The organism is Granulicella mallensis MP5ACTX8 (genome assembly GCF_000178955.2).
Taxonomy (GTDB): Bacteria; Acidobacteriota; Terriglobia; order Terriglobales; family Acidobacteriaceae; genus Granulicella; species Granulicella mallensis.
On record NC_016631.1, the window covers coordinates 1,777,616 to 1,833,634 of the forward strand.

50 protein-coding genes and 1 pseudogene (1 of these 51 running past the window's edge) are annotated in these 56,019 nt (G+C 59.8%); 28 read left to right on the forward strand and 23 right to left on the reverse strand.

The features are described 5' to 3' along the window. The 5 genes from ACIX8_RS07550 to ACIX8_RS07570 all read left to right on the forward strand — a co-directional run. Positions 1-317 carry the 3' portion of a beta-galactosidase gene (locus tag ACIX8_RS07550; protein WP_014264746.1) on the forward strand. Its footprint begins 1,747 nt before the window's first position, so only the last 317 of its 2,064 coding nucleotides appear in the window; its start codon lies off the left edge, out of view; the stop codon is at positions 315-317. Positions 318-549: 232 nt separating this feature from the next. Further along, the gene (locus tag ACIX8_RS07555; protein ID WP_150110521.1) at positions 550-1,776 is read left to right on the forward strand and encodes an immunoglobulin domain-containing family protein; all 1,227 of its coding nucleotides are present in this window, start codon (positions 550-552) and stop codon (positions 1,774-1,776) included. Positions 1,777-2,108: 332 nt separating this feature from the next. Next, positions 2,109-2,597: a DoxX family protein gene (locus ACIX8_RS07560; protein ID WP_014264748.1), complete on the forward strand. Its 489-nt coding sequence runs from the start codon at positions 2,109-2,111 to the stop codon at positions 2,595-2,597. After that, positions 2,594-3,220: a sigma-70 family RNA polymerase sigma factor gene (locus tag ACIX8_RS07565; protein ID WP_014264749.1), complete on the forward strand. Its 627-nt coding sequence runs from the start codon at positions 2,594-2,596 to the stop codon at positions 3,218-3,220. The genes ACIX8_RS07560 and ACIX8_RS07565 overlap by 4 nt, the downstream gene beginning before the upstream one ends. Further along, entirely contained in the window at positions 3,211-3,474 is a 264-nt protein-coding gene (locus ACIX8_RS07570; protein ID WP_014264750.1) for an anti-sigma factor family protein, read from the forward strand. The genes ACIX8_RS07565 and ACIX8_RS07570 overlap by 10 nt, the downstream gene beginning before the upstream one ends. 69 nt (positions 3,475-3,543) lie before the next feature. On the opposite strand, the gene ACIX8_RS07575 is transcribed toward ACIX8_RS07570, so the two are convergent. Then, the gene (locus tag ACIX8_RS07575) at positions 3,544-4,011 is read right to left on the reverse strand and encodes a hypothetical protein (RefSeq protein ID WP_014264751.1); all 468 of its coding nucleotides are present in this window, start codon (positions 4,009-4,011) and stop codon (positions 3,544-3,546) included. Between the two features lie 106 nt (positions 4,012-4,117). On the opposite strand from ACIX8_RS07575, the gene ACIX8_RS07580 reads away from it, so the two are divergent. Continuing rightward, positions 4,118-4,870, forward strand: coding sequence for a FadR/GntR family transcriptional regulator (locus ACIX8_RS07580; RefSeq protein ID WP_014264752.1), 753 nt, complete (start codon positions 4,118-4,120; stop codon positions 4,868-4,870). 86 nt (positions 4,871-4,956) lie between these two features. Here the strand turns inward: ACIX8_RS07580 and ACIX8_RS07585 are convergent, their stop codons facing one another. From ACIX8_RS07585 to ACIX8_RS07600, 4 genes are all read right to left on the reverse strand, one after another. Further along, entirely contained in the window at positions 4,957-5,382 is a 426-nt protein-coding gene (locus ACIX8_RS07585; RefSeq protein WP_014264753.1) for a VOC family protein, read from the reverse strand. A gap of 285 nt (positions 5,383-5,667) precedes the next feature. Beyond that, a complete protein-coding gene (locus ACIX8_RS07590) occupies positions 5,668-6,003 on the reverse strand; it encodes a hypothetical protein (RefSeq protein WP_014264754.1) in 336 nt (111 codons plus the stop codon). Between the two features lie 161 nt (positions 6,004-6,164). Beyond that, the gene (gene pruA / locus ACIX8_RS07595) at positions 6,165-7,769 is read right to left on the reverse strand and encodes an L-glutamate gamma-semialdehyde dehydrogenase (protein WP_014264755.1); all 1,605 of its coding nucleotides are present in this window, start codon (positions 7,767-7,769) and stop codon (positions 6,165-6,167) included. Between the two features lie 61 nt (positions 7,770-7,830). Continuing rightward, complete coding sequence (locus ACIX8_RS07600; RefSeq protein WP_014264756.1) at positions 7,831-11,391, reverse strand: glycosyltransferase; 3,561 nt, start codon at positions 11,389-11,391, stop codon at positions 7,831-7,833. Between the two features lie 144 nt (positions 11,392-11,535). Here ACIX8_RS07600 and ACIX8_RS07605 point away from each other — a divergent pair, with 144 nt between their 5' ends. Next, positions 11,536-12,948, forward strand: a complete 1,413-nt coding sequence (locus tag ACIX8_RS07605; protein ID WP_014264757.1) for an ArnT family glycosyltransferase — start codon at positions 11,536-11,538, stop codon at positions 12,946-12,948. Here ACIX8_RS07605 and ACIX8_RS07610 read toward each other — a convergent pair. The 3 genes from ACIX8_RS07610 to serS form a co-directional block, all read right to left on the reverse strand. Beyond that, positions 12,917-13,633, reverse strand: a complete 717-nt coding sequence (locus ACIX8_RS07610; RefSeq protein WP_014264758.1) for a LolA family protein — start codon at positions 13,631-13,633, stop codon at positions 12,917-12,919. The genes ACIX8_RS07605 and ACIX8_RS07610 overlap by 32 nt on opposite strands. 107 nt (positions 13,634-13,740) lie before the next feature. Next, the gene (locus ACIX8_RS07615) at positions 13,741-14,130 is read right to left on the reverse strand and encodes a hypothetical protein (protein WP_014264759.1); all 390 of its coding nucleotides are present in this window, start codon (positions 14,128-14,130) and stop codon (positions 13,741-13,743) included. Next, on the reverse strand, positions 14,127-15,458 hold the full coding sequence (gene serS / locus ACIX8_RS07620; protein WP_014264760.1) for a serine--tRNA ligase: 1,332 nt from the start codon (positions 15,456-15,458) through the stop codon (positions 14,127-14,129). Before serS ends, ACIX8_RS07615 begins: the two co-directional genes overlap by 4 nt. Before the next feature lie 77 nt (positions 15,459-15,535). Here serS and ACIX8_RS07625 point away from each other — a divergent pair, with 77 nt between their 5' ends. Together ACIX8_RS07625 and lepB are read left to right on the forward strand one after the other, a co-directional pair. Then, positions 15,536-16,576, forward strand: coding sequence for a serine hydrolase (locus ACIX8_RS07625; RefSeq protein WP_014264761.1), 1,041 nt, complete (start codon positions 15,536-15,538; stop codon positions 16,574-16,576). Positions 16,577-16,641: 65 nt separating this feature from the next. Next, complete coding sequence (gene lepB, locus ACIX8_RS07630) at positions 16,642-17,232, forward strand: signal peptidase I (RefSeq protein WP_014264762.1); 591 nt, start codon at positions 16,642-16,644, stop codon at positions 17,230-17,232. Between the two features lie 16 nt (positions 17,233-17,248). Here the strand turns inward: lepB and tpiA are convergent, their stop codons facing one another. Beyond that, on the reverse strand, positions 17,249-18,001 hold the full coding sequence (tpiA, locus tag ACIX8_RS07635; protein WP_014264763.1) for a triose-phosphate isomerase: 753 nt from the start codon (positions 17,999-18,001) through the stop codon (positions 17,249-17,251). Between the two features lie 215 nt (positions 18,002-18,216). Between tpiA and ACIX8_RS07640 the strand changes: the two genes are divergently transcribed. Then, positions 18,217-18,564, forward strand: coding sequence for a four helix bundle protein (locus tag ACIX8_RS07640; protein ID WP_014264764.1), 348 nt, complete (start codon positions 18,217-18,219; stop codon positions 18,562-18,564). Here the strand turns inward: ACIX8_RS07640 and ACIX8_RS07645 are convergent, their stop codons facing one another. Further along, positions 18,565-19,776, reverse strand: a complete 1,212-nt coding sequence (locus tag ACIX8_RS07645; protein WP_014264765.1) for a phosphoglycerate kinase — start codon at positions 19,774-19,776, stop codon at positions 18,565-18,567. Between the two features lie 118 nt (positions 19,777-19,894). On the opposite strand from ACIX8_RS07645, the gene ACIX8_RS07650 reads away from it, so the two are divergent. Next, a complete protein-coding gene (locus ACIX8_RS07650) occupies positions 19,895-20,905 on the forward strand; it encodes a YeiH family protein (protein ID WP_044178080.1) in 1,011 nt (336 codons plus the stop codon). A gap of 203 nt (positions 20,906-21,108) precedes the next feature. On the opposite strand, the gene ACIX8_RS07655 is transcribed toward ACIX8_RS07650, so the two are convergent. Together ACIX8_RS07655 and ACIX8_RS07660 are read right to left on the reverse strand one after the other, a co-directional pair. Next, entirely contained in the window at positions 21,109-22,047 is a 939-nt protein-coding gene (locus ACIX8_RS07655) for a LysR family transcriptional regulator (RefSeq protein ID WP_014264767.1), read from the reverse strand. 29 nt (positions 22,048-22,076) lie between these two features. After that, entirely contained in the window at positions 22,077-22,448 is a 372-nt protein-coding gene (locus tag ACIX8_RS07660; RefSeq protein WP_014264768.1) for a RidA family protein, read from the reverse strand. A gap of 143 nt (positions 22,449-22,591) precedes the next feature. Between ACIX8_RS07660 and ACIX8_RS07665 the strand changes: the two genes are divergently transcribed. Next, entirely contained in the window at positions 22,592-23,254 is a 663-nt protein-coding gene (locus ACIX8_RS07665; protein ID WP_014264769.1) for a DUF6629 family protein, read from the forward strand. A 78-nt stretch (positions 23,255-23,332) separates the two neighbouring features. Here ACIX8_RS07665 and gap read toward each other — a convergent pair whose 3' ends face one another. Further along, positions 23,333-24,337, reverse strand: a complete 1,005-nt coding sequence (gap, locus tag ACIX8_RS07670; RefSeq protein WP_014264770.1) for a type I glyceraldehyde-3-phosphate dehydrogenase — start codon at positions 24,335-24,337, stop codon at positions 23,333-23,335. A 293-nt stretch (positions 24,338-24,630) separates the two neighbouring features. On the opposite strand from gap, the gene ACIX8_RS07675 reads away from it, so the two are divergent. The 6 genes from ACIX8_RS07675 (at position 24,631) to ACIX8_RS07700 (ending at position 29,482) form a co-directional block, all read left to right on the forward strand. Then, positions 24,631-25,476 (forward strand): ATP-binding protein, encoded by an 846-nt coding sequence (locus tag ACIX8_RS07675; RefSeq protein WP_014264771.1) that lies wholly within the window; start codon positions 24,631-24,633, stop codon positions 25,474-25,476. A gap of 137 nt (positions 25,477-25,613) precedes the next feature. Next, a complete protein-coding gene (locus ACIX8_RS07680) occupies positions 25,614-26,360 on the forward strand; it encodes an ATP-binding cassette domain-containing protein (RefSeq protein ID WP_014264772.1) in 747 nt (248 codons plus the stop codon). After that, a complete protein-coding gene (locus ACIX8_RS07685; protein WP_014264773.1) occupies positions 26,357-26,986 on the forward strand; it encodes an ABC transporter permease in 630 nt (209 codons plus the stop codon). The genes ACIX8_RS07680 and ACIX8_RS07685 overlap by 4 nt, the downstream gene beginning before the upstream one ends. An 86-nt stretch (positions 26,987-27,072) precedes the next feature. Then, positions 27,073-27,882 carry a DUF1444 family protein gene (locus ACIX8_RS07690; protein ID WP_014264774.1) on the forward strand — a complete coding sequence of 270 codons (810 nt, stop codon included), beginning with the start codon at positions 27,073-27,075 and terminating at the stop codon, positions 27,880-27,882. Between the two features lie 203 nt (positions 27,883-28,085). Next, a complete protein-coding gene (locus tag ACIX8_RS07695) occupies positions 28,086-28,931 on the forward strand; it encodes a glycine betaine ABC transporter substrate-binding protein (RefSeq protein WP_044178083.1) in 846 nt (281 codons plus the stop codon). Then, positions 28,931-29,482: a DinB family protein gene (locus ACIX8_RS07700; RefSeq protein ID WP_014264776.1), complete on the forward strand. Its 552-nt coding sequence runs from the start codon at positions 28,931-28,933 to the stop codon at positions 29,480-29,482. The genes ACIX8_RS07695 and ACIX8_RS07700 overlap by 1 nt, the downstream gene beginning before the upstream one ends. A 145-nt stretch (positions 29,483-29,627) precedes the next feature. Here ACIX8_RS07700 and ACIX8_RS07705 read toward each other — a convergent pair whose 3' ends face one another. Continuing rightward, positions 29,628-31,214 (reverse strand): DHA2 family efflux MFS transporter permease subunit, encoded by a 1,587-nt coding sequence (locus tag ACIX8_RS07705; RefSeq protein WP_014264777.1) that lies wholly within the window; start codon positions 31,212-31,214, stop codon positions 29,628-29,630. A 143-nt stretch (positions 31,215-31,357) separates the two neighbouring features. Between ACIX8_RS07705 and ACIX8_RS24435 the strand changes: the two genes are divergently transcribed. After that, positions 31,358-31,837: a MarR family winged helix-turn-helix transcriptional regulator gene (locus tag ACIX8_RS24435; protein WP_014264778.1), complete on the forward strand. Its 480-nt coding sequence runs from the start codon at positions 31,358-31,360 to the stop codon at positions 31,835-31,837. A gap of 258 nt (positions 31,838-32,095) precedes the next feature. Here ACIX8_RS24435 and ribA read toward each other — a convergent pair whose 3' ends face one another. Further along, the gene (gene ribA, locus ACIX8_RS07715; protein WP_014264779.1) at positions 32,096-32,713 is read right to left on the reverse strand and encodes a GTP cyclohydrolase II; all 618 of its coding nucleotides are present in this window, start codon (positions 32,711-32,713) and stop codon (positions 32,096-32,098) included. A gap of 152 nt (positions 32,714-32,865) precedes the next feature. Next, positions 32,866-33,753: a metallophosphoesterase gene (locus ACIX8_RS07720; RefSeq protein ID WP_014264780.1), complete on the reverse strand. Its 888-nt coding sequence runs from the start codon at positions 33,751-33,753 to the stop codon at positions 32,866-32,868. 89 nt (positions 33,754-33,842) lie between these two features. On the opposite strand from ACIX8_RS07720, the gene ACIX8_RS07725 reads away from it, so the two are divergent. The 6 genes from ACIX8_RS07725 (at position 33,843) to ACIX8_RS07750 (ending at position 41,198) form a co-directional block, all read left to right on the forward strand. Next, complete coding sequence (locus ACIX8_RS07725) at positions 33,843-34,931, forward strand: M24 family metallopeptidase (protein WP_044176350.1); 1,089 nt, start codon at positions 33,843-33,845, stop codon at positions 34,929-34,931. A 39-nt stretch (positions 34,932-34,970) separates the two neighbouring features. Continuing rightward, positions 34,971-35,495: an acetyl-CoA carboxylase biotin carboxyl carrier protein gene (gene accB, locus ACIX8_RS07730; RefSeq protein WP_014264782.1), complete on the forward strand. Its 525-nt coding sequence runs from the start codon at positions 34,971-34,973 to the stop codon at positions 35,493-35,495. A 160-nt stretch (positions 35,496-35,655) separates the two neighbouring features. Beyond that, on the forward strand, positions 35,656-37,029 hold the full coding sequence (gene accC / locus ACIX8_RS07735; RefSeq protein WP_014264783.1) for an acetyl-CoA carboxylase biotin carboxylase subunit: 1,374 nt from the start codon (positions 35,656-35,658) through the stop codon (positions 37,027-37,029). A 297-nt stretch (positions 37,030-37,326) separates the two neighbouring features. Continuing rightward, the gene (thiE, locus tag ACIX8_RS07740) at positions 37,327-37,962 is read left to right on the forward strand and encodes a thiamine phosphate synthase (protein ID WP_223295478.1); all 636 of its coding nucleotides are present in this window, start codon (positions 37,327-37,329) and stop codon (positions 37,960-37,962) included. A gap of 137 nt (positions 37,963-38,099) precedes the next feature. Further along, a complete protein-coding gene (locus tag ACIX8_RS07745; RefSeq protein WP_044178091.1) occupies positions 38,100-39,548 on the forward strand; it encodes an APC family permease in 1,449 nt (482 codons plus the stop codon). A 33-nt stretch (positions 39,549-39,581) separates the two neighbouring features. After that, positions 39,582-41,198, forward strand: a complete 1,617-nt coding sequence (locus ACIX8_RS07750; RefSeq protein WP_014264786.1) for an amino acid permease — start codon at positions 39,582-39,584, stop codon at positions 41,196-41,198. A gap of 415 nt (positions 41,199-41,613) precedes the next feature. Here the strand turns inward: ACIX8_RS07750 and ACIX8_RS07755 are convergent, their stop codons facing one another. Further along, on the reverse strand, positions 41,614-44,361 hold the full coding sequence (locus ACIX8_RS07755) for a hypothetical protein (protein WP_014264787.1): 2,748 nt from the start codon (positions 44,359-44,361) through the stop codon (positions 41,614-41,616). A 217-nt stretch (positions 44,362-44,578) separates the two neighbouring features. Here ACIX8_RS07755 and ACIX8_RS07760 point away from each other — a divergent pair, with 217 nt between their 5' ends. Next, positions 44,579-44,896: a GIY-YIG nuclease family protein gene (locus tag ACIX8_RS07760; protein WP_014264788.1), complete on the forward strand. Its 318-nt coding sequence runs from the start codon at positions 44,579-44,581 to the stop codon at positions 44,894-44,896. A gap of 205 nt (positions 44,897-45,101) precedes the next feature. Here ACIX8_RS07760 and ACIX8_RS07765 read toward each other — a convergent pair. The 3 genes and pseudogenes from ACIX8_RS07765 to ACIX8_RS07775 all read right to left on the reverse strand — a co-directional run. After that, a pseudogene (locus ACIX8_RS07765) lies at positions 45,102-45,872 on the reverse strand (ABC transporter ATP-binding protein); the annotation flags it as partial. A 57-nt stretch (positions 45,873-45,929) separates the two neighbouring features. After that, on the reverse strand, positions 45,930-47,321 hold the full coding sequence (locus tag ACIX8_RS07770; RefSeq protein WP_014264790.1) for an efflux RND transporter periplasmic adaptor subunit: 1,392 nt from the start codon (positions 47,319-47,321) through the stop codon (positions 45,930-45,932). 423 nt (positions 47,322-47,744) lie between these two features. Then, the gene (locus ACIX8_RS07775) at positions 47,745-48,881 is read right to left on the reverse strand and encodes an SIS domain-containing protein (RefSeq protein WP_014264791.1); all 1,137 of its coding nucleotides are present in this window, start codon (positions 48,879-48,881) and stop codon (positions 47,745-47,747) included. Between the two features lie 360 nt (positions 48,882-49,241). Between ACIX8_RS07775 and agaR the strand changes: the two genes are divergently transcribed. After that, complete coding sequence (agaR, locus tag ACIX8_RS07780) at positions 49,242-50,042, forward strand: transcriptional repressor AgaR (protein ID WP_014264792.1); 801 nt, start codon at positions 49,242-49,244, stop codon at positions 50,040-50,042. A 367-nt stretch (positions 50,043-50,409) separates the two neighbouring features. Here agaR and ACIX8_RS07785 read toward each other — a convergent pair whose 3' ends face one another. Then, a complete protein-coding gene (locus ACIX8_RS07785) occupies positions 50,410-52,233 on the reverse strand; it encodes an MFS transporter (RefSeq protein WP_014264793.1) in 1,824 nt (607 codons plus the stop codon). A 416-nt stretch (positions 52,234-52,649) separates the two neighbouring features. Between ACIX8_RS07785 and poxB the strand changes: the two genes are divergently transcribed. Continuing rightward, a complete protein-coding gene (poxB, locus tag ACIX8_RS07795; RefSeq protein WP_014264794.1) occupies positions 52,650-54,374 on the forward strand; it encodes a ubiquinone-dependent pyruvate dehydrogenase in 1,725 nt (574 codons plus the stop codon). A gap of 257 nt (positions 54,375-54,631) precedes the next feature. On the opposite strand, the gene ACIX8_RS07800 is transcribed toward poxB, so the two are convergent. Continuing rightward, a complete protein-coding gene (locus ACIX8_RS07800; protein WP_044176356.1) occupies positions 54,632-55,381 on the reverse strand; it encodes a hypothetical protein in 750 nt (249 codons plus the stop codon). Between the two features lie 117 nt (positions 55,382-55,498). Then, the gene (locus ACIX8_RS07805) at positions 55,499-55,894 is read right to left on the reverse strand and encodes a hypothetical protein (protein ID WP_044176358.1); all 396 of its coding nucleotides are present in this window, start codon (positions 55,892-55,894) and stop codon (positions 55,499-55,501) included. Positions 55,895-56,019: the final 125 nt, after the last annotated feature.

Below are 56,019 nucleotides of genomic sequence, written 5' to 3' on the forward strand. Positions count from 1 at the left end.
CAGCGGTGACGCGCAAAGTTGGGAAGGGAAGCATCACCTACATTGGAGCCGCTTTGGATGAGGCAACGATGAAGACCGCCGCCAAGTGGATGATCGAGGAGAGCGGCGTCACGGCGATCATGACCGACCTGCCGGAGGATGTGGAGCTTTCGATTCGCTCCGGGGACGGAAAGCGCGTGTACATTCTGACGAATTATGGGGCAGAGACAAAGACCGTGACATTGCCCAGTGCGATGAAGGATGTTCTGGCAGGAGGGACGGTCTCAACCGTGACGCTGTCGCAATACGGGATCGCGGTACTGGAAGCAACGCGCTAAGAGTCTCTCTCGGTTGTCAAAGCTTTCTTTCTCTCTAGGGGGCAGAGGGAATATTTCTCTGTTTCTAAGAGAAAACGCTGCGGGATTATGAACAGAGACGAGTAATTGATCTTAAAAGATAGAACGCAAAATCAACCCAGCCTGAGAACAACCGGATGCCAGGGAGAACTCATTTACCCGTGCGATATTATTTGCGAGTAAATCTACCGTAAGCAGGGTTAGATCAAATATTATGCGTGCTTTTGACTGTTCGTCGTGTGTCTCGGGTATGGCGTGGACCTCGCTTCTGGTCACAATCTTTGCAATGGCCGGGTGTGGTAGCGGCAGGTTGCCGGCGACGACGTCAGGACTAGCTCCGACTATCGTCACGCAGCCCGCGAATGCGACAATTCCGCTTGACAGCGCGGCTTCGCTGGCTGTGTCAGCGATGGGGACCGGTCCACTGAGCTACCAGTGGACGGAGAACGGGAATACCGTTCCGGGTGCGACCTCGGCGAGCCTGACGACGGCTGCGCTGCAACTGGCGGACTCGGGCGATAAGTTCACAGTGACGGTGACCAACATTTATGGCTCGGTGACCAGCAATGTGGCGACGATTACGATCGGGCCACGGTCGCCGGCGCAGCGGGATATGCGCTTCAAACATGTGCAACTCGCGCCGACCCTGGAGGGGGTTGAGATGACCAACATTGAGGCTGTGATCCCGGGAAACATGTCTGACACGACTTTCTCCAGTACGGTCGGCTCTACCCTGATGGTTGGTAACCAGGATTGCGGTACCTCCGCGAACCTGACCTCCTGCGCCTGGCTATTGCAGCAGTTTGCGGCACCTGCGGGTATACAGGGCTTTAACTCGTCATATCAGGTGGACAATTTGACGAATCTTGATAGCGATCTAACGGCGGTGGGTGCGAATTCCGTCCTAACGTCTCTGGACGAGCAAAATGGGCCGGGATTCGCGTACGGAGTGTTTGCATATTCAGTGGAGACGGATCCGACGGTGCCAAACGGGTTCACGATGCAGCGCGCGACAGTGACGGATGCTACGCTGGCGACGTCAGTGTCGGCGATGGCGGCAAAGGGTGTGGTGGTCACGGCGGCGTCAGTCAACAGCGTCGCGGGCATCGATCTGGTGGCGTACGGTTGGAGCGGTGATCAGGGTACGACGTACGACGCACAGACGGTGTTGACTACGTACGTGAACCTCGGACCGCAGGCGCTGAGCCTGGCGCAGCAGGGCTACATCATCACAGCGGTGGGAACGGCGGACGCAAACCAGATGTTGCTGGTGGGCACGAAGGTGCATGGCGATACTCTGCCGCGCAACCTCTCCTACGCTGGTTTTCAAGGGGGCGGCGGCACCTCGTCGAATGGCCAGATTGTCATCGGGTACGTCTTTGGCAACGACGCGGGGAACAACCCGAACCTGCCCGCCGTCGAGACCCTATTGGCTCAGTAGGGCTATGCAGTCCATTCAACTCTCAACTGGCGATAACAGGCCAATGCGCTCATCCACCCTCGTTTATGACTGCAAATCTGGCCAGATATGGCTAGTTCCATAGCTAAATAGGCCTACGGGTGTTTTATCCTCACGTCTCGTAGAAAGGACAGGATGATCCACGAATCCGGCCTAATTCAGATATAACTCCAATAGCTGTAACCAATGGACTTTTCATCTCTCTAACGTTGCACAGACTCTGATTCACCGCATCTCACTTGATGCTCCGTGTTATCGGCTGTCTTGCACGCTTTCTGGCGTTTCTGCTGCCACTTTAGAGAGAACGGAGCCTCATGAAAAATTTGCTTAAGTTGTATGAGCGTATCTCGGGGATGTTGTCCTATCTGCAATCTCCATTTTTGTTGGCTGTGCGGCTCTATTGGGGATGGCAACTGGTGATGACCGGGTGGGGGAAGTTGCACAATCTCGCCAGGTTCACGGATATCTTCGCCAACCTGAACATCCCATTTCCCAGTGCCAGTGCTCATTTCATCGGATGCCTCGAGTTCTTCGGTGGAATTCTTTTAATCCTGGGTCTTGGATCGAGGCTGACGGCATTCCTCATGACCTGCAATATGCTGGTCGCCTACTGGACTGCGGACCATGACGCTTTTGTCTCGTTCTTTTCCGATCCGGATAAATTTAGCGCCGCATCGCCCTATACGATTCTGTTTGCATCCCTTCTCGTTCTAATATTCGGTGCAGGACTGTTCTCTGTGGATGCGCTGCTGGCAAAGCGTTGTCGAGTCTGGCTGGAGAACCCGGGGATCGAGAAAGAATGACTGACGTACTCGCAGGCAGGGATGAATCGCAGATGATTGCGTCCATCCTTGCAGGCAATTCGCAGGTGTTCCATGAACTCATTCGCCCGTATGAGCGAAGCGTGTATGTCATGGCTCTGTCGTTGCTCCAGAATGAAGCGGATGCGGAAGATACCGCGCAGGAGGCCTTTCTAAAGGCCTTCCGCAGCCTCGCGAGTTTTCGCGCTGAGGCGAAATTCAGCACCTGGCTGATCAGTATCACGCTGAATGAGGCACGCAGCCGTCTTCGCCGCAAGAATACGGTCAAGATGGAGTCGCTCGATGAGCCGCAGGATGAGCAGGGACATATCTCGCCCGCGCTGCTGCGGGACTGGCGAGAGATTCCCTCCGAGGCGGTGGAACGGCAGGAGGTTCGAGGGTTGTTGCAACAGGCCATTGCCGGCCTGCCTCCAATCTATCGCGAGATCTTTCTGCTGCGGGATGTCGAGGAGTTGAGTATCGACGAGTCGGCAAAGGCTCTCGGCATCACGGTGGCAGCGGTAAAGGTGCGGCTGCATCGCGCTCGGCTGATGCTGCAAAAAAAGCTTGCACCGCAGTTGAAGCAGGTCAATCCAAAGAAGAGGAGGTGGCTCCCATGGTCATAGAGTGCAAACATGTCTGGGATCACATCTCCGGCTACCTGGATGGAACACTGGATCCCGAGGTTTTGGCGGTGGTGCAGAAGCATCTGGAACATTGCGAGCTCTGTTCGGCGATCCTCGACTCGACGCGGAACATCCTGATCCTCACGGCAGACGAGCGTGTGTTTGAACTGCCGCTTGGCTATAGCGAACGTCTCCATGCCCGGCTTGAGGCGGAGATGCAGAGTATTGTGCCCAAGAAACCTGATGATGGATGAGCCGCGAGGGATAGCCTGAGAGGTGCCAAATTGAACCGCGAGCCGTGTCCAGATACGGTGCCTGTCAGGCTACTGAGCGTGATGGAAGATCTGGTGCGTGATCGCCTCGGCCGCTACAAGAACCAGGGTCACGATTGCGAGGACGATCTGGAAGGTTTCGGAACGCCGTTGCTTCTGCGTCACGGAGGCCATACGCCACTGGGATGAGGGTCTGGCGCGCAGGCTGCGAATCCTCCAGACGACATACAGGTTGATGAGGGAGCCGGCTACCGCAACCACCATCATGGGAATGCGGATGGCATCGGCATGGATGCGACCGATGGTGTGCTGCACCCCGGCCGCAGCCGCCAATGCGCTTACCCCAATGATGACGCGTATGCCGCTGATGGCCATGACCGCTGTGCAGGCGCTCTGGAGCAGGATAAACATCAGACTCGTGAGGCTGAGGATCCAGGAGCGGCTGCCGGTGGAAGGTTGTTCGCTTGCAGGAGTGTCTACGGAACTATCCGGGGCGAATTTGGGATCTTGGACAGGCATTTCATCTTTACGGTACACCAGGTCGCGCAAACCTGTTTCTTATGTGTTACAAACGGCACTTGCAGAGTAGGATGGAGCCGTGCGCTCCTTACTCAGGAACGCGGGGATGAATATGGTCAAGACGCATCGCAGGTACCAGGAGGTTGCAGCACGAATTTCGCGCTATGTCGCGGAGAAGAGACTCGAGCCGGGCGCCCGGCTTCCGGGAGAGATCGATCTGGCAAAGGTCTGCGGGGTGAGCCGTCCCACGATTCGCGAAGCGATGGTGGCCCTGGAGATCGCAGGCGAGCTGGAGATTCGGAGCGGTTCGGGAGCCTACGTTCGCGAGGCCGTGAACCCCATGTCGCTGGTGCTGGACTCCGGTCCCGGGCCGTTTGAGCTGCTGCGGGCACGCATTCTGATTGAGGGCGAGATCGCCGCGGATGCAGCCCTGTATGCTTCGGCCGGAGACCTGGCGAAGATCGAGAAGACCCTGCAGCAGATGCGGAAGCTGGTGCAGGCGAAGACCAATGCCCAGGTAACGGACAGGCAGTTCCATGTGGCGATCGGCGAGGCTGCCAAGAACAGCGTGCTGACGAGCATCGTCGATGGGTTGTGGGCAGGCATGTTTGCGCCGATGTATCACCGGCTGAGCCAGCGTGCCGGCCTCGACCAGCATCAGGCGGCCGCGTTGGAAGATCACGAGGCCATCTTTGCGGCGATCGCAGGCCGCAACCCGAATGAGGCCCGCAGGGCGATGCGGCGGCACCTGCATCACGTGGAAGAGCACCTGACCAGCGATGACGTGCCGTCGCCAGTGAAGCCGCCCAGCAAGCCAACGCCGGATGCTGCGGCGAACGGACGCAAGCAGCCGGTTTAGGGTATTTCGCTCTTGTAGCTAACGAATCAAAAAGGCATGGCTTCGGCCATGCCTTTTCGGCCTCCGATTGTGCACAATGTGCGTCTCTACTTCGCGAAGAGCTCACCGAGATCCGCGAAGGCCTTGAACTCCAGGGCGTTGCCCGACGGGTCGAGGAAGAACATCGTCGACTGCTCGCCGACCTGGCCTTCGAATCGTGTGTAAGGCTCGATGACAAAGGACACACCAGCGGCGCGGACGCGTTCTGCCAACGCTTTCCAGTCTGCCTGTGTCAGCACCACTCCAAAGTGGGGAACCGGCACGGCGTGCCCGTCGACGGGATTGCTATGTGCTGCTGTGTTGTCAGAAGCAGGTTTGTGATGCGCGACGATCTGATGTCCGAAGAGATTGAAGTCGATCCACTGCTCTGAGCTACGGCCTTCGGGGCAGCCGAGAACCGTGCCGTAAAAATGGCGCGCTGCGGCGAGATCGTGGACTGGAAAGGCAATGTGGAAGGGGCGTAGTTCGGACATGCTGTGCGCTCGCGAATGAGATAGGGCCGAGTCTTGGCCCACTCGATGATGATACGCAGGAAATTACGAGTGCGGCCAGCGCTACAAGTAGTTGTTTGAAGGGGCGGGACTTTAGTCCCGCCGTATAGGCAATATTTGCAGGGTGGCTTTAGCCACTGAGGGAATCTCTTTCCGGCGAAATTCCCTCAGCGGCTAAAGCCGCCTGCTATGGGGTTCTTTTCGGCTGGGCTAAAGCCCAGCCCTTTCAACGCGACACGCCATTGGGGTTGGTTTTCCGAGACTGCTCTAGCGACGACGATAGCCTTGGTCGTACCCACGCAGATAGGCATCGCGGAAGGCATTGCGATAGGGCTCAAACGGTCCTAGATGCGGATCATAGCCGGGACAATCGTGGAAGGCGCGTGTCCGGCGAGCGTCGTACGGAGCTCCGCTCTCTGCCGCGCGTGCACCATCGGAGCGGCCTGTCTCAAAGCCGTTGTGTTCGGCCAGTTGAACGAGGGGTGGCACCTGGGCTATGGGAGGCGGTGGAGGTGGGGGTGGTGCATAGTGTTTGGCACAGCCAAGGCCCGCGAACAGAAACAAGGACGATGCTGCCGTGAGAACCACGCGATTAAGTTTCATATAGCTCTCCTGACCGTCGAGACGGCACATTGGTTTGAACTCGACTGGGAACAGGATGTTGCTGTGAAGTTTTTACGGAGTGCGCGGTACTCGAATCACTAAAAGACGAAAGGGCATGGCCTCAGCCATGCCCTTTCGGTCTTGCTTTTGCAGGCTGTGAATCACAGGCCCATGCGTTGTTCTTGTTGCTCCGCTTCGTCGGAGACAACGCCCATCTTCTCTGCGATGGACTTTGCCTGCGTGAAGAGCGTGAGGTAATCGGGACCGCCGGCCTTGGAGTCCGTTCCGCTCATGTTGAAGCCCCCAAAGGGGTGAGCTCCAACCATCGCTCCAGTGCACTTGCGGTTGAGATACAGGTTGCCGACGTGGAACTCGTCGCGGGCGCGGTTGAGCTTCTCGCGCGAATTGGTGTAGATCGCGCCCGTCAATCCATACTCCGTGTTGTTGGCGATGGCCAATGCATCGTCGAAGTCCTTGGCACGAATGACCGCAAGTAGAGGTCCGAAGATCTCTTCCTGTGCCAGGCGAGACGTGGGTGCGACGTCGGAGATGACTGTGGGCGCGATGTAGTAGCCGCCCTCGATCTCGAGAGACTTACCGCCTGCCAGCAGACGTCCTTCCGTCTGTCCGAGCTGGATGTAGTCGAGAACGCGTTTGTGCGCGACGCTGTTGATGACCGGACCAGTCGCGAAGTTCTCCGCCGGATCGCCGGTAGCGAGGGCCGAGACGCGTTCCCGCAGACGATCGCAGAAGACGTCGTACACCGACGAGGCGACGATCACGCGCGAGCACGCCGAGCACTTCTGGCCGCTAAAACCGAAGGCTGAGGCGACTACGCCGTCGACCGCGGCGTCGATGTCGCTATCGGAGTCAACGACGATAGAGTCTTTGCCGCCTAGTTCGAGGATCGTGCGTTTGATGAAGTGCTGGCCGGGCTGTGTGCGCGCGGCGCGCTCGTGAATCTCGAGACCCACCTTCTTCGATCCCGTGAAGGCGATGAAGCGAATCTGCGGATGCTCCACGATGGCGCGGCCTACTTCCGGTCCGCCCTGGACGAGGTTGACGACACCATCAGGAAGTCCAGCTTCCGACAGCAGCGCGACAAAGCGGGCTGCGATGGTAGGGGCATCCGGCGAGGGCTTGAGCACCACGGTGTTGCCGCAGACGATGGCAGCCGCGGTCATGCCGGCCATGATGGCGAAGGGGAAGTTCCACGGGGGAATGACCGCACCGGCGCCGAGCGGAATATAGCGCAGCAGGTTGCGTTCGCCGGGGAACTGGATGGGCGTCGTGGCGGAGTCGAGACGCAGGGCCTCGCGCGCATAGAACTCCAGGAAGTCGATGCACTCGCCTACATCGGCATCGGCCTCGGCCCAGTTCTTGCCGACTTCGAGCGTAAGCCAGGCGCAGAAGGTCAGGTGACGGTTGCGGATCAGCTCGGCTGCGCGCTGCAGCAGGGCGACGCGTTCCGTGACCGAGGTGCGTTTCCAGCTCAGAAAGGCCTGCTGTGCCGCGCTGACGGCGTCGTTCGCATCGGCTTCGGTCGCGGCGGAGTGGACTCCGATGACCTCTGCGGGGCGAGCAGGATTGACGGAGGTGAAGGTGGTGCCGGAGCGACGTTGTTGGCCTCCGATGATGAGATCGTAGGTCGCGCCAAGTTCGCTGCGAACCTGTGCGAGGGCTTCGAGCATGCCGCGCTTGGTGTCGGCGTCTTTGAAGTCGGTGAAGGGCTCATTGTGGAACGGGGAAAGCGTAGTGACGGGCATTGGGGACCTCTGTTCAATCATTTTAAGCGTTCATGCGGTGCAAAGCGGTTCGTTCAGGTTTTTACTCCGTCAGCTTCTCCGTTGACTTCGACATCTTGGCGGTGCGTTCCAGCTTGTCCCACGAGAAGGGCTTGCCGTCGATCGCACGCTTGACAGTCTTGAGCAACACCCAGGAGAAGAGCTGGCGATAGGTGAAGCGCTGGACCCAGATGTGGACGAGCAGCCAGGCGTCTCCGCGACTGGCCGGGTGTTTGCGTTCCAGCAGGAACGCCAGGCCCGAGGCCGCGAAGTCGATCAGCAGGAACGCCAGGAAGAACGTCAGGAGCTTGAAGAGGTCGTTCGTGCTGGTCGTCTCGGGATGGAAGTGCTTGTCGATGAAATAGTGCACGACCCCGGCGACAAACATGAAGTCGATCAGCGGAGAGACCAGCGGCAGAAGGATCTGGAAGATGACGATGTTCGGCAGGGCAAAGAGGCCCATCGCACGGCGACGCGCGATGGCGCCCCGATGCTTGAAGACCGCCTGCAGAATGCCGAAGGACCAGCGGAAACGCTGGCGGGCGAGCCCGTTGGCAGTGACCGGCGCTTCGGTAAAGGCCAGTGCCTGATCCTCGTAGATCACCGCGTAACCCTGTTCCAACAGGTTCATCGTGAGGTCGGCGTCTTCGGCGACGGTGTCGGGATGGTACGCGCCTCCGGCTTTGACCGCAGCCGTGCGCCAGGCTCCAATGGCTCCGGGCACGACCATGACGACGTCGAACAGATCAAGCGCGCGCCGCTCGAAGTTCTGCGAGGTGATGTATTCGAGAGCCTGCCAGCGCGTCCAGAGGTTGACACGGTTGCCGACCTTCGCATTGCCTGCCACCGCTCCGATGGCTGGGTTTGCAAAGTGGCATACGAGCCGGGAGATGGCATCGTGTGCAATGACGCCATCGGCGTCGATGCCGACGTAGACCTCTTCGTCCGTGCTGCGCAGCGCGAAGTTCAGCGCTTCGGCCTTGCCTCCGTTGGGCTTGGTCAGAACCGTTACCTTTCCGTCGGCGATCTCTTTCGCGTAGGTTTCGGTGGCGATCTTGTAGGTCGCGTCTGTCGAACCATCGTCGATGACGATGATGCGGATGTTCTTGTAGTTGGACATCAGCACGGACCGAATCGTGCGTGCGATGACCATCTCCTCGTTATAGGCGGGGATCAGGACGGCGACCTTCGGCTGATAGTCCGGGGTAGCAAAGTCTTTGCGGCGGCGGAAGCGGTCGATGATTGCGCACAGACCGATGATGATGAGGCGGCCGCTCATCAGGACGTCGCCGACGAAGAAGACCGACAGCACGAAGTGATTGAAGAAGCCGATGAAGAAGAAGGTGATCGAATCGATAAAGGCGTAGTAGCGCTGCTTGCGGGTCAGCGGCACCATGACCTGGTCGCGGGTCTGGCCGATGAGCTGCGAGACGGGCACGATCTCGTAGCCGTGCGCCCGCAACGCTTCGATCAGTTTCGGCAGCGCTGCGATGGTGGCACTGCGGTCGCCGCCGCCGTCGTGCATCAGGATGATCGAGCCGCGCATCCAGGTCTTGGTGTTGGCTTCGTTAATCTGCTCGAAGACGCTGTCGATCATCTCCTGCGGTGTCTTGCGAGGATGTTCATCCCAGTCGTTGGTATCGATCTTGTCGCCGACGATCACATACCCGAGCTGATGTTGAATGCGATCGATCGGAGCGGCCTGGTCGTTGGTGTCGGGTTCCTGGTCGATCGAGTACGGCGGGCGGAAGTAGACGGGCTGCACGCCGAGTTTGGCGGCGAAGAGCCGTTCCGTCAGGTTGAGTTGCAGGTCGACAGATCCAGGCGAGATTTCGCTGATGTCGGGATGCGTGAAGCTGTGGTTACCGATCTCGTGGCCTTCGCGGTAGACGCGCTGCATCACGCCGACGTTGTCCTGTGCTTCTTCGCCGATCATGAAGAAGGTGCCGACAACGTTGTACTTCTTCAGGATGTCGAGGATCTTCGGCGTCCAGGTGGGATCAGGCCCGTCGTCGAAGCTGATGGCGACTTGCTTGGGATGGTACCCATACTGCGAGAGCGTGTAGGGCAGCGGATACGAGTCCATCTTCTCGGAGACGACGCTGAGGTACTTCGACGGGATCGTCTTGTCATCGTCCATCGTCAGGGTGCGATGACCGTTTTGCGGCTGGCCGGTGACGCGCAGAATATCGCCGTCGCCCTCGGTGTCCACATCCTGTCCGGGGGCAACGACTGCTAGGTCTTTCACGGGATCGGACTTCGTGGGCGTATCCCAGATCTTCCAGAGGGAGTCGTCCTCCGAGCCAAGACGGAAGAGAGCAAAGGTTTCCAAACCGAGAGCGCGGGCTACGCGCATCTGGTTTAGCACGGTGACAGCGTCGAGGAACCAGACCTGATGGCGTATCTTCGCATCTTCGTCGTCGTAGGCGAAGTGAGGGTTGAGCGAGTCCTCGTCCATGTCGATCTGCGCATCCGCGTCGGCGGCGGCCTGCCATGCTTCCTGGGTCGAAAGCATGGTGGTGGAGAGAATTGGCTGCTTTTCAGGCGCTGCAGGCTTTTTACTGCGCTCGTGTTTGCCCTTGGCCGGAGGGGGCGGAGGCAGATTGCTGGTCCAGTCGTAGCCGTAGTTGCCGATACCGCAGATGAGTTTTTCGCGCGGAACGATCTTCATCGCGGCCCGCAGATTATCGGCGAACCAATCCTGCCCGGCCACCGGACCGGGGTCGGTGCCGGTCTGGTGCTGGTCGTAGTTCATGAGAATGATGCCGTCGGAATTGGCGGCGATGAACTTCATATCGAAGTCGTCGTCACCGACCGGCACATTGACGTAGAGCCGCAGATTGCGCGAGTGAAAGTCGTTATAGAGCGCCTGGATGAGCTGCTGGTAGCCTGGCTGCGCGGCGATCGGGATGTTCTGGAAGTTGAGTGTGAGGCCGCGATAGAAGTTATTGGCCGCGAGAAATGCGTCGATCTGGTGAATAAAGTTCGCACGCGCGACGGGGCTCAGGAGAAACTGCCCGACGTTGTCTTCAAAGACACCGTCCGTCACGCTGTAGTTGTTGACCATCGGGAAGATTTCGGTATCTTCACGGGCCGCCGCAATGGCGCGAATGACTTTATTCTCGCGGTCGACTCCATGCACCACGGAGCCTTCGACCACGGTGAACGGAATATTGTCGGAGGTGAGGGCGGTGATGTTGCCGTCAGCCGTGGTGACGTGCAGCCACTCGGGGAAGAGCAGGTCGATCTGCTTGAGATGTTGCTTGAAGGACGCGTAGCTGGCTGGGTCGGCGTCGGTATAAAACGCCGCGCGCAATCCTTCACCCGTGTTCAGAACGACGTCAGAGGGCTTGAGGTCGGTTCTGCGATGGGCAGAGTGGTTGAGCTTTTCTTTAGGGGTAAGCACCGGGGCCGGCGGATTCGCCAGGGCACGGTAGCGTTTGGTCACCGAACGCAGATCTAGCCCGCGCAGAGGCTTCATCCGGACCAGGCCGACGATAAACAGGCCGCCGATGAGGACGCCAAGGAGAGCCGACAAGTCGAAGATTCGCCGAAGCCGCTTCCAGCGTTTGCGTTGCGGGTCGTAAAAAACTTGCTTGTTCATCGATCTTTAGAGGTCTCCATCATCGTATTGCGTCTTAGCCATCGTATTACGTATTGGCAGATGCGCTAGGGGAGAAAAGGGCGAGGTCAATCGCCTGAATCGGAGGATGCGAATCAGCCTCTCCAATCAGTATGATGCAATGAAATGTCTCAAAGGGAACGAAGGTGGGCTGTCGCGACGCTGCTCTTGCTGGCGGGTACCGGGCTGCGTCTCCTGTTCATCCGGTACCACGCAAGGTTTGTGGGCGATCCGGAGATCTATGCCGATCTTGCCCAGAATATGTTCGCCCATCATATCTATGGGGTCACGGAAGCCACCGGAATACGCCAGACCCTGATGCGCCTGCCCGGATATCCCTTTTTTCTAGGCCTGTGCTTTGCGGTGTTCGGCCGTGAAAACTTTCTTGCCGTGACCGGGGTGCAGGCTGTCCTCAGCCTTATCGAATGCTGTCTTCTGGGTGCTCTTGCCGCACGGCTGATGGGGCGCCGGGCCGGGCTGGTAGCGCTTGGCCTGGCGGCTCTTTGCCCGTTTACCGCCAACTACGCCGCCATTCCGCTTACGGAGACCCTCAGCCTGTTCTTCATTACCCTGGCGTTTTTCTCACTGCAACGATGGATGGGGGAACGGCAGCAGGGAGGGCCGGGAAACGCCTGGCTCCTCTCGCTCGGATCTGCGTCGGCCCTCGCCGTGCTGATCAGGCCGGATCAGGCGCTGCTGCCGATGGTGGTGGTTCCGGCGGTGCTGTGGGTGGGACTTCGAGAGAGAAAAGCGGGAGTGCTCAAGCGCGCGCTTCCCGCGGCAAGCGTAGCTCTGATCGTGGCCTTGCCCCTGTTGCTGTGGGGCATCCGTAACTGGCGCGTCTTTCACGTGGTGCAGCCGCTGGCGCCGCGCTATGCGACCGATCCCGGCGAGCCCATCTCCTACGGCTTTCAGCGCTGGTACAAGACCTGGGCCATCGATTTCAAATCGACGGTGGACGTGTACTGGACCTATGACGGGTCGCCGCTCGCGATGACCGATCTTCCGCCTCGCGCCTTCGACAATGCCGCGCAGCGCCAGGAGACAGAGCGAGTCTACGCCCAGTACAACGATGTCAGTGCGGCGAACCCAGAGTCTGACGACGCATTCGCGAGGCTGGCCGCGCAGCGCATTGCGGCGCATCCGCTGCGTTATTACGTCCTGCTGCCCATAGCGAAGCTGGCGGACATGTGGCTGCGTCCCCGGACCGAGCTGATGAAGATCCCGATCGACTGGTGGAACTGGCGTGCCCATCCAAAGAGATCGGCGTTCAGCGTCGGCTATGCGTTACTGAATGCCCTGTATCTTGCACTGGCCTGGGTAGGCTTGTGGCGTTGGCGGCGGCAGGGCTGGAGCGGATATAGCGTGCTGGCCTACGCCATGATCCTCTTTGTGCTGCTGCGCTGCGTGCTGCTGGCAACGATCGACAACTCCGAGCCGCGATACACGCTGGAGTGCTTTCCAGTGGTGATCCTTCTGGCTGCCTTCGCGTTAGTACGTCAGGAGACTAGTGCGGAATGTGCTGAGCCTTTTTGCTGATCTCATAGGGCTTCGTGTCGATGTGTTCATTGAGCCGAATGTTGGAGTAGGTCGTGGTGCGACTGTCACCATTGGGTTGCTCGAAGAGCTGTTTGAGCGAGATCCCTCGCTGAGGATCCACCCAGATCGTGACGCGGGTAAGCATGTCCCTTACCCCAGGATCCTTGCTGACCAGGATGAGCTTTGCGGTGTTCACCTGCTTCGTTCCGTCGCTGAGGGGTTCGTTACGGTCATAGGTGATCGTCCACGCCTTGGCGAGATCGCTGCCACTGCCACCGGAGCCGAGCGTAAGAAAGCTCTCGTACTTCGCCTGGTTTGCTCCGGCCTTGAAGACGTCGTCCTGATTTGTGCCGGGCGAATACATCTGCAGCGTGCTGCCATCATAGACAAGGATCTTGGCCGGCGATTTTGTGGGTTTGCCGTCGGGGGTGCTGTTGAAGAAGACGGCGCCCATCTGCTGTCCTTTGCCTGAGCGTTCGACATAGATCGTGCCGGTCTCAATGGAATGATCCCGGACAACCCGTGTGTAGTTGTCATAGCTGACGTCGGACTGCACATTGTGGAACTTCGAGGAGGCGGTATCGAGCTGATGGAGCACGTCCGTAAGTTGCGGCGAAGGAGCCTGTGCGTGGAGCGCGGTGGAGGTCAGCGCAAGAGCGAGGGCTGTAGTGAAGAGCTTCTTCATAAAACGCGATCTCCTGCGAAGCGGCGATTTGGTCTGAGACAGACGCAACGAACAGTCATGTCGTTAGATGAGCTGGAGCGAAAAGCGTTATCTAACGGTCTCGCAATTTAGAGGCCGGAACGCAATACCGTGGCATCATAAGCCACGATCTTGCCCTTGGTGTCCGGTACAGGTTTGTACTGCTCAAGCTTTACCTCACCCGAGATGGGTTCGATCACGCTCAGCAGAGCTCTGCGAATCTCTACATCGGTCGACGCCCCATCGAGATCTTCGGCACGAACCTCGTACACAAAGCGAGCCTCGTTGCTGTTGCCACTGGCTTCCTTTACCAGTACTTCACTGCCATGCAGAGGAACGGTCGTTACAGGCTTGTCTTTGAAGTCGATGAGGTGCGGCGACACAAACACAAAGAGCAGGATGGCCGTGACCATTACGTCATAGTGAAAACTGCCGCGTTCGTAAGACCAGAAAAAGTAACTGCGAATCAAACGGGTCATCGTGCACGCCCCAGGGATTGCTTTGTAATCACGGTCTCTCCGCCCATATAAGGTTGCAGTGCATCCGGGATACGCACGGAGCCGTCAGCCTGCTGATAGTTCTCCAGGATCGCAAGATAAGTGCGTCCTACAGCAAGGCCGCTGCCGTTGAGTGTATGAACGAACTCTGTTTTGTTCGAGCCCGCAGGCTTATAGCGGATGTTCGCGCGCCGCGCCTGGAAGCTCTCGAAGTTCGAGCAGGAGGAGATCTCGCGATACGTCTCCTGACCGGGAACCCACACTTCGAGGTCATAGGTCTTGGAGGAGCTGAAGCCCATGTCTCCAGTGCAGAGCAGCATCCGGCGATAGGGAAGACCCAGGCGCTCGAGCACGGACTCGGCGTCGCGGGTCAGCTTCTCATGCTCGGCAGAGGAGTCCTCAGGCCGGGCGAACTTCACAAGCTCGACCTTCTGGAACTGGTGCTGGCGGATCATGCCGCGCACGTCCTTGCCATAGGAACCAGCCTCGGAGCGGAAGCAGGGGGTGTAGGCCGTGAACGAGATCGTGCCGTCGCTCAGATCGATCGTTTCATCACGAAAGAGGTTTGTGATTGGCACCTCTGCCGTGGGGATCAGCCAGTGGTCATTCTCGTGCAACTGTCCCGGTATATAGGGGCCCTTGTCATCGCAGTGGAAGAGGTCTTCGGCGAACTTCGGAAGATTGCCTGTGCCGAAGAGAGAGGTCGAGTTGACCATGAAGGGCGGCAGCACCTCGGCGTAGCCGTTCTCGCGAGTATGCAGGTCGAGCATGAAGTTGGCCAGAGCCCTCTCCAGCCGGGCGCCTGCGCCAAAGTGAACGACGAAGCGGGAACCGGAGATCTTGGCGGCGCGGCCAAAGTCGAGGATGCCGAGCTCTTCGCCGATCTCCCAGTGGGGCTTGGCGGGGAAGTCGAACTTCGTAGGTTCGCCCCAGGTCTTTTCGCAGACATTGTCATGTTCGGAGCTGCCCGCGGGTACGCCGTCCTGCGGCAAGTTGGGCAGACCCTGGAGCAGCTCGCGCAGCTTGGCATCGGCGGCGCTGGCAGTGACTTCGAGAGCGGCCGTCCGGTCCTTTAGCTCGCCGGAGCGCTGGCTGATGGCGGCGACGTCTCCGCCGGCGCGCTTGAGCTTGGCGAACTCTTCGGAGAGCGCGTTGCGTTGTGCCTTGAGGGTTTCGGCCTCGGTAATCGCAGTGCGGCGCTCCGTATCGAGCCGCTCAAAGTCGGCAAGGATCGACGGATCAGCGCCACGAGAGCGCAGTTTTTCTTCTACGAGCGGCAGGTTCGCCCGGACAAAAGCTAAATCGTGCATACCAAGCTATTCTAGCTGCATTACCCGGCGGGAATGTGCAGGGGCAGGGTAAGTTAAAGCAATCAAAAGGGGATTCGATGGGCATTGCAAAGACCTCCATAACGGCAATCCTGCTTGGCGCGGCCATGGCGGTGGCCCAGGCTCAGGCTGCACCAGCGCTCTCGGACGATCCGGCCTTGCTCGCGCAACTGCAGCCGATTCTGGCCGCGCACCATGGAAAAGTGGCGCTGTACGCCGTGCAATTGAACAACGGGAAGGCTGTAGGGATCGACCAGAACCTGCCGGTGCAGACGGCCTCGGACATCAAACTGGCGATTTTGTACGAGGCAATGCTCGAGGTCCGCGAGGGCAAAGCGCACTGGGACGAAAAGCTGGTGCTGAAGCCGGGCGACCCGGTGCCCGGATCGGGAGTGCTCACCTTCTTCGACACGCCCCTGACCCTTACGCTGAAGGACGCGCTGACCATGATGGTAATCGTCAGCGACAATACCGCAACGAACTTAATGATCGATCGCTTCGGCACGGACACTGTCAATGCGCGGATGGCTTCGCTGGGGCTGGTGAACACGCACCTCTACAAGAAGATCATGAAGCCTGCTACAGGCCCCATGCCTGCCGACCAGCCGAAGTTTGGCCTCGGCAAGACGACTCCCTACGAGATGGCGACGCTCATGACGCGGATCGGACGCTGCGAACTGCACGCCGAAGCTCCTCGAACGGCTCCGGTGCCGCCCACGTCCAGCGAGGGCTTTGCCAAGCCCGACGCGCAGGACCTGGCTGTCTGCGCGGTGGGCCTGAAGATGCTGAGCAACCAGTTCTATCGCGAGACGATTCCACGCTACCTGGAGACCGTCGATTCCAGCGAGACGGGTACAGCGATCGCCAGCAAGACCGGGAGCCTGAACGCGGTGCGCAACGATGTGGCTATCGTCGCCGGCAAGAGCGGCCCGATGGTGCTGGCGATCTTTACCTATGACAACGCCGACCATGGCTGGACGGTCGACAACGAGGGGGAAGTCACCATTGCGAAGCTGGCAAAGGCGATCGTGACGAACTGGTCGCCCTCCGGGATCGACGGCAAAACGCTGGTGCCCGGGCTGGGATTGGACGTGAAATAAGGGGTTGCGCACTCTTTGGGTAGAAATGCGTCTATAAAATGTAGAGGGTGAGTAAGACGTTCGACATGGAAGAGGCAACATTGGAGCAGCAGATACCAGAGGCAGCCGAAACATCGGCACCGCAAAAAAGTCCGGGCCTGCGCTCGTGGGTGACGGACCTGCTCTTCGCGGGCGTGGCGTCGGCGTTCATCATTCTGTTTCTGTATCAGCCGGTGCGCGTGGAAGGCACGAGCATGCTGCCGGTGCTGCAAGACCAGGACCGGCTGTTCATCGATAAGTTTGCTTACTCCCACCTCGGTACCCTGGTGGGGGAGCAGATTCATCGCGGCGATGTCGTGGTGTTTCTCTACCCGCACGACCACTCGAAGAGCTACATCAAGCGCGTGATCGCGCTGCCGGGAGACGCGCTACGGATCGACCACGGAACGGTGTGGGTGAACGGAACGCCGCTCAAGGAAAGCTACGTCCCGCTGAAGTACGAGGACGACCGCTCCCAGCCGGAGATGACCATCCCGAAGAGCGAGTACTTCGTGATGGGCGACCATCGCTCCATCTCCAGCGACAGCCGCGACTTCGGCCCGGTAGAGCGGGGCCTGATCTATGGCCGGGCAGCCTTTGTGTACTGGCCGATGGACCAGGCGGGTGTAGTCCGCTAAATCTCCCGCTAAATCTTTAAGCGTAGTGCACGATGTTGGCGAAGGTTGTGGGCACCAGGCTGGCGCCGCCGACCAGTGCGCCGTCGATCTGCTCCTGCTGCATGAGCGCGCTGATGTTCTCCGGCTTGACGGAGCCACCGTAGAGGATGCGGGTGTTCTCAGCAGTCTGCTCGCCGCAACAATGGCTGATCTCGTGGCGGATGATCTTGTGGGCTTCGGCGGCTACCTCGGGTGAGGCCGTAGAGCCGGTGCCGATGGCCCAGATGGGCTCATAGGCGATGACTAGGCGGCGGGCCTCGTTGGCAGAGATATTGCGCAACGCGGCACGAACCTGGCTGCGCAGCGTCTCCTCCGTCTTCATGTCTTCACGCTCAGCCAGCAACTCTCCTACGCAGACGATCGGTGTGATGCCGTGATTGATCGCGGCCTTCAGCTTGAGGTTCACGCGCTCATAGGTCTCGTTGAAGTAGAGCCGCTGCTCGGAGTGGCCGAGCAGGACGTGCCGGCAGCCGATGGAGACGAGCATCGTTGGCGAGGTCTGGCCGGTATAGGGGCCTTCGTTGAGCCAGTGCATGTTCTGCGCGCAGCCACGGACGTTGGTGCCGATGGTCGCCTCCAGCACATAGCCGAGCGAGCTCATGGTCGGGCAGACGAGGATTTCATCGCGCGTGTGGTCTTCGACCAGGGGAAGAAAGGCGTCGAGAAAGGCCAGCGACTCCTTGGGTGTTTTGTACATCTTCCAGTTGCCGGCGATGATGGGCTTGCGCATGCGGTCGAGACTCCAATAAAGGCTGTGGTCAGTGGAGATTACGGGTTAGGTGGGGGGGATGGCAAGAGGGGATGGCCGAAATTCGGACGCTGCTGGTGTCATGGGCGTTCGCCCGGTTATGCTCTGAGTTTCGAGATGCGAGAGCCGAGAATCGAGTTGCTTACTCGAAGCTCGCTACTCATCTCTCGAGACTCGAAGCATAATTCGGAGGAACGGTGCAGGACTTCAGGAATATCGAATTTTGGCGTAAAGCCCATGTGCTGGTCCTGGCTATCTACCGGGAGACCCAGTCGCTGCCCAAAGAAGAGGTATTCGGTTTAACGATTCAATTGCGGCGCAGTGCCACTGCGATTGCAACACGGATCGCCGAGGGATGCGGGCGCGAGAACAACCTGGAGTTCGCTGCCGACCTGCGGAAGGCGCAGGCAAGCTGCAATGAGCTGGAATACCTGATTGAGCTGGCCAAAGATTTGACCTACTGGAAGCCGGAATCATCCGCGAAGTTGATGGCAGAGACCATCGAGGTTCGCAAGATGATTCACGGCTACCTGCGCAAGTTTTAGTTACTTGTCAGTAAGCGTCGCCACCCCGGGGAGTGTCTTGCCCTCGAGGAACTCAAGGCTCGCGCCGCCGCCGGTAGAGATATGCGTGATCTTGTCCGCGACGCCGGAGTTGTGCAGTGCCGCTACGGAGTCTCCGCCACCGACGATGCTGATGGCATCTTCGTTCTTCGCGAGCGCCTTGGCGACGGCGTTGGTGCCCTTGGCGAAGGGTGCGAGTTCAGCGACGCCCATCGGGCCGTTCCAGACGACGGTGGCTGCCTCGGCGATCTCCGCCGCAAAGAGCTTGATCGTCTCGGGGCCGATGTCGAGTGCCATCAGGTCGGCGGGGAAGGGCTTGGTACCGCTGAAGATCTGCGTCTTCGCGTCGGCGCCGAACTTGTCCGCCAGGACGTGGTCCACGGGCAGCAGGAACTTCACTTCACGGGCTTCGGCTTTTTCAAGAGCCGCGCGGGCGATGTCGTACTTGTCGGCTTCAACCAGAGACTTGCCTGTGGTCTGGCCCTGCGCATTGAGGAACGTATAGGCCATCGCGCCGCCGATCAACAGGGCATCGACCTTGTTGAGCAGAGCGTTGATGACTTCGATCTTGTCCGAGACCTTGGCTCCGCCAATGATGGCGACAAACGGCCGGTTCGGCTCGGCAACGGCTTTGCCGAGATAGTTCAGTTCCTTCTCCATCAGCAGGCCCGCGGCCGACTGGGCGACGAAGTGCGTAATGCCCTCGGTGGAGGCGTGGGCGCGGTGTGCCGCGCCAAAGGCATCGTTCACGTAGATGTCGCAGAGTTGTGCGAGCTGCCTGGCGAAGGCCGGGTCGTTGGCCTCTTCTTCGGCGTGGAAGCGCAGGTTCTCGAGCAGCAGCGTCTGGCCAGGCTCGAGGTTGTCGGCCAGTTCGATGGCGACCGGCCCAACGCAGTCGGGCGCGAAGGCGACGTTCTCATCCGGGTCGAGCACGTGGTCGAGCAGCGAGCGCAGGCGATCGACGACGGGGCGCAGGCTCATCGCGTCGACGTGCTTGCCCTTGGGGCGGCCGAGGTGCGCGGCGAGGATCACACGGGCCTTGCGGCGCAGCGCGTACTCGATGGTGGGGATCGTCTCGCGGATGCGTGTGTCGTCGGTGATGGTGCCCTCTTTGGAGAGGGGCACATTGAAGTCGACGCGGATGAGCACGCGCTTACCGGTGAGATCGAGGTCGCGAATCGAGAGCTTGTGCATTGCCTGAAGGATAACCGACTGGAGGGTAGATCGTCAGAGCAACCGCTTATGAGCCATAAGAACTTCTGCTTGGACGCCCGCTTTGGAGGGGGTGAAAGTGGAAGTCGAGGCAAAGAAGATGACGACCCAAACGGCAGTTCAAGCAGTTCCGGAGAAGGCAGTAGCCTTCAAGACATTCAACAGCAAGACAGTGTTTTTTATCGGACTGCTGATCGCGGCCAGCGGTATTGTGTCGCCGCCGGTGGCCCTGGTGGGAGGCATCGCGTTCGGCTTCTCGGTGGACCACCCCCTGCGGGCCGAGGCGGGGACGCTGGCAAAGTTCCTGTTGCAGGCCTCGGTGGTGGCCCTGGGCTTTGGGATGAACGTGCAGCAGGTATTGCATGCCGGCCGCTCAGGATTCCTCTACACGGCGGTGAGCATCACGGTCGCGCTGGGGCTTGGGCTGCTCCTGGGCAAGCTACTGAAGGTCGGGGGCAAGGCATCGTTCCTGATCGCGGCAGGCACGGCCATCTGCGGCGGGAGTGCAATCGCCGCGCTGGCCCCGATTACGGAGGCGGGGGAGGAAGAGATCAGCGTCTCGATGGGCACGGTATTTCTTCTGAACTCGGTGGCCCTGCTGCTATTCCCGGCAGTGGGCTGGGCGCTGCACCTGAGCCAGAACCAGTTCGGCCTGTGGGCGGCATTGGCCATCCACGACACGAGTTCCGTGGTGGGAGCTGCGGCGAAGTACGGTGACCAGGCGTTGGCTATCGGAACAACTGTGAAGCTGGCACGGGCGCTGTGGATTGTGCCGGTGTCGTTGATTACGGCAACGTTCATTGCGCGGGGTAGCACACGGAGTTCCGACGCGGGACCGAGGGCCGGGGTAAAGATTCCATGGTTCATCGTGATGTTCTGCGCCGCTGCTGCGTTCAGCACCTACCTCCCAGCTTTGCGCCCCATGTTCGGTGCGCTCAACCATCTGGGCAAGGTGGGATTGACCGCGACGCTGTTCCTGATTGGAACGAGCCTGTCGAAGAAGACGCTGAAGCAGGTGGGCGTCAGGCCCCTGGTGCAGGGAGTCGTGCTTTGGGTGATTGTGGCCGGAGCATCGCTGGCTGCGATCTACTTTAGGGTGATCTCGATCTAGAAGTGTCTAAAGCTGAGGATTGCTGAAAATTGGGATGGCAGTTTTGAAGGGTACGGCCTTCAGGCCGTACGTAAATCCCTGGAGAAGGATGCGGCTTTAGCCGCGGAGGGAATGTGGCCGGGCGGAGATTCCCTCCGTGGCTAAAGCCACCCGAGCAACAAAGCATAAACGGCGGGACTGAAGTCCCCCCTTCAAAGCAAAGTCTAGCCTTCGGATTTATGGCTTGGCCTTCCGGTAGGGCGAGGCGCCAGGTCCTCAGCGCGTTCCAGGACGAAGCGATGGAACGCGCGGGTAACGCCGGTAGGTTCCGGGCCGCTGGGTGTGACGAGAGAGAACATGCGTGCGAGTTGCAGACCGCGAATATGCGCAACCCGCAGCGTTCCGAGCGCGAGCTGCGCACGTACCGCCCAGCGCGAGACGAACGCGATGCCCAGGCCCGCTTCCACGGCGCTGAGCAGCCCCTCTGTGGAGTCGAAGGTCATGCGAATATGCAGGTCGCGAAGGCGCAGGCCGGCGCGTTCGAAGGCCTGCTCGACGATGCGGCGTGAGCCGGAACCGAGTTCGCGGGTCACGAGTGTAGCCTGCTGAAGCTGTGCAGGCTCGACCTCCTCGCCGGCCCACTCGTGAGTGGCGGGAACGACGCAGATCATGTGATCTTCCATGAAGGGCTCGATGCGGACGTCCTGACGCATGGCGGGGCCTTCGATCAGCGCAAGCTGGACGCGATGGCCGACGAGGGCTTCGAGCGCCGCCTGAGTATTGCCGCCGATGACGTCGATGTTGACCTTCGGGTTCTCGATCAGGAAGGCGGCGATGAGCCGTGGAAGCAGGTATTGGCCGATGGTCTGCGAAGCCGCAAGCGTGAGGTGGCCGGCGTTGGTGCTGGTTGTCGCGGCGACGGCCTGGCGGGCCTCTTCGGAAAGGTCCGCCAGCCTTTCAGCATAGGGAAGGAGCGCGGTTCCGGCGGTGGTGAGAGTGATCTTGCCGCCGGCGCGGTCGAAGAGCGCCACGTCGAGCTCTGTCTCCAGCGCCTTGATCTGCTGCGTGATGGCGGGCTGGGTAAGCAGGAGTTCTTCAGCGGCAACGCGGAAGTTGCGATGGCGGGCGACGGCGCGGAAGACGCGGAGGCGGAAGTTCTCCATAGCGTTCAGAGTACAGCTACGGGAGACTTCTAAGGCAGCACGGCCTCGGCTTCGATCTCGACGCGCCACTTGGGGTTGAGCAGGGCGGCGACGACCATGGTGCTCGCTGGGCGGATCGTTCCGAAGACCTCACCGTGAGCCCGGCCGATCTCTTCCCAGTCCTCGACGCGGGCGAGGAACATGCGCGTGCGGACGACGTGCTCGAAGGTGGCTCCAGCCTGCGAAAGCGCAGTCTCGATGAGCTTGAGGACGACGCGGGTCTGCTCGGCGGGCGAGAGGTCTTCTGCCCCAACCGGACCGGTGCCGGAGACGTGGACTACGTTGCCGATGCGTACCGCGCGGGAGAAGCCGATGATGGGTTCGAAGGGAGAGGTGCCTGGGATGTTGGTGCGGTTGGACATGAGACTCCAAAGAGTATGTGAACTGGATGCGTTTTCTTAAAAGTATCCGGCCAGGCCAAGTCGGAGCAAATGTCGTTCATCGAACAATAGTCGCTGTAGGCATCATTTATGATCTGCACTACTTCTGGTGGGATGGTGGGGCAATGTGTTTTTCTGCGACGGCGAACTTTGTAGGGAGTGGTGTGCTCGGTGGGATGGGCGTTGCCACGTTGGCGAAGGTAAAACATAGGCGCGAGCTGTTGTTCGCCTCGCTACCGGCTCTGTTTGCAGTGCATCAGTTCATCGAAGGCTTTGTCTGGCTGGGGCTGGACGGCATCCTGTCGCCGACGGTGGCGCACAACATGGGAGCGGCGTTCGTGCTCTATGCGCAGGGCCTGCTGCCGTTCCTGATGCCGCTGAGCATCATGCTGTTTGAGCCGACGCGAGCGCGACGGCGGACGATGCTTCCCTTCGTCATACTGGGGACACTGCTGACGCTTTATATGCTGTGGGGACTGGCGGCGTATCCGCTGCAGGTATCGGTGATGGACAACAGCATTGTGTATGTGAACTATGCGACCAACATGACCTGGATCGCGGTGCTCTATGTGATTGCGACATGCGGCTCGCTGTTCTTCTCGAAGGTCAAGGCGATGGTGTTCTTCGGCACCGCGAACCTGGTGATCCTGCTGGCTGTGATGGCGGTGAAACGCTATGCCTTCACCTCGCTGTGGTGCGCGTATGCTGCGGTCGCCAGCGTGATTATCCTGATGTACTTCTGGAAGAGCCAGGGGATCAGGCCGTTTAAGTATGTCGAGGCGATTTGAGTGGATCGCGGTATTTGTGGAAGCCATGAAAAGGGCGAACGCTATAGCGTTCGCCCTTTTTTCTTGAGGCAATGAGACTTACAGGCCCTTCTTCACCAGGAACAGAATCAGGTCCTTGACGCGCGAGGAGTAGCCCCACTCGTTGTCGTACCAGCTAATAACCTTGCCGGTGTTCCCGATAACCTTGGTCAGCTTGGAGTCGACGATGCTCGAGAGCGAGTTCCCACGGAAGTCGGTGGATACCAGTTCCTCCGTGGTGTAGCCCAGGATGCCCTTCAGCGCGCCTTCGCTGGCGGTCTTCAGGGCTTCATTGACGGTCTTCACGTCGATGGGCTTCTCGGTGACGAATGTAAGGTCGACCACGGAGACATTCGGAGTCGGGACGCGCATGGAGAAGCCGTCGAGCTTGCCGTCCATCTCCGGGATCACGAGCCGCAGGGCCTTGGCAGCACCGGTCGAGGAGGGAATCATCGAGAGGGCTGCAGCACGGGCGCGGCGCAGATCCTTGTGCGGCGTATCGAGGATGACCTGGTCGTTGGTGTAACTGTGGATCGTGGTCATGATGCCCGACTGGATCGTGAACGTGTCGTGGATCACCTTGACGAGGGGCGCGAGGCAGTTGGTCGTGCAGCTCGCGTTGGAGATCACGTGGTGCTTCGCGGCATCGTACTTGTCCTCGTTGACGCCGAGCACGATGGTGATGTCCTCGTTGCTGGCGGGCGCGGAGATGATGACCTTCTTGACGGTGCTGCCGAGATGGGCCTTGGCCTTCTCCGCGTCGGTGAAGAAGCCGGTGGACTCGACGACGACTTCAGCTCCAACCGAGGCCCAGTCGAGCTTCGCGGGGTCGCGCTCGGCGAAGACCTTGAGGGCCTTGCCGTCGATGACGATCGAGTCTTCGGTGTGCGAGATCTCGTTCTTCAGGTTGCCGAGGATGGAGTCGTACTTGAGCAGGTGCGCGAGCGTCGCGGGGGTGGTGAGGTCGTTGACGGCGACGAATTCGATGTCGGGATTGCCGAGTGCGGTGCGGAAGACGTTGCGTCCGATGCGGCCGAAGCCGTTGATTCCAACCTTGACTGCCATGTGCTCGTGTGACCTCTTCTTCTGGTTTGCAGGGGGCGTTGCGCCCTTGAGAAGCACGTCGAACGGCCCGCGCCTCAGTTCTTTGAGGCTACCAAAGGGGAGGGGTGGGGGCAAACGGGGCGAGGGATTAGGGCTTAGGGATTAGGGATTAGAACCGTGTTTTCTCCGGAATCGAGAGGATGTAGGCCAGTTTTTCTAATCCCTAATCCCTGAGCCCTAATCCCTCGCCTTTGCGGCATAGGGAACGCGTGTGTTACAAACCAGCTATGCGCGAATGGTTGCGCGAGAAACTCATGAGAAGACGTTCGAAGCGTGGACCGAATGATTCGGAGTCCACGGGCAAGATAGGGCAGGAGCTCCCTGCGAACCAGCAGGCACCCCTGCGCCCCTCATATCCTGAGCCGGCGGCGAAGGCCGAACCCGATGTGCCCGAGCCACAGGCCGAAGTTGTGCCTGTGCAGGAGCAAGCGGTTTTGGAGCCTCAGCACGAAGCTCAGCCAGAACCCCAGGTAGAAACCCCCACCGTCCCGCAGATCGTCCACGAGACGCAGCCGGAGTCGCTCGCGACCCCGCCCGCCGAGCCTGTGGCTGTGCCGGCGAAGTCGCCGCGCGGCTACGTCGTGCTGACGATCGGGCTGCCCGGATCGGGTAAGACCACCTGGTACAAGCGCCGCGGCGTCACCCCGCTTTCGAGCGACATGCTGCGGAATATCCTGTTTGACGACATCACCGATCAGCGCTACCAGGGGCTGGTCTTCAGCACGCTGCGCAGCCTGCTGCGCGCTCGGCTGATCGCCAAGATGCCGTGGAACTACGTCGACGCCACCAACCTCAGCCCGCACGAGCGCCGTCAGTGGATCAAGATGGCCAAGAGCTTCGGCTATGAGGTGCAGGCGGTGTTCTTTGACGTGCCCCTGGCGGTTTGCCTGGAACGCAACTCGAAGCGCGAGCGCCAGGTAACCGACGAGGTCATGCACAAGATGGCCGAACGGCTGCGTCCGCCGGTCTTCAAGGAAGGCTTCGACAAGATCACGGTGGTGCGCGTGAAGGGCGCTGCCCCCTCGGCAACACCCGAACCGGCGGCAGGACAGCCGCAGGGTAGTGCAGAGAACACGCCCGAGGCTGCGGTCGAAGGCTGACGGTAGTTCGCAGCGAAATCGAATGAACGAAGGACCCGCGCATGAGTGATATCACCCATGCGCGGGTTCTTCGCCTTCCAACCCATCGAGCAAAGAACGCTCGTTAGAAGTTTGCTCTATCCATAACGGAATCTTCTATGGCTACCCAGGATGTGGAGTTCGCGCAGGTGAGCTTTACGGTTGAGGGTGGCCGTCAGCTTTTAAGCGAGATCTCTCTGCGGGTTGAGCCCGGCACCACCACCGCCCTGCTGGGCCGCAGCGGCTCCGGCAAGACGACGTTGCTGCGCACGGTAAATGCGCTGGTGCGGCCGACCTCCGGACGCGTTCTGGTCGGCGGCCAGGACGTCTCCAAGACCGATGTGATCGCTCTGAGGCGCGGCATCGGTTATGTCATCCAGGAGTCCGGGCTGTTTCCACACATGAGCATCGAGCGAAATGTGGGGATGGCTCTGGAGCTGTCAGGCAAACCTAAAGCCGAGATCGCCGCCCGCGCTGCCGAGATGCTGCATCTTGTCGGCTTGCCGGAGGAGATGGCCAAGCGCTACCCGTGGCAGTTGAGCGGCGGACAGCGGCAGCGGGTTGGCCTGGCGAGAGCCTTGGCGTCCAACCCTGAAGTGCTGCTGATGGACGAGCCCTTCGGCGCGCTCGACCCCCTGACCCGCGCGGAGATGCAGACGATGCTCCGCGATCTGCTGCGTCGCGTGGGCAAGACGACATTCATCGTGACCCACGATCTGGAGGAGGCGCTGTATCTCGCCGGCCGCGTGGTGTTGCTGGAGGCGGGGCGCATCGTCGCGAACCTTGCGGCGGACGAGGTGCGCGGATCGCAGAATGAAGCGATGCGCGCCTACGTTGCGGCGACGCATCGTGGAGAGGCGGCATGAGCGAGTTCCTGCATCGCTACGGCAGCCAGATCGCGCGGCTCACCTTCGAGCACCTGTGGCTTACCGCCAGCGCGATGCTGTTTGCGTCGTTGATTGGCCTGCCTCTGGGCATCTTGTTGACGCGGCAACAGCGGCTGGCAAGGCCTGTGCTGGCGGTAGCCAATATCCTGCAGACGATTCCCAGCCTGGCTCTGTTTGGACTGCTGTTGCCGGTGCCTTTCCTCGGAGACCGTGCGGCGAGGCTGGCCATCGTCGCGCTGATCGGCTATGCATTGCTGCCGATCCTTCGCAATACCTATGCAGGAATCCGGAGCGTCGATCCGGCTTTGATCGATGTCTCCAATGCGCTTGGGATGAAAGGGCTGCAACGGCTGGTGAAGGTAGAACTCCCCCTGGCTGCGAGCGTCATTCTGGCGGGCCTGCGGACCGCCACTGTGACCTGCGTCGGTGTCGCAACGATTGCAGCGGCAATCGGTGCGGGTGGGTTGGGTGAGTTAATCTTCCGTGGCGTGGCCTCGGTCGATAATGGTCTGGTCTTGGCGGGAGCGGTTCCGGCGGCGCTGCTGGCGCTGTGCGCGGATGGGGTGTTGGGGCTGCTAGAGAAAAGGCTGGCGGTGAAGAGATGAGTTGGTGGCCGTTCGGAAAAGATCGATCGAAGAAAAGAGATGCAGAACCAGAACTTGTTACTACACGACAGGCGCCTGGATCACAGATGGATGGGCCACGGGTATCTACACTGGACAGGATGGTGCAGCAGTCCTGCAGCCGGGATGAATTGTTTCTGCTGTACTCCAAGCTACTGGAGGAGCGTCTTGGCGTCAGCGATATGAAGTTCGTTCACGCTGATGTTATTTCGTTCCAGAAGGCTGGCGGCGGGGAGATGCATAGCTATCTGCAGAACCTCTGGATCGCATACTCACGCAATCCTCAATCGCGCGCCGAGGTGATTGAGCAGTATCTCAAGGCGCTAGCCAGCACCATGCAACCGGCGTCGGCCATTACGCGCGAGCAGATCATTCCGCTCATCAAGGACTCCGAGTACTTCTCTATCTTTAAAAACAAGCCCAACATCCTCGTGTCGGAACACCTGGTAGCCGATCTTTTTGTGGTGTATGCCGTAGATTGGCCGGATCGCACGGCAACATTGAGCCAGAGCGAGTTTGAGAAGCTTGGGCTGGAGATGAGCGGCTTGCGCCAGCTTGCGGTGGAGAACCTCAAGGGAATGCTGACTAACATTGAATGTCATGACGGCGGACCTTGGTCTATGGTTTCGGCTGGGGGGACCTATGAGGCTAGCATTCTCTTACTGGATACCTTTTGGGAGCATGTGCGTGAAGAGGTGGAGGGCGACCTCATTGCGGTTGTGCCGGCGCGTGACGTGCTGCTCTTTACGGGAGCAAGCTCTGCTGACGGATTGAAAGAGATCAAGGAAAGAGCGACGAAGATCGTGAGCACGGGAGATCATGTGATTTCGGCTACGCTTCTGCGACGGACGAATGGGGTGTGGGCGACGTTTGATTAGGCGCAGAAGAATGTTTCCACACGGACATTCCCTCTGTGACTAAAGCCACTTGGGCGGTAATACTGAGATGGCGAGACTGAAGTCCCGCCCCTTCAAAGCAAAAGCAGATTCCCTGTGGGAATGACAGAAAGAAAAGCAAGAGCAAAGGTTGGGGCGTATTGGAACTGACTCGTATAGTGCGTGCTCTTTTGCTCCTGGCCTTTATGACTTGTCTTGTCGCCTGCGCTCCGCCTCGCTCGTCGCACATCGTGATTGGAGCGAAGAACTTCACCGAGCAGGTGGTGCTGGGAGAACTTCTTGCGCAGGAGATCGAAGCTGCAGGCGGCGGCAAGGTCGAGCGCCGGTTCTGGCTTGCGGGAAGCTATCTATGCCAGCAGGCATTGGTATCGGATCGCATCGATGCATATGTCGAGTACACCGGCACGGCGCTGACGGCGATTCTTAAGCAGCCCCTGGAGCGGAATTCCGCAAAGGTCGATGCCACCGTGGCACGGCTGTATGAACAGCGCTATCAGGTGCGCGCAGGGCCGGGATTGGGTTTTGAGGACACGTTCGCCATGGTCGTGCGCGGAGACGATGCGCGCAGGCTGGGCTTGAAGGCGATCTCCGATGTGGCAAAGCTCGCGCCGCAGTGGAGGCTGGGCGTGGGATATGAGTTTGCCGAGCGGCCCGATGGCCTGGCTGGATTGAATGCAGCGTACGGCCTGCACTTTGTGGGCGAACCACGCACGATGGAGTTAGGTCTGCTCTATCGATCTCTCGCGGCGCACCAGGTGGACATCGTGGCAGGGAACTCGACCGATGGTGCGATCAAGGCGCTGGACTTCGTTGCGCTGGAGGACGATCGGCATTATTTTCCTCCGTATGAGGCTGTGCCGCTAGTGCGCGAAGATTCGCTCAAGCGATGGCCGCAGATCGGTGTCGCGATGCAGCGGTTGGCGGGCAAGGTAAATGCCGACGAGATGCGCGCGATGAATCTTGCGGTCGAGTCGCAGCATCGAGATGCAGGGGATGTCGTGCGGGAGTTTCGCGCGAGGAAAGGATTGTGATGGCGGATAACGATGCAGGTGAGGAGTTGGCTCCGAGTCCCGAGAATCGAGTGGCGAGTCGCGAGCCAGAGCCGTGGCTGCGCGGGACGCTCCCCGAGGTTGAGCCCGTGCGTCGCGCGGTCTTGCATGCGTTGGAGTTAGCAGGCGAGGATGCCGCACGCTGGTGCAGCGATCTGAGCGAAGAAGAGATCTTTGCCCGGCCCGCGAACCTGCCGTCGGTGGCGTTCCAATTGCGGCATATCGTGCGGTCGCTGGATCGTCTGCTGACCTATGCAGAGGGGCGGCAGCTTACCGATGTGCAGCGGATGGGGCTGCGCTCGGAGCTGGCTCCCATCGGAACGGCGGCGGATGTGCACGCCGAGTTTCGTTCAGAGCTGCAGCGTGCGATGGAGCGTGTTCGAGCCTTTGCGCCGGAGCCGTTCGCGGAGCCGCGCGGCGTTGGCAGAAAGCTGTTGCCCACAACCGTCGTGGGGCTGCTCATTCACTGTGCGGAGCACACCCAACGGCACACGGGGCAGATGGTGACGACGGTGAAGGTCCTGCGGGCTTAGTTTGGCGAGTCTTTGGTTCGTTGCAGAATGATTGTCCATTTACCACTGCGCGAAGCGCGTTCCCTGACGCTAAAGCGTCACGGTTTGCGCTTCGCGCTGTTCCAAACAATCTTTTGATCCTTCGACGAAGGAACGACTCACCACACTAATGCGCTGCCGCCTCCGGTGAGGGCTTTGCCGCTTTGGACGGCAGGCGCATGAGGAAGGGCAGGGGCATCAGTACAGCGATGGCAGCCGCGAGGACGGCAAAGGCGTTCTTGTAGCTCAGCATGGAGGCCTGGCGAAGCATCTCCTGGTAGGAGCTGCCGACCGCGTACTGCGCAGCTCCGAGGGCGCTCATGCCGTGGGCTCTGGCGGCCGCGGTAATTGTGGCGATGTAGCTCTGATAGCCGATACTTCCCGGGCCGGTATTGGCGGCGAGCTGTGTCTGGTGGGTCTGTGCGGTACGCGCGAGGAACGTCGTCAGCAATGCCGTACCGGCGCTGCCGCCAAGGTTGCGGGCGAAGTTCGAGAGGCTCGAGATCTGGTTGCTCTTCGAAGCCGGTACGCCGACGTAGTTCAGCGTGCTGATGGGGATGAAGACCAGTGGCAGGCCGATGACCTGCAGCGCACGCCAGAGCGTGATGGTGCCGAAGCTGCTGTCGAGCGAGAGGCGCGTGAGGTTGTAGAGCCCTGCGGCGGTGAGGCCATAGCCGATGCAGACGAGCATGCGCGGGTCGAACTTGCTGACCAACCTGCCGGCGACCATCATCATCGCCATGAGGACAAAGCCGCCGGGAGAGAGAACCATGCCGGCGCGTTCGGCGCTGTAGCCCAGAAGCGTCTGCAGATACTGCGGGATGAGGACGGTCGAGCCGAAGAGAACCATGCCGAGGATGAGCTGCAGAAAGACCGCGGTGCCGAAGTTGCGGTTCTTGAGCAGCTTGAGGTCGACGATGGGGTCTTCGTGGTGCCACTCCCAGAAGATGAAGATGACCAGCAGCACTGCGGCGAGGCAAGCGACGGCGGTGATCATCGGATCGCCAAACCAGTCTTTCTCCTGGCCCTTGTCGAGGAAGAACTCCAGGCAGCCGACGCCGGAGGCGACGAGGACGAGGCCGGTGAAGTCGATGCGGGCCTTGGAGGCTTCCTTGACGCGTGCTTTCAGATAGGGTGGATCCTCGACCATGCGCGCGCTGAGCCACATGGAGAGAATGCCGATAGGGATGTTGATGAAGAAGATCCAGTGCCAGTTGAAGTTATCGGTGATCCAGCCGCCGAGAGTAGGGCCGATGGCCGGGGCGACGACGACCGCCATACCATAGACGGCAAAGGCCTGGCCGCGTTTTTCAACCGGGAAGGTATCGGCCAGGATGGCCTGTTCGGACGACGCGAGTCCGCCGCCGCCGGCGCCCTGCAGGATGCGCGCGATGATCAGGATGGGAAGCGACGGCGCGATGCCGCATACGAACGAGAAGATGGTGAAGATGGCGACGCAGGTGAGATAGTAGCGCTTACGGCCGAAACGATTGGACAGCCATCCGGAGATGGGGAGTACGATCGCGCTGGAGACGAGATAGCTGGTCAGGATCCAGGTGGCTTCTTCCTGTGACGCACCAAGCGAGCCGGCGATGTGCGGCAGGGCGACATTGGCGATAGAGGTGTCGAGTACCTCCATGAAGGTCGCCAGAGTGACCGTGAGCGCGATGGCCCAGGGATTGTATTTGGGTTTCCAGGAGGAGTCGTATGCCATTGAAGGGTTCGCAGCGGGTGTATCGGAATAAAAATGGTTTGAGCGGTGTTCTTTCAATGAAACCGCATTGCGTAAGTGCTACTGAGCCGATGCTTGTAAAATCACTATATCAGCTTGCTGATATAGAATAACAGGAAGCTGATATGAAGTCTCCGAGAAAAAAAGCATTGACGATGCAGCAGTGGAAGGAACCCTTCGAGCGCATCACGCAGGTTAAGCGTGTGCTGCTGGGGTTTCGCAGCCTGCTGGATCAGGAGCTGCAGCCTTTGGGTATTACGGCGGCTCAACTGCGTCTATTGCGTGCGGTGCAGGACGCTCCCGGAATCTCGGGAGCGAAGCTGGCTGATATCTGCTCGGTGACTCCGCAGACCGGGCAGCAGTTGATGATGAAGCTGGAATCGAACGGCTGGATTACACGCGAGAAAAATCCGGCGAATGAGCGCGTGCTGCTGGCCCGCCTGACAAAGAAGGGCGAGAAGATGTTGCAGCACGCACGGGCGATTGCCGAGGTGGCGCATCACAAGCTCTGGCAGAGGATCGATCCCGCGAAACTGGCGGTGTTCGATGAGGTGCTGGCGATTAGTTGTGAAAATTTGAAGGGGCTGGAGTTGGTGGGGGAGTAGGAGCTGTTGCTTTTTGTCTTTGCTCTTGCTTTTCTTGCTTGTCATTCCGAGCGGAGCGAGTGAACCTGCTTCCTCCCGTTCTTCGGTTCGAATCACCCAAAAGACTTTGGGCAGAACTAGAAGGCCAACCTTTATCCCAGCGCATAGCTTTTTCGGAAGTTCTGGCAAAAAACGGGAGACAGCAGATTCGCTCGCTGCGCTCGGAATGACAAGCCAGAAAGGCAAAAGCGTCGTCTTCTACTTTCAGCCGTAATCGCCTTAAACGATCAGGTGTCCCATTCTCTCGCGCTTGGTCTCCAGATAGCGTGCGAAGGTCGGTTCGCTGGGGATGGCGGCAGAGACCCGTTCAACAACCTTGACACCTCCGGCTTCCATCGCCGCGATCTTCTCCGGGTTGTTTGTCATCAGTCGCACCGCGGGAACCTTCAGGTATTTGAGGATCTCCGCGGGCAGTTCGAAGTGGCGGCAGTCGGCTTCAAACCCAAGCTGTTCGTTGGCTTCGATGGTGTCCAGTCCCTGGTCTTGCAACTCGTAGGCGCGAAGCTTGGCCATCAGGCCGATTCCACGGCCTTCCTGCTGCTCATAGAGCAGAATGCCCGAACCCTCTTCTGTGATCTTTCCGAGTGCCAGGTGGAGTTGGTCATGGCAGTCGCAGCGGAGCGAGTGGAAGACATCCCCGGTGAGGCATTGCGAGTGGATACGCACGAGAGGCGGTGCGGCGTGGATATCGCCCATCACGAGCGCAACGGCGCTTTCGACTGCCTTGCGCGAGGGGTCGCCAGGCAATGTGAGACCTTCAAATCCAAGGATGCGGAAGTGTCCCCAGCGTGTGGGGAAATCTGCGTCGGCGACCTTTTGAACACTAGCGAACGGCATAGGCTGATTCTATAGATTCGCGTAGCGTCTATTCGGATTCAACGCGGTCGCTGACAAAGAACTGACAAAGAACTGACGAAAACGAAAAGAGCCAGACTTTGCCAGGGTCGACATCGCAAAACCTGGCCCTTCCACGTGCTTCGAGTCAGGGCTTAGGCTCGCACCAGAGTCAATTCTGTCAGCTCTGAAGGGCAGTTCAGGCGGAAGGGCAGACCCACTGTCCCGACACCGCGATTGACGTAGAGCTGCATATGCCCGAAGTGAAAGAGGCCTTCGACATACTTCTTGCCCATCGGCGGCAGGATGAGCGGGCCGAGGATGGGCAATCTCACCTGGCCGCCGTGGGTGTGTCCGGAGAGCATCAGGTCGATCGAGGGAAAGCGGGGGTGCTGCACGACCGTCTCGACGAAGTCAGGCTCATGGGCCATGAAGATGACCGGCGCATCGGCCATCGGCGGAATGGCCATCTCGAGATAGCAGTGTGAGGTGCCGGGGTCGCAGGCGCCGCTGAGCCAGAAGTGGTCGCTGCCGCGCTCAATTGGGATGTAGCTGTCCACAAGAACAGGGGTCCCATGGGCCTCGAGTGCCTGGATGACGCGCTCGGAGCTGACAGAGACGTCATGGTTGCCGAGAATGGCATAGCGCTGCGGGCAGGTGAGGCCAGTGAGAATCTCAGCGCACATGCCGGCGGCGTTGTAGGCGACGGAGACGTCAAGGGGCCCCTTACTCACGAAGTCCCCGGTCAGGAGGACAAGATCAGGCTTGAGCAGATTGGTGCGACGCACGAACTCTTCCAGGAAATAGGCTTCGGTGTACTCCTCCAGATGGATGTCGCTGATCTGGACGATGCGGAAGCCCTGAAAGGCGTCGGGCAGTTTCGTGATGGGGATGGTGCGCTGAACGAACTCGATCTGGTGGCGGCCATGGGTTCCGGCATAGGTTGCCACACCGAGACCTGCGGCGGCGCTACCGATGAGGAAGTTTCGGCGGGTGATGCGCTGAGCTTCTGCGCGTCGAAGGCGCGCCGATCGATGAACCATAGTTCATGATAACGGGGTCGATCGGGAACAACCAATACTGAGACGCGGCATTGCTGTTGTGGGTGGGGGGAAGGGTAGAATCGTAAAGAATGAATCAACTCAAGAGACGGCGAGCAGCGATGCGGATCGCGGCAACGGCGGGGATGGACGCCCTGCTGGTGACGCACCCCCCTGATGTTCGCTATCTGACGGGATTTACAGGCTCCAACGGCGCGCTGGCCCTGTCCGGCGGGCGGGCCTGCCTCTTTACGGATGGTCGCTACAAGACACAGGCCAAGGCCGAGGTGACCGGGCTTCGTGTCGTCGTCGAGCAGAAGCCCGCCACGACGCTGGCAGCGGAGTGGCTTGCCGCCTCAGGCGCAAAGCGCTGCGGCTTCGATGCGACGCAGACCACGGTGGCCGGCCTGGAGAGGCTTCGCAAGGCCTTGCCTGCGAAGCTGCACCGCGCCTTTTTTGCTCCGGTCGAAGGCCTTGTCGCCCGCCTGCGCGAGGTAAAGGATGCCGACGAGCTGGTGCTGGTGCGCCGTGCGGCGGACCTCGGTTGCAGCCTCTTCGAGGGCGTTCTGGAGCACGTAGTGGCGGGTGCGACCGAGGCCGAGGTGGCTGCGGCGTTGGAGTTCAAGGCGCGTATGGGCGGGGCCGAGGCGATGAGCTTCGAGACGATCATTGCCAGTGGAGAGCGGTCGGCGTTGCCTCATGGCCGTGCGACCACGGCTAAACTGCCTCGCCGCGGCTTTTGTACGATGGATTTCGGGGTGTTGCTGGACGGTTATTGCTCGGATATGACCCGTACCGTGCACCTTGGCAAGGCGAGCCAGCGCGAGTGGGACGTGTATCATTCGGTGCTGGAAGCCCAACAGGCCGCGGTTGCGGCTGTAGTTCCGGGCATAAGCTGCGGCGAGGTCGACGAGGCCGCGAGATCGGTATTGCGGCGAGCGAAGCTGGACAAGTTTTTTTCGCACTCGACGGGCCACGGCGTCGGCCTGGAGATTCATGAGGGGCCGAGGCTGGCGGCGAAGCAGGAACAGGTGCTCGAGACTGGAATGGTTGTGACGATCGAGCCGGGTGTTTATCTGCCGGGTGAGTTTGGCATCCGCATTGAAGATATGGTGCTGGTGACACAAACCGGTGGCGAGGTGCTGACGGCGGCAAGCCCGAAAGCATGGATAGAGCTGTAAAAGTAGAGATTTAAGACTGAAGCAGAGGAGTTGAAACGAATGGACGGAAATGATCTGAAGGAATTGCGCGAGCTGGTCGAGTTTTTGAAGGCCAGCGGTGTCGAAGAGTTCGAGATGGAGCGGCCGGACCTGAAGGTTGGGTTGAAGTTTGCGGGCGAGACCCCGGTAGCGGCTGCTGCTCCTGCGGGCTTTGACATGGCGCAGTTAGCCGCCCTGATGGCTGCCCAGCGCGGTAGTGCTCCGGCTCCGGTTGCGGTCGCGGCTCCTGTCGCAAGTGCTCCTGCTGCGGCTGTACCTGCGGCTGAGGTCGATCCGCACGCGGGCGCGCACATCGTGAAGTCGCCGATCGTCGGCACGTTCTACGATGCCCCCTCGCCGGATGCCGAGGTCTTTGTGAAGGTCGGAGATCAGGTCGAGGCAGGCAAGGTTCTCTGCATCGTCGAAGCGATGAAGCTGATGAATGAGATTGAGTCTGACGCTGCGGGCGAAATCGTGAAGGTGCTGGTCAAGCCCGGGCAGCCGGTGGAGTACGGACAGCCGCTGTTCGCGATCAAGGCGCGGTAGGCTACTCTTCAACCGGGAACATTCCCTCAGCGGCTAAAGCCGCATTCCTGAGGTGATGTAGGCGGCGGGACTGAAGTCCCGCCCTTTCAAAGCAAGGGCAAAAACAGATTCCCTTCGGGAATGACAACCAGAAAAGCAACGACAAGACCAAGGGCATGGAATGATTCGTAAGGTACTGATTGCAAATCGCGGAGAGATTGCATTGCGCGTGATCAGCGCGTGCAAGGAGATGGGCATCCGCACGGTAGCGGTGTACTCGGAGGCCGACCGCAACAGCCTGCATGTGCGGTTCGCCGATGAGGCAATCTGCATCGGGCCGCCCAAGTCGGCGGACAGCTATCTCAACGTTCCGGCGGTGATTTCGGCGGCGGAGATCGCGGGTGCGGACGCTGTGCACCCTGGTTACGGTCTGTTGAGCGAGAACGCCAACTTTGCCGAGGTATGCCGCGCGTCGAACATCAAGTTCATCGGGCCTCCGCCAGAGGTCACGCGCATGATGGGCGAGAAGTCCACCGCGCGCCAGACGATGAAGAAGGCCAAGGTGCCGATTCTCCCCGGCTCGGACGGCATCGTTGCGACCGAGGGCGAGGCGCTGGAGTGGGCGCAGTCAGTCAAGTATCCCGTGATCCTGAAGGCCGTTGCCGGTGGCGGCGGACGCGGCATGCGCATCTGCCGCAGCAAGGAAGAGCTTCCGGCGCTGTACCAGCAGGCCTCGACCGAGGCGCTCAACGCGTTCGGCAACGGCGAGCTGTACATGGAGAAGTTCATCGAGCGGCCCCGGCACATCGAGTTCCAGGTGCTGGCCGACGAGCATGGCAACGTGATGTCGCTGGGCGAGCGCGAGTGCTCCATTCAGCGGCGGCACCAGAAGCTGATCGAAGAGGCTCCAAGCCTGCAGATCACGCCCAAGCAGCGCGAAGAGATGGGCAAGGTTATCAAGCGGTCGCTCAAGGACATCGGCTACTGGAACGCGGGCACCATCGAGTTCCTGATGGACGAAGATGGCCAGATCTACTTCATCGAGATGAACACGCGCATCCAGGTGGAGCACTGCGTCACCGAGATGGTGACGGGGGTAGACCTCGTCAAGGCCCAGTTGCGGATCGCGTCGGGGGAGAAGCTCAGCGATATCGTGCCGAAGCAGCCTGAGATCATCGGCCACGCCATCGAGTGCCGCATCAACGCGGAGCACCCGGAGAAGTTCACGCCAAGCCCCGGCAAGATCACGGTCTACAACGTGCCCGGCGGCAACGGTGTGCGCGTGGATACGGCGCAGTATGCCGAGGGTGTTGTGCCGCAGTACTACGACTCGCTGATCGCGAAGCTGATCTGCCACGGCAAGGATCGCGAAGAGGCGATGAACAAGATGCAGCGCGCGCTGAGCCAGTTCGTAGTGCAGGGAATTCATACGACCATTCCACTGCATGAGAAGATCTTTGCCGATGCGGAGTTCCGCTCGGGCGCGTTCGATACGAAGTTCATGGAACGGTTCCTGGAGCGCGAGAAGGATCGGTTGAAGGCGGAAGCGAAGTAGATTTGTTGCTTGTTTCGCTTTTGCACTTGCCTTTCTTGTTGTCATTCCGAGCGGAGCGAGGAACCTGCTTCCTCCCGTTCTTTGCCTGTGCCGCCATCATTGTTATGGGGTGGCACAGGCTACGTGTTTGCAGTTTTGCCTGCAGGTTTTCTGGGCAGCATGAACGAAAAACGGGAGGAAGCAGGTTCCTTGCTGCGCTCGGAATGACAAGCCAGAAAAACAACGACAACGGCAAAAGCAACAGCAGATTCCCTGCGAGAATGACAAGCCAGAAAGGCAAAAGCAAAGGCAAGGCGTTTGCCAGACCGTAAGATGACCCCGCTTTACCCCATCATCGACAAAGAAACTTTCACCACCCGCGGCATACTTGTCGCGGACTTCGCGCGCGAACTCCGCGATGCAGGGGTGACGCTTCTGCAATATCGCGACAAGACCGGTACCCCGCAGGAGATCCTGCAGGCCGCCGTGGAGATTGCAGCGGTATTCGCGGGAGTGGAGGCCACGCTGATCCTGAATGACCGCGCAGACCTCGCGGCACTGGCCGGTTGGAACGGCGTGCATGTGGGCCATCTCGACCTTCCCCCGGCGGCGGTGCGGCGTGTTCTGGGCGCTGGACGCATGATCGGCGTCTCGACGCATAACGACGAGCAGGTACGTGTGGCGGATGCAAGCGAGGCGGACTACATCGCGGTGGGGCCGGTCTTTGCGACCTCGACCAAGCTGAACGCCGAGCCGGTGGTGGGACTCGAAGGAGTACAGCGAGCGCGAGCGCTGACGGCGAAGCCCATCGTGGCGATTGGTGGGATTAACCGCGAAAATGCACGGGCTGTGATCGAGGCCGGAGCGGATTCAATCGCGGTCATCGGAGGCCTGTTTTCCGGCGGCGAGAGCGCTGGCAAAGTAGCGAGAGACTTTCTCGAGTTTTTACGGTAGGTTTGGGGTACGTGAAAGCTGAATCATTCAACTCTGAGACCCTCGCAAGCCTCTCCACCGCATCGGCAAAAAACGCCGCCGCTGGCCGGGAAGATATCCCCGTAGCCGCCTCTTCCGCTCCCAACTTCGTGCAGGGGATGGGGCTCTTTTCCGCGACTGCCATCGTGATGGGCTCGATGATCGGGTCCGGCATCTTCATCGTTCCGGCTGACATGAGCCGCGTGCTGGGCTCGCCCGCACTGTTGATTGCGGCGTGGCTGGTAACGGCGGTGATGACGCTGATCGGCGCCCTGAGCTACGGCGAACTCGCCGCCATGATGCCTAAGGCCGGCGGACAGTATGTCTATCTGCGCGAAGGACTGGGACCGATCTGGGGCTTCCTCTACGGTTGGACGTTGTTCCTGGTGATCCAGACCGGAACGATCGCGGCGGTCGGCGTGGCCTTCGGCAAGTTCCTCGGCGTGTTCTTCCCGGGAGTGAGTCAGAACCGCTGGCTGTGGCACATCGGCAGCGGCAACATTGGATTGAACACGGCAAATCTCGCCGCCATAGCTGTGATTACGCTGCTGACTTTCACCAATACCCGTGGCGTGAAGCTGGGTGCGGCGGTGCAGAATGTTTTTACCAGCGCGAAGGTGCTGGCGCTGTTGGGGATGGTCGCGGTTGGTGTTGTCGCCAAGAACGCAGTTGCGATAGCCGCGAACTTTGGCGCGGGCTGGCACGCCTTCTTTGCAAACGCGGGTTGGCATACGCAGCATGCGGTGCAGGTCGGCGTTGGCGGGCCGATTGAGTATGTCGGCATCTTTACGGTGATTGCGGTCGTGCAGGTGGGATCTCTGTTCAGCTCCGATGCCTGGAACAATGTGACCTTTACCGCGGGCGAGATCCGCAACCCCAAGCGCAACCTGCCGCTGTCCCTGGCTCTGGGGACGGGTGTCGTGCTGCTGCTCTACATCCTCTGCAACTTCGTCTTCCTCAGCGTGCTCCCGATGGTGGGTTCGGCGAGCGCGACGACGCTGGCAGGGCGGGGAATCCAGTTCGCCTCCGAGGACCGTGTAGCCACGGCGGTCATGCAGTCGGCGTTTGCCGGAATCGGTGCGAAGCTGATGGCGGCGGCGATCCTGGTATCGACCTTCGGCTGCGTGAACGGGATGCTGCTGGCGGGCGCCCGGGTGTACTACGCGATGAGCCAGGACGGGCTGTTCTTCAAGAGCGTCGGCAAGCTCGACGAGAAGACCAAGACTCCCGTGAACTCGCTGTGGATTCAGTGGGCCTGGACCTGCCTCTTGTGCCTCAGCGGGAGCTACGGACAGTTGCTCGATTACGTGATCTTTGCTGTACTGGTGTTTTATGTGCTGACGATCGTGGGACTGTTCAGGCTTCGCCGGACGCGCCCTGATGCCCCACGGCCCTACCGGGCGTTTGGCTATCCTGTGCTTCCGGCTCTGTACATCGTCATGGCGTTGTGGATTTGTGTTGTACTGTTGCGATACAAGCCGCAGTACACATGGCCCGGGCTGCTGCTGGTGCTGCTCGGTGTGCCGGTGTATTGGATTTGGACAAGGCGAGCCGCGAAGGCTGCCTGAAGATAACGAGTTAAACGGGAGATAGAACGGCGGATGGCGAATCTTTTTGCGAAGAAATCCATGAACGTGCTGATGGCCGAGGCGGGAGCCACGGGCGAGGGAACCCTCAATCGCTCACTCGGGCCATTTCAGTTGACGGCGCTCGGTGTCGGCGCTGTCATCGGCGCGGGCATCTTTGTGCTGGCGGGCCTGGGAGCCCACTATGCCGGCCCCGGCCTGATGCTGTCGTTCGTGTTGAGCGGTTTGGGATGTGCCTTCGCGGGACTTTGCTATGCGGAGTTTGCGGCCATGATTCCCCTGGCCGGATCGGCCTACACCTATGCCTATGCGACGCTCGGAGAGCTGGTCGCATGGATCATCGGCTGGGATCTGACGCTGGAATACGCCATGGGCGCGAGTACGGTCAGTTCGGGCTGGTCCAACCACTTCATCGAGATGCTGGAGATCTTCCATATCCGGTTCCCGCTGTGGCTGGCCTATGACCACTGGACCGCGCTGGGCGTGGCGGTGGATAACGTCGGGCGGCAGATCATGGCCTCCAACTACGCTTCGCTGGTTCCGGGAACGCAGGAGTATATCGTGCAGCTCGGCGCGCTGAAGGCCGCCCCGACAGCCGACATGCTGGCGAGAGCTCATGCCTTTCTTGGCGCTCCGGTGCTCTTCGGCCATGAGATCGGCCTGAACCTGCCGGCTTTCCTGATTGCGATGGTGGTTACGACCGTGCTGGCGATCGGCATCCAGGAGTCGGCAAGGTTCAACTCCCTCATCGTCGTGATCAAGGTAGTGGTGGTACTGTTTGTCCTGGGATTGGGGTCGCACTATGTCCACCCAGCCAACTGGGGCACCTCCTGGCACTCGTTTGCACCGTTTGGATTTGCGGGTATCGGCGCGGGCGCGGCGTATATCTTCTTCGCGTATATCGGCTTCGATGCGGTCTCCACGACAGCCCAGGAGGCCAAGAATCCGCAGCGCGATCTGCCGATCGGCATCATCGTCTCGCTGATCCTTTGCACGCTGCTGTACATCGGCGTAGCGGCTGTACTCACCGGCATGGTGCCGTGGCAGCAGGTCAACATTGAGGCTCCGATTGCCCGTGCGTTCCTCGACCGCGGATTGCCGTGGGCGAGCGATATCATCACGGCGGGTGCGCTGGCTGGATTGACGAGCGTGATGCTGGTCATGATGCTGGGCCAGACCCGTGTGCTGTATGCCATGGCGAATGATGGTTTGTTACCCAAAAAGTTCTTCGCCGAGGTTCATCCCAGGTTCCGCACGCCGTTCAAGAACACCTTCCTGGTGGGAACGATTGCAGGTGTCGTCGGCGCACTAACGCCGATCGACGATATCGGCAAGATGGTGAACATTGGAACGCTGCTGGCCTTTGTGATCGTATGTATCTCGATCATCGTGCTGCGCAGGACGGACCCCAACAAGGTGAGACCGTTCCGTACGCCGTGGGTTCCGTTTATTCCTGCCCTGGGTGTGCTCTTCAACGGCTACATGATGATCAAGCTGGGCTGGGTCAACTGGGCACGGCTGGTGATCTGGCTGGCCATTGGACTGGTCGTGTATTTCACCTACGGTCAGAAGAATAGCCGGGTACAGCGGGGCGAGCTTCCGGGGGAACTGGATGCGCCCATCCATGAATAGACTTTGAGATAAAGCACGTAAGAGAAGAGCCAGGATTCGCCACGATTGAAGTGGCGGATTCTGGCTCTTCTCTTTGCGCTGCATCCATCAAACGTTTGGCAGCCAACTGGTATTTGATAGGAAGATTGAGCTGTGCAAACAGCTTCCCGAAGCAAGACCCGGAAGGGCCCGGCTTCAGCCGGGCCACAAAAGTCGCTCCGCAGGAGCCTGCCATTCTGCCGAAGGCTGGAGTGAAGGCGTAGCCGTAACGACTGAATTGCCGTCTTTGGTCGTGGCAATACAAGCCGCGCTGGCCACGGATACAGCCTTGGTGAGTCTTGCACCAGTCTCGGCGGTACCGAAAAAGCAATTCAGTCGCTCCGGCTGCGCCTTCGCTCCAGTCTTCGGCAGAGCGGAATGTAATTACTCCCTGCTCCTACGGCCCCGCTGAAGCCGGACCCTTTGGCGTCTTGCTCTCCGCATGGCTTGTGCTATGGGAGTGGGGCGAGACGGTTGGAGGAGCGGAAGCCACCGTCGGCACGATCGCCGGGTTGATCGGCGTGGGGTCGTCGCGAAGATGCAGGAAGATCGTCGACGCAGCCGGATGCGGCAGCGTCAGGCTTGATCCGGTATAGCCATCGGGGACGGAGATCGGGGACGTGAAGGACGGATCGATGGAGATCGACTCGACGAGGAAGAGATTGGTGCCGTTTAGCGTGCAGGGCAAGGCTGTATCGGCAGGGCATTGCAGGCCCAGGAGCGTCGGCAGGCGGACGAGCGTCCCCAGGGGGAGCCAGTCGCTCATCGGGGCGTCCGGTTCGGCTGGGGGCTGGTCTGTGGTGATCGAAGCCAGGGGCGCGGTGTCCGGCTCGTTGCTGCGGTGCTCGTGCGTGGTCGTCGGAAGCGGATAGACGGAGCGCATCCGCAAGGGGCCAAAGGCGCTGGGGCCGAAGGAGCGCAGCGGGTCCAGCGTGGCGACGACGGTGTGAGGGTCCTGCAGGAGCAGGCCGCCCGAAGGCGCAAGCGTCAGCACCGTGCGCAGCGTGCCGTCCAGCGTCTCGATCTCGATCTGGCCATTGCGGGGAAAGGGGGCGGGACTCTTGAGCGTGAAGCTGACAGGCTGGGAGAGCGGAAGGTCATTCGCGTCGCTCAGAGAAATGGTATTGTTTGGCGTCTCTGAAAGAAGGCTCTTGCGCAGCAGAGTGATGACCGGCCGGGCCTGGGCTACGACGACCGGGATCGACAGGACGCGGCCATCGTGCAACTCCACGCGGGCTGTAAGGTGATCGTCGGTATGTGTAGGAGGTGCGGGGGCATCTGCCGCCAGCGCAAGACGTAAGGTGTTCGGGGAGACCTGGCTGTCTGCGCTGGGTGTGGGCTGGAAGCTGAGGTCGCCGAGTTTCAGCTTGTCCACCTGGGACAGGCTGGTGCCATTCAGGATGAGGGACCGGTCGCCGGCATGCAGCTCGATGGAGGCGATATGCGCCGGTTCCGAGAAGGTGCGAGCGGCGATGTCGTCGGCCTTCGGCTGTCCATACTGCTGGATGGCGAGATGCAGGTCTCCGGGAGTCTCTGTATGCTGCAGCGGCATCGTCAGGTTGAGCAGGTTCGGATCGTCAGGTCCGGGCGAGTGCTCGAACGCGATCGCCATATCGGTGGTGCTGCCGTTAGGCTGCGCGGTGATGGTGTGGACGCAGGCGCTTCCTGTCGAGGAGACCTGGAGCTGCGTCGAGCGGCCGGCAATGAGGCTGGAGGGAACGGCTTCGGAAGACTTGACGATGTGCCAGCCTGCCCCCGGAAGCTGCTGCAGCCCGACGGTGGGCCCGGTGAAGGGGTCGAAGCCCCAGCGGCCCTGGATGGTGCCGGTGAGCAGTACGGGCTTGGGTTGCGGTTCCGGAGCAGGCGTCTTCTCGGGTGCGGGCTTGGCGTCGGCGGAAGGGGCTGCCGGAGCTGCGGATCTGTCAGGATCGGGTTTGAGCAGCTTGGGGTCGTGCAGCTCCCGGTGATGGATCGGCGTCTGCTGCAGGACCAGGCCGCCCTGATAGGCGTCGGGGATGAGCGGAATGTCGGGCTCTGCGGGAGCTCCGGGCGGCGTATTCAGATGGAGCACGATGTCGTGTGCGAAGTCGGTAGAGAAGACCAGCGGCGCGCCTTCGATGGGCAGAGCGACGGACGGTTTAATCAGGCAGGCGACATAGTTCGCATTCGCGGAACGCAGCGGGGGAGGAACGGCGGCCTGTACTGAGGGGAGCCCGATGACCAGTACCGACTTGGGATTGTGGAAGGACGGCGGTGTGTTCAGGCGCAGGTTCATGGCGGCGTCCTGAGGGAAGGCAATGGCTGGGATGTACTGGTATTGGGCCGTATGCAGGGTGCCCATGAGGCGGATGACGTCGACAATGGCTCCCACGTAGGCGGAGTAGAGTCCTCCGCCGGCCACGCCAACTGTGCTGGCCTGGTTGATGAGATCGGAGCCAGGGCCGTTGGAGAGCGCGGAGGCGATGTTCTGGCCGTGTCCATCGTCGAGCAGAGTCTGGGTGCCGGTCTGGGTGAGGCAGGTGAACTGGGTATCGATCGGCCGCTTGAAGCAGTCGGGATTGGGCTTGAGCGCCAGCGTGCGGGCCAGCAGGTCGGAGTGCTTCTGGAGGGCCTCCGGATCGGAGGGCGGAACGCGGCGAATGGAGGCGAGGTACTTCTCGATACGGGCCTGTTCGAAGCCTGCTTCGGCAAGATCCTGCGAGGCACGGACGAAGACCCCCGGACGGCCCTGGACGGCGGAGCGCAGGGTAGCGAAGTCGCCACCGGTCTCCGGAGCCATAAAGAGCACGGCCTGTTGTGCCTCGGCGGGAACGGTCACGAAGACACCTTCCTGGCGGACCTTCTTGTCCCAGGTCTCGATGCGGATAAACCAGTTCTGCGGGGGAGGGTTGGTGGTTCCGCGCAGGAAGACGCAGATAAGCAGGTACTTAACCGACTGGGTGGGGGGCAGATCGGGATGCAGCCAGATCTTGTCGCCGGGCTGGAGATTGGGAACAGTCGCGATCGGGAGGGTTTCATTGCCGCGGGTAACGCGGATATCGATACGGGGCCCGACGAGGTCGAAACGGCCATCCGCTGCGTGCAGGGGGCGCAGGAGAGAAAGCAGTAGAAACGGCAGAAGAAGCAGTCGCGCGCGTTTGACCATACTGCTAGTTTAGACGCGTGTCGTGAGGGTTACAGGTGTTTGGGGTGGTGAACCGAGAGGGTACAGGGGGGAGGGGTTGAAAGCAGATTCCCTACGGGAATGACAAGCAAGAAAGGCAACGACAATTGTTTTTGCACTTTTGCTCTTGCTTTTCTTGCTTGTCATTCCCGCAGGGAATCTGCTTTCTATCGCCAGCCCCAAATGTTACGATTCCGCCATGCCGCGCCGTGAATATCACTTCTGGGTCTACATACTTTCCAGTCGCTCACGCAATCTCTACATCGGAATGACTAACAGTCTGATCCGGCGAACCTCGACTCACCGCGAGGAGGTTCCGGGGACACATACTGCCCGTTATTCCATCCATCGCCTGGTCTATTTTGAGTACTTTCGCTATGTACGCAGCGCTATTGCACGCGAAAAGGAACTCAAACATTGGACTCGCGAACAGAAGATCGAACTCATTGAGCGCGTTAATCCGACCTGGGAGGATCTGTTTTTGACCCTTCAGGAACCAGTCGGGTTTGAGGGCTGAACAAGCAGATTCCCTGCGGGAATGACAAGCAAGAAAAGCAACAGCAACAGCGAGGCTGTTATGCCTTTTTAGCGTTCTTGCCCGGTTCCGTCTTCTTTTCAGAAGTGTTCGGCATCGCCTCTTTTGCAGGAGTACTCGAATTTGCTGCAGAAGCGCTCGGATTCTCTGCTTTCGGGCTTGTCTCTTTTGCCGGCAGGCCTGCGGCAGCCTTTTTCCCCTTGGTGCTGAGGCTGTCGGTGGCGACCGAGCCATCGCGGATGCTGATGATGCGGTGCGCAAACTCGGCGATGTCGGGTTCGTGCGTAACCAGCACGATCGTATTGCCCTTGGCGTGCAGGTCGTCGAAGAGTGCCATGATCTCGACCGAGGTCTTCGAGTCGAGATTACCGGTGGGCTCGTCGGCCAGGATGATGCTGGGGCGATTGACTAGGGCGCGCGCAATGGCGACACGCTGGCGCTGTCCGCCCGAGAGTTCGTTCGGCTTGTGCATCATGCGCTCGCCGAGATTCACGGACGTCAACACCTCTTTGGCACGCGCGATGCGCTCCGCCACCGGCGTTCCGTTGTAGATCAGCGGAAGCTCGACGTTGTGCAGCGAGGTGGCGCGGGCCAGCAGATTGAACGTCTGGAAGACGAAACCGATCTCTTTGTTGCGGATGCGCGCCAGCTCGTCGTCGTTGAGCTGCGAGACATCGTGGCCGTTGAGCCAGTACTTGCCCTGCGACGGAGAGTCGAGACAGCCGATCAGGTTCATCAGCGTCGACTTACCCGAGCCGGAGGGTCCCATGATGGCCACGTACTCGTTGTGGCGGATACGAATATCGACACCGCGCAGCGCGTGGACCTGCTGGTCGCCCATCTCGTAGGTCTTCCAGAGGTTGTCCGTAACGATGACGTCACCGGGATGAGGGCCATCGGCATTGGCGCCGATACGGTCAGGCGCGGGGGGAACTACGGGTGCGGTTTCGATGGCCATCAGGTGTCTCCGGGGATACAGAACGAGATTCAGGTTGCGAGATACAGACTACGAGTATCAGCTAGATGAATTATCGTCTGTCGCCGTCTGGAGGGCAGTATCGTGTTTGATCGCGGTACCGCTCTTGAGCGTTCGCAGGACCTTATAGCGGCCGGTGACGACCTCGTCTCCATCCTTCAAACCGCTCAGGACTTCGATATCCGTCGCTCCCGTGACGCCGGTGGTGATCGGAACGAACTTTACCCTGAGCTGGCCGTTATCCTGCACCACGATGTAAACACCCTGGGTCAGATTGGACTTGGTGATCGGGCCGCCTGCCGCTCCTTCTTTGCCGTGGTTGTTGAACAGGGCCTTTTCAGAAGCAGCGTCGCGCTGTACCAGCGACTGGATGGGAACGGTCAGGGTATTGGGCTTGTGCGCAGTTGTGATCTTGGCAGTGCAGGAGAGACCGGGACGCAGATCGTCGCTTTGCTGCTTGTCGAGCGTGACGATGACCTTGAAGTCCTTGGCCTCTTCCGTGCCGGTGGTCGACTGCGAGGTGGCGAGGCCGGTGGTGCGCAGCAGCGCCTGGTCGCCAACTTCGGTGACGTGGCCCTTGAAGATCTTGCCGGGCAGGGCATCGACGGTTACGTCGACGGGCTGGTTCATGGCGACGTTGACGATGTCCGTCTCGTCGATCTTGACCTCAGCGGTGATGACGCTCATATCGGCGAGGGTCATCAGGGTAGAGCCTTCGGCGTTCTGGATGCCGGTTACGACGGTCTCGCCCTCACGGATGGGAACGTTGGTGACGAGCGCATCGAAGGGCGCGCGGCTCTGGGTGAGACCCAGGCTGTAATCATTACCCGCCAGCGTGGCGATAGCCTGATCGACGTGGCCGCGTGCGGAAGAGGTCTGCGCCCTGGCCTGGGAGAAACTGGCGATGCGCTGCTGCAGCGTCGCGGCAGAGACGTCGTACGCGGCCTTCTTGGCGTCGTAGTCCTGCTTGGCGATGAGCTGGTCCTGGTAGAGGCTCTTGGCGCGATCGAAGTCGAACTTCTTCTGTTCGAGGTCGGCCTTGGCCTGGTCGATGTTGGCGCGCGCGGTCTTCTCGGCTGCGATGTTGCTCTCGACGTCTGTCTTGGAAGAGGCGATGGCTGCCTTCTGCGCATCGACGGCGCTGGCGGGCTGCGCGCTTTCCACGGTGGCCACAAGCTGGCCGGCCTTTACGTGGTCTCCCTCTTTTACGTAGAGGTGCGTGACGCGGCCAAAGGCCGTCGCGCCGACGTTGACGCCTGTCTTGGGCTTGATCTGGCCGGTGCCGCTGACCGTGGCGATGAGGTCCTGGGGCACAGCTTTGCTGGTAGTCACGGCGGTGACGCTGGAGCGGCTTTGAATAATGGTGCCCGCAACAATGCCTACCAGAAGCAGGAAACCAAGGACGATTAGGGCGATTTTCTTCAGGCTCATCGTTAAGTTTTCTTTTGGCGCTTTCTTCGGTGGCGCAATTTTGGCACGACCCGGATAGGTTTGGACCCGGAGTGAGATACGTTGAGCGATGGCCTCCGGTTCCGTCCAATGGCACAAAGGACGGCTACCAGCTGGCGTCGCAAGAAAAGACCCGCTGTGCTTTCCATAGATGATACCAGTGAGTGAAGCCTATGGAATCGCCGGAATAAGTCAATCAGATGAATGGATTGTGAGTAGTTCGCAGACCTGGTCTTACCTGCCGTTTTTTAGCTTTAGACCCGTTGAAAAGAGCAGCTCATGCCTGAAACTCTGCCCTGACAACAAGCGGCCTGAAGAAGGCATAAATCAAAAAGGGCACAGCCTGAACTGCGGCCATGCCCCTCCTGTCTTTTCTTTGTAGCGCCAGTGTGTCGGCGATAGCGCTTATTCCGCGAGAACGGCCTTCGTCAGGTTGCGCGGATGGTCCACGTCGATTCCGTTATTGATCGCCATGAAGTAAGCGAGCAATTGCAGGGTAATGACCTCCAGCATGGGAAGCAGTGCCTCGCGCGCAGGCTCGACAAAGACCACATTCGTAGCCAGTTCAGCCACGACTTCATCTCCTGTATTGGCAATGGCCAGAATGTTCGCGCCCTGCTCCCTCATGTCCCGCATCAGCTGCACGATCTTCTCGTAGCGCTGCACCGACTCCGAGTCGTTGCGGTCTACCGTTGCAATCATCACCAGCGGCGTTCCTTCGCTCACCAGCGCATTCGGTCCATGCTTCAGTTCGCCGCTCGGATAGCCTTCCGCATGCAGGTAGGCCGATTCCTTCAGCTTCAGCGCGCCTTCGCGGGCGATTGGATAATGCACGCCTCGGCCCAGGAACAGGAAGTTCTTGGCCGTCTTGTACCGCTCCGCAATCGCACGGACGGAGCTCTCCCACCCCGGCAACTGGGCCTTCACGCTTGCCGGCAACTCGCGCAGCTCGGCGAGCCGTACCTCCAGCCCTGCGGCATCGAGCACCCCGCGCGACTCTGCGGCGAGCAACGACAGAAGATAAAGGTTCAACAACTGTGCGGTGAAGCTCTTGGTTGCTGGAATCGCCCGTTCGCGCCCGGCCTCGGTCGGGAAGGAGACCGTCGCCTCCTTCGCCATGGTGGAGCTTGCGACGTTGGTGATCGCCAGGGTCTCGTGCCCCGCCAGCTTGGCCTTGCGCAGCGCGGCCAGCGTGTCCGCGGTCTCTCCCGACTGCGATACCACCATGACCACCGCATCCCCAAGCGCTGTTTCATTGCGGTAGGTGTATTCGCTGGCGTACTCCACATCGACATGGATACCGCTCAGGTCTTCAAAGAAAAGCTCGGCAGCTAGTCCGGCATGACGGCTGGAACCGCTCGCGGCGATCACGATCTTTCCGCTGGCCTTCTTCAGCCAAGTCCGCAGCGGAGCGCATGTCTCTGCACGAAAGCCTTGCGCCTCCACGTAGCTGTTCAGGGTGGCCTTCAAGGTCTCCGGCTGTTCATGAATCTCGCGCAGCATCCAGTGCGCATAAGGAGCGGGGCTCTGTGTTTCCGGCATGGTCTTAATCCCTCACGGTCGTGTTTGCTGACAAAGTATATTTCGTTTTGTTTCGTTTATCAGTCTAATTTCATGATAAATGAGGATGCGCGGGCCTGTATAGGGAAATATAGGTTTCGCAGGGGCTTTTACGTTCTCCAAATCCTGTCGGGAAGGAGGAACTATCCTGATAAACAGGGCTTTCGTATCGAGGAAGACATGGGTTTGCTTTCGTGTCTTGAGGACTAAAGCAAATTTCCTGTAGGTGTATAGCGAAACTGCGACATTGATGGCCGTTTTTCCCCAGAAAAATGGCACTGCACGCCCGATTCAACTTCTCAGTAACAGGAAATTTGCTCTACAAGTTATGATGGGTAACCCATGCGAAAGTCCAAAACTCCCATTCCATCGAATACGGAAGGTCTTCTGATCGGAGAACGCCGGCAGCGGATGCTCGATCTCATCCAGCGCAACGGCCGGGTGCTTGTCTCTGAGCTTTCGGATGTCTTTGGTATCTCGCGGATCACGATTCGCAAGGACCTCGACTATCTGGAATCGAAGGGACTGTTACAGCGCAGCCACGGCGGGGCCCTTCCGCGCAGCAGCGTGCTCGCCGATCCTCCGCTCAAGGCCAAGGAGCAGCACCAGCTCAAGGAAAAGCAAAGGATCGCCGAGGCCGCTGTAAAGCTGGTCGAGGAAGGGCATTGCGTTCTTCTGGACTCCGGTACGACGACCACGGCCATCGCCCGCGCGCTCACGGCGTTCAGCAGCCTGACCGTGGTTACCAATGCCGTCAATATCGCAACCGAACTGGCCGGCACGGACTTCGACGTGATCCTGACCGGTGGAACCTTGCGCAAGAGCTCGTTTTCTCTTGCGGGGCCAATCGCCGAAGACATGCTCCGCGAGATCCATGCCGACATCCTGTTTCTGGGCGTGGATGGCTTTGACGCCAAGGCAGGCTTGACGACTCCGAACGTCCTGGAAGCCCGCATCAATCGGGCGATGGTTCACGCCGCGGAAAAAGTGGTGATGGTGTGCGACTCCACGAAGTTCGGACGGCGAAGCCTGTCCCTCATCGTTCCGGCGGACGCGATCCACACGGTGATCACGGATACGAATCTTTCCGAGGATCAGGCGGAAGCGATTAAGGCGCTTGGGGTGGAAGTGATCCTGGTGTAGCTTGCGCTGGGTGCTTAGCGCTTAGCGCAAGCTGTTATCCCAGTATCGTTTTGCTTTTATCCCACCACAGAGACGTCATCCTGAGCGTAGTAGTTCGCGTACTTTGCGAACTACGTAGTCGAAGGACCCCGAGGGTTGCAATCTCGGCTACACCCTTCGGACCTTTTCTACCTCGAGCGCTCGAGCCTGGACCTCCGTTGTGGAAAAGGTCCCAACAGCATAGGTGAGGTCAAGACCTTCGGGGTCCTTCGACTCCGCACCTCGCAAAAAGCGCGAGGCGCTTCGCTCAGGATGACGTTTCTGTGGAGGGTGTGAACAAGAACAGAGGTAGCCCGTACCTCAACTTACAAGGCACGGGCCACATCTCTTACGCTTTTCGTGGTGCTTCGAAGTAAGCCTCAATCTCTTCCAGCGTCTTGCCTTTGGTCTCCGGAAGGAAGAAGGTTACGGTCAGCAAATAGACCACCGTAAATCCGGTGAACAGGAAGAACATCGAGGAGTAACCGTACTTGCTGACGACAGGAAGGAAGATTCCGGCAAGCGTCGTCGAAACCATCTGATTGATGACGAGGGCGAAGCTCATGCCATTGGAGCGAATGCGTGTGGGCATCAACTCCGACAGCGCAAGCCACACGCAGACGCCAGGACCGAGCGCATAGAAAGCCATGAACGCATAGAGACCCAGCGCGACCAGCCAGCCATGTCCCTCGTTGGGAACACCGCCGATGTAGGCTCGATTGATCTTCAGCGGTGCGGTACGAGCGGCATCCAGATTGGCAAACGGGTTCTTGAAGAAGGCTTCGATCTTGTTGGTCGGCACGCAGCCCGCGCGCGTGATCTGAATGGGCGCTACTCCCGGATCATCCGAGCGCACAAAGTCGGTCGCGCCGGTGAAGTCGCCATAGGAGTAGATGACGGTCATGGAGGCGCGATTGCTTTGGACCTCGTTGCCGGTGTAGCCGCTGGCCGTCAGAAGCTTTTGCGCCTCTGCTTCGTTGAAGGGCAAATTAAGCGTCTGATCGGCGCCAACCAGCGATTGAATCGTGTTGCGGCAATCGATGTTCAGCTTTTCTGTCTTCAGGAACAATCCACCAACGCAGAGCAGCGACACGATAATTCCGGAGGTCCCGAGGATGAAGAGAAACTTTCGTCCCTTCTTGTCCACCAGGGTCATGCCGACGATCGTCATCAGAAAGTTCACGCAGGTAAAGAGGGCATAGCCCCAGTGCGCGCGAATGTCGGAGAGGCCGCTCTGCAGCAGGATGCTGGTGTTATAGCCGATGATCGAATTGATTCCGGTGGCCGTATTGCAGAAAAGGATGACGCAGGTCAGCAGGAAGGGGAACAGATACTTCCTGCGCAGAAGAGAGTCCTTGATCTCTTTTCCAGTGGAAGGCTGAATCTTGACGGCGAGCGCAATCTCTTCCATCTCCTTCAACTCGATCTCTGCCTGCTGGGGTGAGCGGGAGCGAAGCAACGCGGCATAAGCGCGATCTTTTTTGCCGAGCCGGAAGAGCCAGCGTGGAGACTCGCCTACGAACAGGCTGCCGATGACAAAGAGAACTCCGGGAGGCAGAGAGACCCAGAAGATGCGGCGCCATGCCTGGTCTTTGAAGGTCAGAACAGTGGCTGCACTGGCCACTTTGGCGACGGCCTCGACGCGATAGCTGTAGTAGATCCCGATAAAGGCGGCTGAGACGATGCCCAGGGTGAGCAGCCATTGGAAGATGCCCGTGCCCTGGCCGCGCTTCGACGCTGTGAGGCATTCGGCAAGATAGAGCGGAACGACGACACCGATGAGTCCACCACTGACGCCCTGCAGGAGCCGTCCGAAGAAGAGAGGCCCATATCCATGGGAGAGGGCGATCATCGGGATGCTCAACACGAAGGTGATTCCGCTCAGGACCATGAGCGGTTTGCGTCCCAGCCAGTCGGCGAGCAGGCCCGCGAACAGCGTCGAGATCACGCTTCCGAGTAGTACGGCTGCAACGATAATGGAAAGCTGGCTGGCGTTCAGATGGGAGGTAGCTTCGAGATAGGGCAGGGCGCCGCCAATGATGCCTACGTCAACCCCATAGAGCAGTCCACCCAGGCCTGCGACGATCAGCAGGAAGCGGTTGTAGGCTTCGTTACCACGGTTGGCGTTGCTATCGGGAGCGTGGAACGTGGATGTGGGAGCTACATAGGGCATGGAACACTACCTCCAACAGATTCAAGCACGGGGCCGTCGAAATATCATATCGTTTCGGTTCCTCGTACTTCCTGCTCTCCGGCCTGCTTTGGCAGGTATTTTGCCAATTTCTTTCTGAAGCAGGCCTGGCAAAGGGCCAAGAGATGCCTGAAGGCATGCGGGGCATCTGGCTGGAGACGAATCGAAACATCTTTATATTTCGTTTTACTTCGTAGCGTGGCTTTCCATTCTGGCGTTCTCTAGGAGGCAAACTCCTGAATGTGTCGTCGAATTCTCTCTGGCGGGGTTTGCACACTACGAGACGAAATTGATGACGCGACCTTGTCTGAGAGCGCACTTCACCGAGAATATTCGCATCGAACGGCATATCCGGCCAGAATCACAATCGGAGAGCGAAACGACAAGGGGATATTCAGATGGCAAGGAAAGTGGCGGAAGTCTTTGTAGATACGTTGGTACAAGCGGGCGTAACTCGTGTCTACGGCGTGGTGGGCGATTCCTTGAATGGGCTCACGAATACCATCCGGCAGAACAAAGCGATCGAATGGCTTCATGTGCGGAATGAAGAGGCCGGAGCGTTCGCAGCCGGTGCGGAAGCCCACGTCACCGGAAAGCTCGCTGTCTGCGCCGGAAGCTGCGGCCCCGGCAACATGCACCTCATCAACGGGCTGTACGACTGCCATCGCAGCCGCGTCCCCGTGCTGGCGATTGCGGCCCAGGTGCCGAGCCAGGAGATCGGCAGCGGCTACTTCCAGGAGACGCACCCCGAACACCTATTCAAGGATTGCAGCTACTACTGCGAGATGGTGTCGCAGGCCGACCAGATGCCGCGCGTCCTGGGGATCGCGATGCGTACGGCTATCGCCAAGCGGGGAGTGGCTGTCGTCGTCATCCCCGGAGACGTCCTGGCGCGCGAGTGTTCCGCCGCAACGCTAGCTCTCGGCATTCATGACTCGGCACCGATGATTCGCCCCTCCGGCAACGAACTCCACCAGGCGGCGGCCCTTCTCAACGGAGCGCAGAAGGTGACGATTCTCGGAGGCGCCGGCTGCGAGGGCGCGCATGACGAGCTGGTCGCTCTGGCGGCCAAACTCAAAGCTCCCATCGTGCATGCTCTGCGCGGCAAAGAGTTCATCGAGTACGACAATCCCTACGATGTAGGAATGACAGGCCTGCTCGGCTTCTCCTCCGGCTATCACGCGATGATGAACTGCGATGCGCTGTTGATGCTTGGCACTGACTTTCCTTATCCGCAGTTCTATCCGAAGAAGGCGAAGATCCTCCAGGTCGACCTGCGCGGCGAGCAGATTGGGCGGCGTACGCCGGTCGATCTCGGCCTGGTCGGCAACGTGAAGGATACGCTGGACGCGCTGACTCCTCTCTTGCAGGAGAAGAAGGACCGCTCTTATCTCGACACCTGCCTCGACCACTACAAGCAGACTCGCAAGGAGCTCGACGATCTCGCGACAGGCGAGCCGGGCCGCACTCCGATCCATCCCCAGTTTGTTGCCAAAGTTGTCGATGAACTGGCTGCGGACGATGCGGTCTTCACCTGCGATGTCGGAACACCGACCATCTGGGCGGCGCGCTATCTCCACATGAACGGCAAGCGCCGTCTGCTGGGCTCTTTCATTCATGGATCCATGGCGAACGCCCTGCCGCAAGCCATTGGCGTGCAGGCCTCTCATCCGGGCAGGCAGGTGATCAGCCTCTCCGGCGACGGCGGTCTGGCGATGCTGCTGGGAGAGGTACTGACTCTCCGTCAGCTCAAGGTTCCGGTAAAGATCGTGGTCTTCAATAACAGCAGCCTCGGCTTTGTCGAGCTGGAGATGAAGGCCGCGGGTCTGGTCGACTACGGTACGGACCTCGTCAATCCGAACTTCGCACAGTTGGCGGAGTCCGCCGGGATCTTTGGTGTGCGCGTCGAGAAGCCGGAAGACCTGCGCTCCGCTGTCTCACGCGCCTTCGAGCACGATGGTCCCGCCCTGATCGAGGTGATCGTGAACCGGCAGGAACTCTCCATGCCTCCGTCGATCACGGCGGAGCAGGCCCTCGGCTTCAGCCTCTACATGGTGCGCGCAGTCTTTAGCGGACGAGGGGATGAAGTGATCGATCTTGCCAAGACCAATCTCATTCGCTGAGGAGTTGTGGGCGAGTTTTTGTTTTTCTTGCTGTCATTCCCGCAGGGAATCTGCTGTTGCACTTGTTTTTCTGATTGTCATTCCGAGCGTAGCGAGCGAATCTGCTTCCTCCCGTTTTTAACTCGTTCTGGTACAGCTAATCCTCTTGCCTTTACTCACTATGCGTGTAATCCAAACGAAGAACGGGAGACAGCAGATTCGCTCGCTACGCTCGGAATGACAACCAGAAAAACAACAAACAGGCTCACAAGGGCACTTCACCCGTGGGGATGAATCGCCACCACATCTGCCTGCAGCGGCACCCCGCCACTCATCTTGATGTGTAGAACAGCCTCAAAGGGAACCAGGGCATCGCTCGGTCTTCGGATGATCTTCGCCAACTGTTGTGCGTTGCCCGGATTGCAGACGAACTCCACGGCAGCCTGCGTGCCATTCGTCGTCAGCCCTGTGAAAATGGCAATCCGCGTCCCGGGTTCGAGTCCGGGAACGGAGGCGATGATGGCGTACTCCTCATTGGCGGACGAAGGCTTAAAGCTCGCGGGCTCGCCCTGCAGCGGGTGGCGATCGACGATGAACCCCTGGTGATCGCTATCGATATCGATAGCAAAGTCGAAGTTCGTCTTCAGGTCCTGCAGCGCACTGTTCTGGCTTGCGGCTCCGATAAAGATAAGGTTGTGAGACTTCGCCTCGTCCCACGTGACCAGGCGGCTGCGCTTCAGGATGAACTCCGCATGGTGGGCATCGAAGACATGCGTCAGGTCGCGAATCGCCGAGGCCTCGCCTGTTCCTGTGTAGGTGTCATCGTCGATATCGTTCAGCGACCTCTGCAGGCCGGAGGTTACCAGCCGCATTCCGGTATAGGGCGTACCCGTGAAGAGGGGATTGCTGTAGATGACCAGTGGAGGTGCTCCCTGCAGGAACGGCTTCCAAAAAAGATTGGTGCTGGAGTTGTGCTCCAGATGCGGATTGCGTGCCCAGGCAAATCCCATGAGGATACCCAGGACCATGCAGGCGCAGGCTATCGCCGTCCAGGTCAGCGGCCGGTTGCGAGATCGCGGAGGAGGGAGGACTGACTCGACTGCTTCTCTAAACTCTTCGGAGTCGGAGGGCAGGAGCTCCTCCGGCTATCTCTCCTCTTCAAGCGGCTGGAGTTCCGGCACGGGAGCGGCTGAACGGAAGACAGGCAGGTAATGCCCCCTCGGAATTTCAAGGATGAGGTCTTCCTGATCTCCCACTCTCGCGAAGTAAGCAGCCAGCTTGATTCTTAGTAGGCGCGCTTGTGACCGGACGATGCTGTCATCGCTGGAGTTATAGCCAGGAGGGCGGTCGAAGACATGGATGCCGATCTGCTGCTCGGTAGCTTCTTCCGGCGCTCCCCTCAGGGAGCAATCGACTACGTAGAGAAAAAATCGACACAGCTTGCGGGAGGATTTGAGTTCGGGGCTTGCAACAATCCGTTGAGCCAGCGCCCACTCGGGTCTTTCAGAATATCTTTCGTCTAATGAGTTGCTTACAGCCATAGGCCCCGCAAGAATACAACGGTTGGTTCCATCTGATTTTACCCGTCAAATGGTAACCATACACCGTGAATACGATGCCGAACGTCGTTTTCGGGGTGGTCTGTAGCAACGACTAATTAGGGGAA

Excerpts from the sequence above, each read along its gene's own strand:
- ACIX8_RS07700 (WP_014264776.1), top strand. The coding sequence starts at position 28,931 with ATGGCGGATAACGATGCAGGTGAGGAGTTGGCTCCGAGTCCCGAGAAT.
- ACIX8_RS07585 (WP_014264753.1), bottom strand. The coding sequence starts at position 5,382 with ATGTCCGAACTACGCCCCTTCCACATTGCCTTTCCAGTCCACGATCTC.
- ACIX8_RS07760 (WP_014264788.1), top strand. The coding sequence starts at position 44,579 with ATGCCGCGCCGTGAATATCACTTCTGGGTCTACATACTTTCCAGTCGC.
- ACIX8_RS07805 (WP_044176358.1), bottom strand. The coding sequence starts at position 55,894 with ATGGCTGTAAGCAACTCATTAGACGAAAGATATTCTGAAAGACCCGAG.
- ACIX8_RS07665 (WP_014264769.1), top strand. The coding sequence starts at position 22,592 with ATGTGTTTTTCTGCGACGGCGAACTTTGTAGGGAGTGGTGTGCTCGGT.
- ACIX8_RS07615 (WP_014264759.1), bottom strand. The coding sequence starts at position 14,130 with ATGACCCGTTTGATTCGCAGTTACTTTTTCTGGTCTTACGAACGCGGC.
- ACIX8_RS07680 (WP_014264772.1), top strand. The coding sequence starts at position 25,614 with ATGGCTACCCAGGATGTGGAGTTCGCGCAGGTGAGCTTTACGGTTGAG.
- ACIX8_RS07580 (WP_014264752.1), top strand. The coding sequence starts at position 4,118 with ATGAATATGGTCAAGACGCATCGCAGGTACCAGGAGGTTGCAGCACGA.
- ribA (WP_014264779.1), bottom strand. The coding sequence starts at position 32,713 with ATGCCGTTCGCTAGTGTTCAAAAGGTCGCCGACGCAGATTTCCCCACA.
- tpiA (WP_014264763.1), bottom strand. The coding sequence starts at position 18,001 with ATGCGCAAGCCCATCATCGCCGGCAACTGGAAGATGTACAAAACACCC.
- ACIX8_RS07785 (WP_014264793.1), bottom strand. The coding sequence starts at position 52,233 with ATGCCCTATGTAGCTCCCACATCCACGTTCCACGCTCCCGATAGCAAC.
- ACIX8_RS07555 (WP_150110521.1), top strand. The coding sequence starts at position 550 with ATGCGTGCTTTTGACTGTTCGTCGTGTGTCTCGGGTATGGCGTGGACC.
- ACIX8_RS07690 (WP_014264774.1), top strand. The coding sequence starts at position 27,073 with ATGGATGGGCCACGGGTATCTACACTGGACAGGATGGTGCAGCAGTCC.
- ACIX8_RS07725 (WP_044176350.1), top strand. The coding sequence starts at position 33,843 with ATGAATCAACTCAAGAGACGGCGAGCAGCGATGCGGATCGCGGCAACG.
- ACIX8_RS07610 (WP_014264758.1), bottom strand. The coding sequence starts at position 13,633 with ATGAAGAAGCTCTTCACTACAGCCCTCGCTCTTGCGCTGACCTCCACC.
- ACIX8_RS07605 (WP_014264757.1), top strand. The coding sequence starts at position 11,536 with ATGTCTCAAAGGGAACGAAGGTGGGCTGTCGCGACGCTGCTCTTGCTG.
- ACIX8_RS07705 (WP_014264777.1), bottom strand. The coding sequence starts at position 31,214 with ATGGCATACGACTCCTCCTGGAAACCCAAATACAATCCCTGGGCCATC.
- accB (WP_014264782.1), top strand. The coding sequence starts at position 34,971 with ATGGACGGAAATGATCTGAAGGAATTGCGCGAGCTGGTCGAGTTTTTG.
- ACIX8_RS07800 (WP_044176356.1), bottom strand. The coding sequence starts at position 55,381 with ATGGTCCTGGGTATCCTCATGGGATTTGCCTGGGCACGCAATCCGCAT.
- ACIX8_RS07695 (WP_044178083.1), top strand. The coding sequence starts at position 28,086 with ATGACTTGTCTTGTCGCCTGCGCTCCGCCTCGCTCGTCGCACATCGTG.
- ACIX8_RS07775 (WP_014264791.1), bottom strand. The coding sequence starts at position 48,881 with ATGCCGGAAACACAGAGCCCCGCTCCTTATGCGCACTGGATGCTGCGC.
- ACIX8_RS07750 (WP_014264786.1), top strand. The coding sequence starts at position 39,582 with ATGGCGAATCTTTTTGCGAAGAAATCCATGAACGTGCTGATGGCCGAG.
- serS (WP_014264760.1), bottom strand. The coding sequence starts at position 15,458 with ATGCACGATTTAGCTTTTGTCCGGGCGAACCTGCCGCTCGTAGAAGAA.
- ACIX8_RS07720 (WP_014264780.1), bottom strand. The coding sequence starts at position 33,753 with ATGGTTCATCGATCGGCGCGCCTTCGACGCGCAGAAGCTCAGCGCATC.
- ACIX8_RS07560 (WP_014264748.1), top strand. The coding sequence starts at position 2,109 with ATGAAAAATTTGCTTAAGTTGTATGAGCGTATCTCGGGGATGTTGTCC.
- ACIX8_RS07600 (WP_014264756.1), bottom strand. The coding sequence starts at position 11,391 with ATGAACAAGCAAGTTTTTTACGACCCGCAACGCAAACGCTGGAAGCGG.
- ACIX8_RS07745 (WP_044178091.1), top strand. The coding sequence starts at position 38,100 with ATGGGGCTCTTTTCCGCGACTGCCATCGTGATGGGCTCGATGATCGGG.
- ACIX8_RS07770 (WP_014264790.1), bottom strand. The coding sequence starts at position 47,321 with ATGAGCCTGAAGAAAATCGCCCTAATCGTCCTTGGTTTCCTGCTTCTG.
- ACIX8_RS07660 (WP_014264768.1), bottom strand. The coding sequence starts at position 22,448 with ATGTCCAACCGCACCAACATCCCAGGCACCTCTCCCTTCGAACCCATC.
- ACIX8_RS07655 (WP_014264767.1), bottom strand. The coding sequence starts at position 22,047 with ATGGAGAACTTCCGCCTCCGCGTCTTCCGCGCCGTCGCCCGCCATCGC.
- ACIX8_RS07675 (WP_014264771.1), top strand. The coding sequence starts at position 24,631 with ATGAGAAGACGTTCGAAGCGTGGACCGAATGATTCGGAGTCCACGGGC.
- ACIX8_RS07625 (WP_014264761.1), top strand. The coding sequence starts at position 15,536 with ATGGGCATTGCAAAGACCTCCATAACGGCAATCCTGCTTGGCGCGGCC.
- accC (WP_014264783.1), top strand. The coding sequence starts at position 35,656 with ATGATTCGTAAGGTACTGATTGCAAATCGCGGAGAGATTGCATTGCGC.
- ACIX8_RS07570 (WP_014264750.1), top strand. The coding sequence starts at position 3,211 with ATGGTCATAGAGTGCAAACATGTCTGGGATCACATCTCCGGCTACCTG.
- gap (WP_014264770.1), bottom strand. The coding sequence starts at position 24,337 with ATGGCAGTCAAGGTTGGAATCAACGGCTTCGGCCGCATCGGACGCAAC.
- ACIX8_RS24435 (WP_014264778.1), top strand. The coding sequence starts at position 31,358 with ATGAAGTCTCCGAGAAAAAAAGCATTGACGATGCAGCAGTGGAAGGAA.
- poxB (WP_014264794.1), top strand. The coding sequence starts at position 52,650 with ATGGCAAGGAAAGTGGCGGAAGTCTTTGTAGATACGTTGGTACAAGCG.
- ACIX8_RS07685 (WP_014264773.1), top strand. The coding sequence starts at position 26,357 with ATGAGCGAGTTCCTGCATCGCTACGGCAGCCAGATCGCGCGGCTCACC.
- ACIX8_RS07565 (WP_014264749.1), top strand. The coding sequence starts at position 2,594 with ATGACTGACGTACTCGCAGGCAGGGATGAATCGCAGATGATTGCGTCC.
- ACIX8_RS07645 (WP_014264765.1), bottom strand. The coding sequence starts at position 19,776 with ATGCACAAGCTCTCGATTCGCGACCTCGATCTCACCGGTAAGCGCGTG.
- ACIX8_RS07650 (WP_044178080.1), top strand. The coding sequence starts at position 19,895 with ATGACGACCCAAACGGCAGTTCAAGCAGTTCCGGAGAAGGCAGTAGCC.
- lepB (WP_014264762.1), top strand. The coding sequence starts at position 16,642 with ATGGAAGAGGCAACATTGGAGCAGCAGATACCAGAGGCAGCCGAAACA.
- ACIX8_RS07755 (WP_014264787.1), bottom strand. The coding sequence starts at position 44,361 with ATGGTCAAACGCGCGCGACTGCTTCTTCTGCCGTTTCTACTGCTTTCT.
- ACIX8_RS07590 (WP_014264754.1), bottom strand. The coding sequence starts at position 6,003 with ATGAAACTTAATCGCGTGGTTCTCACGGCAGCATCGTCCTTGTTTCTG.
- agaR (WP_014264792.1), top strand. The coding sequence starts at position 49,242 with ATGCGAAAGTCCAAAACTCCCATTCCATCGAATACGGAAGGTCTTCTG.
- ACIX8_RS07575 (WP_014264751.1), bottom strand. The coding sequence starts at position 4,011 with ATGCCTGTCCAAGATCCCAAATTCGCCCCGGATAGTTCCGTAGACACT.
- pruA (WP_014264755.1), bottom strand. The coding sequence starts at position 7,769 with ATGCCCGTCACTACGCTTTCCCCGTTCCACAATGAGCCCTTCACCGAC.